Raw genomic sequence first — 57,671 nt, forward strand, 5'->3', positions numbered from 1 at the left:
AACGCTGAGCGGTCATCGCTGATACGTTTGTGTTTACATTCACTGCCATGGTGATTTCTCCAATTGATTTTCCGATGTAGCGGTTTCCGACGTCTCGGAAAACCAAGTAGTTCTCTCAAAGTTACTTTTATTAACGGCGCATGCCCTGTTTTCTTTAGAAAAAATTTTAGATTTTTTTGAAAATAATTCGTTTGGAGGGGTAATCGTGACGAAGTGGATAAAAAAGCAAAAAAACTTTCATTTTTCGCTAAAGCTTCTTTTCGAATTGTCGATACAGGCTGATTTTGCGTTAAATTCGTGTGGTGCTAATCATTAACCAAGCAGCGTCAAAGCAAGGTTTGGCGCTTGTTTTGCTTGTGCCAGAATAGAAGTACTGACCTGTTGTAAGATCTGCTGCTTCACCATTTGAGTGGTTTCTTTGGCGTAGTCGGTATCTTGAATACGGCTGTTCGAAGCCGCTAGGTTTTCGTGGATGTTATCCAGATTATTGATCGCATGATTAAAGCGGTTTTGATACGCACCTAGCTCAGCACGATGGCTGTCCACTGTTTTCATGGCATCATCTAGAATACCAACCGCCATCTGAGCACCACCCACCGTACTGATATCAATTTTATCTACCGTTCTTTTTACGGTGACATACTTGTCAAGCTCTAACTCATCACCCAAACCACCACTGAAGGTTGGTCCAGGGTATCCTATGGCATCTTTATAGGACATCAGTAACTGCAGTTGCCCCTCTTCATTAACAGACGCTTTTACTTTATCGGTTTGCCCATTAATGTAAGTAGCGAGTTCTTCTATATCGTCACCTGCTTTAGCTTCAATACGGATCTCCTGCTCTTCAAAATTGTTATCACGATAGTGGATAACAATATCGTTGTTTCCGTTTTGAACCGTCCAATCGGAGCCGACCCTTTGAGATGATCTCATAGAAAAGCTAGCAAAAGATTCCGGCTGCATAGTCCGTAGGCCAATTTGTACCGCTTCACCAGCAGTTGCACCGATTTGAAAAGACGATGTGCCAAATGTGCCATTCAGTAATTTACGCCCACCAAATGAGGTGGTTTCCGCAATACGACTTAACTCATCATTTAAAGCAGAGACCTCTTCTTGCAGCGCTGTACGTTCCGCTTTGCTGTTTGAACCGTTAGCAGACTGTAGCGACAAATCACGCATACGTTGCATGATATTAGTCACTTCATTCATCGCGCCTTCCGCAGTTTGCATAATGGAAATGCCGTCGTTCGCGTTACGCACGGCAACATCCAAACCACGCATTTGCGATTGCAAGCGGTTGGAGATTTGCAGGCCCGCAGCGTCATCCTTTGCGCTGTTAATACGCTTCCCTGAAGACAAACGCTCCATGGATTGGTTCAGCATGTCAGTTGCACTGGTCAAATGACGCTGTGCGACAAGTGCTGCCACATTGGTATTAACGGTGATCGCCACAAATATTGGGTCCTGAAATTAAGGCTTTGGATACTTATCGACCAAGTTTCAGAAAGGTTTAGTGTTTTTTGGAAAAGAGATGTGGTTACGCATTTCCCGACGAGACAGCGAATAGCAAAAAGCCTAGTGATGACACACTAGGCTTTGTGTTTATGAGCAAAGACGACTCAGATTATTTTCTTACTTCGCTGCTTGAGTTGGCCGCAAGAGTAACTGTCACATAACTCACTCGTTGTCCGTTCACGAACTTGTGCTCAGCAGGAACAGACTGCCCATCAACAACAAGCGTCGGGTAATCGCCATAGAACCAAGCTTCCCACTCTAAGTTTTGCTCAGAGGTATTGGTTAGCGTCGACCGTTCTAATCCATCATGACGCAAAGTTAGCTCGTGCTCTCCCATCGGAAGCTGCTCAACTTGAAGCCAGTCAATATCGGTTGTTAGATGTGACGCGGTTACAACTCGATGGTTTGCCGCATCAGGCTTGATGCCCATCAACCCCTCAATGGTATTCGAAATAAAGGTAAAAGAGATTTCAGGATAGTCACCGTTAGTACCTTGAGTTGGACGCTCATGGGGCTCGTCTTTGATATCCATGATGTACTGCATCCACTTCCATGCTTCCGCATTACGATTGTAAGGGAAGTAGGTTTCAGGGATATAAGTGTAAGCCTCAATGTTGTATGGCGCTTCCGGCGTACTTCCAATTCCATCACCCAGATTTTCTGTAATAAAGTCTAAGTAGCGGTCGTTACGTTCTCCAGGTTCAGTGATCAGCTTCATTGGCATGAACCAACTGTTTTCTTTACCGAAGTCATTCATACGGAAGCCGTCACGCTGAACGATGTTAACGTAGTTATCCAACGGTTTATTTGGATCCGCAATACTCCATTCTTCATTAAAGAAGTCTTTAAGTTGCTGTGCTTTCTCTTGCCAAAGCGCCGCCTCGCTGTACTCTTCACGAGCTCCAAGCATTGCAGCATACGCGACCGTCGCTTGGTATTGAGAGCCTATGCCATCACCGGCTTCAATTGGGAATTCGCCACGCTCGTTGTAAGTTGCGGATCCTTCAAAAATACCACCATAACCTTCGGCAATACCGTTAGGATCTTGATCGTCGTGAAGCGCGATATAATCCGTCAGTACCTTGGTGTAAAAACGCCATAAATCTGGGTCCTCGATGTAACGCTTGTCACCTGTCCATTGATATTGCTTCCATGCTTTTTCCACAAACTCAAATTGCGCAGGCACTTCACGTACAAACCAGCTGTCATCTTTGTAGTCAATGGTATGTGGCGTGCCATCAAAGTTAACCGCCCACAAGGTATACCATTTTCTCGATTCCGTAGAATGCTTAGCGAAGGTCTTAAACATCGAAAAGTTTTCGGCATCTAGACCAGCGATTTTGGCTCCACTAGCTTGATGTAAGAAGTCGCGAGAGTAGAAAGCCGTTCGGTCAAAATAGCCAGCCCAGTAAGATGGAATGTAATCAGCCGTGCCATCACCGTCATTATTGTTCTCATCACGGTTAACCAGATCATGCTGCCCTGTCATAACGAAGCGACGTGTTTTATCAATTGCCCATTCAAACGAATCTTGAAGTTTCTGATTCGAGGACGTGACGACAACCTGCTTCTCTTTTTCAATCGCCGTTAATGTCCATTTTTCTTCTTTGCCATTTGCATCTGTTACTACCGCTTGCACTGGTTGAGTAAAGTCCACGACTTCACCCACATCCAAATTTGGTCGGCTTTGTTCAGAAACCAAAAGTGTACTCACCGTTATGGCACTTAAATCGGTGCCATAAGGGACTTGGAACTCGACGGTTCGCTGAGTTTTATCAATGCCCGTCACACCGACCTGTTGCTCGGCTTTAAATTGAATGATTTGATTAAAACTAACAGGCTGGCTCCTGTTCACTCTTACTAAAGACACACTGTCGACGCTCACACCTCCGACATCAGATCCTGTAAACCAGACTTTAATTTGCTCGCCTTTCTCTAGTGGAATAGCTGGCAGAGTATTTGGCTTATATATTTCACCCTCTGTATTTTCGTCTTTGGTTTTTTCAATCGTCTGGCTGACTAGAACCTCATCGGTCAGATTACTCAAGCCAAGAATGGCGTCATCACTTGGGCTGCTGATGAAGGCGGATAAATCATAAAAGCCCGTCTCAGGAACGGTAACTATTTGGCTTACATGATGGTTGGTTCCGGTGGCAATCCTCGCCATCGACTCACCAACATAAGCGTCTTCATACTTCACATTGGCAAACCAGTAACTCCACCCTAAACCGTCATTTTCAAAGGTAGAATTTGAGACAAGGTTGTCGCCTGTCGAAGAATCATCATCAGACGAGCTATTACAACCGGACAAAGCAAGGGCGACAAGAATCGCTGAAGCAAGTATTTTCAGTTTCATTTTTTTCTCGTAGGGATAGCGTGGTTATTAGATAACGTTTATTCGGGATGCTGCCGGCGACATAAAATGAAGACGCCGGCATGTTTATTGTTACTTTTTAATAGCTATAAGGTGCGTTAAACCGCTTGAATGGATTCTGGAGAAACTTTCGTTTTCTCATCAGAATCGTTGGCTACGATATGGTCGTATTTCTCGGTCAGGTGATCCTGAATTTTTTGGTGGTAAGCACCGTTGAGTTTGTAGAAGCGGAAGTACACAACCAAAGCGATGGCGAAGAAGAACGCAGGCAGACCAACCATGATGCATTGCATGCCAAACACGGTTTCAGGGCTTTGTTCCATGTTCGGTACATAATCCACTGCGGTCAGTGCGATACCAATGAAGAAAGCCGCAAAAGCTGAACCAGCTTTAACCACCAGCGTTTGTACTGAGTAAGCAATACTCTCGCAGCGTGAACCTAGCTTGTACTCACCATAGTCCACTGTATCCGCCACCATAATGACGTTCAGTACCCAAAATAGCGCCGTACCGATTTGCAATAACACACCCGCGGTAGAAATCAGCAGAATGCTTTGTTTGTCGTACATGCCTACGTAGATAAGGACTGCACTGCCTAGGATTGGGAAGCTCGATGCACACGCCCATAACACTCGACGTGAGAACATTTGCGCCAATTTAGGGAACAACACCAGTGTAATTAGGTTCGCGATACCAGCGTAAGCCATGTAGTAAGGGAAAAGTTCCTCATTACCGACTACATAGGTGAAGTAGTAAACCGCAAAGGCTGTGATGATGTTGGTAGCGAGGTTGTATGACAGTGCCATACAAAGCACGCTAGTCAGTTGGTCATTTTTGTAGATAAGCGAGAGAAGCTTCTTCAGTGAGACTTTTTCTTCAGGTTTCGTTACGTCAAGGTTGCTGGTTGAGTAGCGCTCTTTCACGTTACGTAGCGTGATATATGTTGAGACGAGGAAACAACCGACAAGCAAAATCGCAAACACTTGGAAGCCAAATCCTTTGTCGTCGCCACCAACATAATTGACGAACGGCATTGCGATAGCGGCGGTAACAATCCATGCAAGACTGGCAAAGAATCGAGGGTACGGTACAAGCTCTTCACGCTCACGTTTGTCCAGAGTGAGTGTCGGAACCAGTGACCAGAAAGGGATATCCATTAAGGTGTAGGTCATGCCCCACAAAATGTAAGTCACTGCTGCATAAGCAATAAGCCATGGCCCTTCGATGTGATGCGCACTAAACAACATGAGCAACACCACTGAGTTGGTAATGGTGCCAATTAAGATCCAAGGTTTAAATTTACCCCAACGTGTGCGAGTGTTGTTCACGATCCAACCCATAATCGGGTCATTCACGGCATCCCAAATACGCGCAATTAAGAAAATGGTTCCCACCACGGCAGCCGAAATACCAACAACATCGGTGTAGTAGAACATCAGGTACATGTAAACGATGGTGATAGCGAAGTCTTTACCAAATGCGCCAAAGCCGTAGCTTAGCTTGGTATTCATAGAGATACTCATTTGTTACTCCTTACGCCCCCTCATCGAGAAGGCGCAGTATATTCACGTTATTGTCGTTTTTATTGATATTGGTTTTGTGATTCTGTATTTACTGATGCACCCACGCAGGCAACCAACCTTCATGTGCTTCAATCAAATCGTCAACAAGGGCATAAATCTCTTCGAGTCCAAGCACTGCTGCGGTATGAGGATCAAGCATGGCAGCATGATAGATACGATCTCGGTTCTCAGTGAGGATGGCTTCCGTCAGCAGAGTCTGAACATTGATGTTGGTCTGCATTAATGCCGCTAAGTGATTTGGTAGTCGGCCTGCTTTGATAGGTTGAACGCCATTTGCGTCGACCAGACAAGCTACCTCCACACAACAACCTTGTGGCAAGTTGTCAATTAACGCTTCATTCTTCACGTTGCCGTAGATAACACTCGGCGTGCCTGTCCAAATCGAGTTCATGATGGTGCTCGCGTATTCATGCGACTCTTTGACGGTGATTTGATCCGCGTTTTTGAAGTCTTCGAGGTCTTTTTTCCAATCAGCAATTTGTTCTACACAACGTTTAGGATATTCATCCAATGGCACTTTATAACGTTCGATCAGATCTGGGCGATTTGGTTTGATGAAATATGGGGTGTATTCAGAAAAATGTTCTGATGATTCCGTCACAAAGTAGCCCAACTTCTTAAACATCTCGTAGCGGACTAGGTTGGTACAGCGACCATTGTGGTGCAGACCCGGCTTCGGCGCCTGGCCTGATTCAAATGCCTCAAGCAAATCAGGATAAATGTCGACATACTCCCCCTGCTCGTTTTTCTTTTCGAACGTCAGGTAATAAGCCATGTGGTTTATGCCAGCACAGGTGTAACGAAGGTCTGAATATTCGATATCAAGGTCGCGAGCCAGCTCTTCCGCCGTCCCTTGCACGGAATGGCACAAGCCTACTTGTTTGATGTGAGGGTATTTCTCATACATGGCCCAAGTGTTCATCGCCATTGGGTTAACGTAGTTGAGCATGGTGGCATTTGGACACACTTCAGTCATGTCTTCACACACGCTCCAAAGGTGAGGAATAGTGCGCAGTGAACGCATGATGCCGCCAGGGCCTAAGGTGTCGGCGATGGTTTGCTCCAAACCGTGACGCTTGCAAACCTCAAAGTCCGTTACAGTGCATGGCTCATACCCACCGATTTGGAATGCGATAACGACAAAGTCTGCGCCTTGCAATGCTTCTTTTTGGTTTAAGTGACAAGTGATCATCCCCGTCGCACCGGATGATTCCATCAACTTGCTTACTACTAGGTGTGATTCCTCCAAGCGGATTTCATCAATATCCATCAAGGCAATTTGCGCCCCTTTGAAGGCCGGCTTATGGAACACATCGCCAAGAATGTTCTTCACAAAAATCGTAGAACCCGCACCGATGAATGTGATTTTAGGGCTTTTCATAGTTGAATCCTTTTTGCTTTCATACTTTTGTTTCGATGCATTTAAGTTACACCTGTCGCAAGGCCGAATTCGTCTCAGATAAACCAATCACTCTCCCGTTTCCTAATATTTAAAATCAACCAATAAAAAATCTTAGGAAATGGGATATTTTTGTGTAAATCACGGATAAAGAAGGTGGAAAGATACGCTGAAGCTTGCTAGCACGGCGATTTAAGTCACATAACCAAAATCTTATAAAACAGAGTAATCGGTGTTTTTGAAGCTGTTCTGAGTTTTGTTTCAACAGATTTAGTACAAAGAACTTATACAGTTTCCTAAGAGGTGGGCGATGGCGAAGGTAGAGTTAGATCCATTGAAAGTCGTGATTCAAGATAAGTATTCTTCCGAAACGGTTTCTGTAAGCCCACTTTCGCTGTACTCATCTTATGAAAAAATCGATATCGAGCTTAGGCCGCCCCACTCTATGCCGGGTTATCACTGGCATGGACAAGTAGAGGTGAACATTCCTTTTGGCGATGATGTTGAGTACATCATTAATGGCAGCCCAGTGGTGGTGAAAGCAGGCTCGATAGGATTGTTTTGGGCGTCAGTTCCTCATCGACTCACCAATCCGGGCAAGAGTCATAATATGGGGATCATCAATATTCCGATTCACCACTTTATGTCTTGGACGCTCAATCGAGACTTCGTCAATCAGATCACCCATGGTTGTGTGCTGCAATCAAACGCCAGTTCATTAGTCAGCGAGTTTGAGTTAGCACGCTGGGCTGAAGAAATAAGCCACCCTTCGGAAAGTCGCCAGCAATTAGCGATTGATGAAATTGGCTTGATGTTAAAAAGAATGTGCTTAGATGGTTGGCTACAACTGAGCATCAATAAACAAGAGAAGTCGACCAAGAAAGGCGTCTCCAAGCACTCGCAGTTTTACGTCAGTCAAATGCTGGAATACATTGCCACCCATCATAACCAGCCGATCACGATAAAAGACATAGCAGAGCACATTGGGCTGCACACTAACTACGCGATGAACGTGTTCCAACGAACCATGCAGATGACCATCAAGCAATACATCACGGCAATGCGGATTAACCACGCCAGAGCGCTGTTGAGTGATACTGACCGGACAATTTTAGATATTGCTTTAACGGTAGGTTTTAATTCTAGCAGCCGATTTTATGAGACTTTTCAGAATTATATTGGTGTAACGCCAACGCAATATCGCAAGAAGTCACGCGAAGATCATCGCTGGAGCAGTCACAGTACCAGCCCACTTTACGAACTAGAGAAAGGCGCCATTGATGGCAAAAGACCACTGACGATCAGTTAGTCTTATCAGGCAAGAATGAGGGGAAACAAAAAAGGCAGATCACTCTGCCTTTTTAATCATTGGAGGGTTAGCGAAGAATCACTTAATCGCCAATTCCACTAGCATTTCTTGTGAAGGAGCGAAGAAGTACGCACCTGTTACCGCTTTAGTGAAGCGAAGCAGTTGGTCAGTCTTACCATCAGTCACACCATACATGCTCTCAAGCATCACTTTGATGTTGTGGATAGTGTTGCAGTAAGAGATGAACAACAGACCGTGTGCGCCCGTTACTGTGCCGTATGGCAAGCTGTGACGAACGATCTTAAGGCCTTTGCCTTCTTCTTTGATGTCCACACGACCTACGTGAGAAGCAGCAGGAACATCTTCTAGCTCGATAGAATCTGGCTTAGTACGGCCAATTACTTTCTCTTGTGCAGATACGTTCAAACGGTTCCATGCAGGAAGGTTGTGCTCAAAGCGTTGAACCATCACGTAGCTACCACCAGCGAAAGCACCGTCTTTGATCAATGCAACGTCAGCACGCGCGTCGCCTTTCGGGTTCTCTGTGCCATCAACAAATTCTGTCATGTCACGAGCATCTAGGTAACGGTAGCCGTATGTTTCGTCAACAATTGTTACATCTTCTGCTGTGTCCACTAGGAACTTACGCAGAACGTAGAAGTGCAAATCGTGGCGCGTTGAATGACAGTGGATCAGCACATCAACGTCAGATGCCGGAGCAATCACGTCACCTTCACCCAATTGTGGGAAATCAATCAACTCTTCTGGCATTTGCATGTTTAGGTGCTGCCAGAAAGACTTAGTGAATGCGATAGAAATCGTTAGGTCTGCACCTGGTTGGTTCGCATTGAGCTCTTTTACTAGCTCAGGTAGCGCTTTTAGTTTCGCCAGTACGTTTTCACGGTTTTGGTTCACTTTTAACTGAGTGTAAAGTGCAAATGGTCCTGCTTCAGGCACAATCGCCGTTTGAGCTTGTGACATTGAGAAATCCTCTATACATTGCCCCATGCGGGAATTTTTTGTTCTTAATTCTTCGATGGCTGTTCTTCTTTGTGCTCAACTTGTGGCACGTTGAAACAGTCTTTCACCCATCTTCCATTAAAAAGATAGATCATAAACCAAGCTAACAGGGTAATAGTGAGCGCGTTTGCCCAGTTGAATACACCATGTTCTAAGTAGACATGATACATGGTCTGAACCAATTGAATACCGCACAAGATCAAAGTCATGGCACGACCATGCTGCGTAATTTGATTCACCCAACCTCTGTCTGGATGACGTAAGCCCATCAACCACATCAATAATAAACTTGGAATACCCATCGATAGTCCGAGATATAGCGTATTTGAGTCGGGATAAACAATCGATAATATCTTGCTACCGCTGTCTCTACTCACTCCTGCCATGGCAAACACCACCCAAGAGCGCGCTAGGAACATCCACCCTAGCCATAACATAATTGGCGCTTTCAAAAATCCATGAGCGTCGTACTGATCAAATGAGTAACGCACAATATCGTCTTCTTAGTTTCATAAAAACGCCACTTTAACTGATCGCTTCAGAGTTGCAACCCAGCAAAGCTGAGAACTAAAGTTCATTTCATCATCTTACGCAGGTAAACTAGGTTTAGATTTACAGTGACGTCGATGGAAACATGAAGAAGAAAAACACAGCAGCACCCGTTCCTTCCCTAGAAACCCAAACTGAAGCGATGAAGATTGCTAAATCCACGCAAAAGCCAGGGCAAACCAAAGAACAGACTAAACTGATCGCTCAAGGTATTGAGAAAGGCATTGCTCAGTACAAGAAGCAGCAGAAAGAGCGCAACCGACAAGCGGATAGAGCGAAGAAAAAGCAGCAGAGAGAAAAACAACGCCAAGTCGATGACGTAGTTGAACAAGATTCAGCAAACGTTGAAGCACCAACGAGCAAACCTGCCGTCTTACCTTGGGCGCTATTGGTTTTGAGTTGGGCAGGTTTTGCGGCTTACATCATGATGGGGAAATAGCATGCAACGTTATGTGATGATAGGAAGCATCGCATTGGCTTTGATGGGGTGTTCATCACCATCCATACTGCCAACTGAACTAGGTAGTGATGTGCAGATCCGCATTGATAGTCAGTTCAATCCAGAGCAATGCGAGTACTTAGGTGAAGTCACTGGTAGCGAAGGGCATTGGTATAATTACTTGTTCTACACCAACGATGCCATGATGCATGGTGCGATGGCCGATTTGAAAAACAACGCCGCTTTGCTCGAAGCAGACACCGTTTACATGGTCTCTCCTCAAGACTTTGTAACTTCTTTCAGCGTGCTGGGTACTGCCTACCGCTGCCAATAAGCGTTTTCCAGACGTAAAAAAAGCCAGCAATTGCTGGCTTATGCACGAAATCCAAGACTGCTAGCGATATCTCCCTCTCGCTCAAGAACCCATTGACTGTCAAAAGGTCCCCAATCCGAAAGTTGGTAATAGCCGTCGTTATGACGTCGACCATCTTGAACGAAGATGAGTTCGATGCCGATCCCCGGTAATGCCTTGAGTACATCTTGAATAGTACGACGAGGCCACCCCGTTCTTTCGATCAATTTTGGTACATTTGGCCTTTCTAGGTTTTCCACCAACAAGGCCAAATATAGCCGCCTTGCAAAAACAGGACTCAATTCCATTGACACCTCCTAAAATTGTGCTGATTCATTATTTCTTTTTTGCTCGGCGAGATGTTGCGTTTGATCAATAACTCGACTTTTCCGTGCTATTTAGCCGAGTTTTTTATCAATCTGATCACCATTTGGTGGAGGAATGAGCTACAAAATAAGCCTGAATAGAGCACTGACCTGTGAAATATTCGCCGCATGATTTTGTCACATTGGTTGCTTCTTGATAGGATGCTTGAACAGCCAAAAACAATGCAAAATCGGGCGTTCCATAGCGCAAACCGATAAGTAAAGTACAAAGAGAAAAGGAAATAATATGACGATCACTATGTTCGGCATCCCAAACTGCGACACGATTAAAAAAGCCAAGAAATGGCTAGAAGCGGAAAACGTTGCTTTTGATTTTCACGACTACCGCAAACAAGGTATCGATGCGGCAATGGTAACTGAATTTTGTAACGCACTAGGTTGGGAGCAAGTTCTGAACAAGCGTGGCACGACTTTCCGTCAACTGACTCAAGAGCAAAAAGATTCTCTTAACGAAGAAAACGCAATCGCGCTGTTGGTAGAAAACCCAGCGATGATTAAGCGTCCAATCTTGAAAGTTGAAGACCAACTTCATATCGGTTTCAAAGCAGACCAATACGCGACCATTTTTAACTCTTAATTTAAGGAACATTCAAGGATGACAGACAGTCCAGTACTGGCACTTGCTAAAGACCTGATTAGCCGCCAGTCCGTAACGCCTGAAGATGCAGGCTGCCAGGAAGTAATGATCGAGCGATTGAAAGCGCTTGGTTTTGAAATCGAAGTCATGGTGTTTGAAGACACCACAAACTTCTGGGCTCGCCGTGGTACAGAAGCACCATTGTTTGCTTTTGCCGGCCACACAGACGTTGTGCCAGCGGGTAAGCTAGAACAGTGGGATACACCACCATTTGAGCCGACCATTATTGATGGTTACCTTCACGGTCGCGGTGCGGCTGATATGAAGGGCTCACTGGCTTGTATGGTGGTTGCAGTTGAGCGCTTTATTGCTGAAAACCCAGACCACAAAGGCTCGATCGGCTTCTTGATCACTTCAGACGAAGAAGGCCCATTCATCAACGGTACCGTTCGCGTTGTTGAAACGCTAATGGAACGCGGCGAGAACATCGACATGTGCATCGTTGGCGAACCTTCAAGTACAGAAGTGGTTGGTGATGTAGTGAAAAATGGCCGTCGCGGCTCAATCACTGGTGACCTAACCGTAAAAGGTACACAAGGTCACGTGGCCTACCCTCACCTTGCAAACAACCCAGTTCACCAGTCTCTAATGGCTATCCATGAGCTTGCCACCACAGAGTGGGACCAAGGTAACGACTACTTCCCTCCGACTAGTTTCCAGATCCCGAATGTTTCAGCAGGTACTGGCGCGTCTAACGTCATTCCTGGCGAGTTCAACGTTCAGTTCAACCTGCGCTTTAGCACTGAACTCAGCAATGAAGTGATCGTTCAACGCGTCACTGAGACGCTGGATAAACACAAGCTAGACTACGATCTAAAATGGACCTTCAACGGCGACCCGTTCTTAACTGACACTGGCGCATTGCTAGACGCAGTGGTAGCAGCGGTTGATGAAGTAAACAGCACTAAACCTGCTCTTCTGACAACAGGCGGTACATCTGATGGTCGCTTTATCGCCCGCATGGGTGGTCAGGTGGTTGAACTTGGCCCTGTTAATGCGACGATTCATAAAGTGAACGAGTGCGTGAAAGTGGACGATCTAGAAAAGTTGACTGACATGTACGAGAACACGTTAAAGCATCTGTTAGCAAAATAGCGCCTACGTGCATAGCAAGTAGTATTTAACGAGAACACCATGACACCAGAGCAACTTACCGGAATCACTGACTCGCATCTGCAATCCACTTTAGTGGGTCAAAAAGCCTTTATGCTTCATCCAGAGGTCGCAGATGATTTGTTGCAGATGATTGATGCGGCAAACAAAGCGGGGTTTAAGATGGAAATTGCCAGCGGCTTTCGCGATTTCAACCGCCAAAAAGCCATCTGGAACGGTAAGTTTGCCGGTGATTTAACCATCTTAGATTCTCACTCCCAGCCTCTAAACAAGGCGGAGCTCAGTGATGAACAAAAGCTGATGGCCATTCTTCGTTGGTCTGCCCTACCGGGCGGAAGCCGACATCATTGGGGTTGTGATTTTGATGTCTACGCGCGTAACTTGCTACCGTCAGACACAAAATTGCAATTAGAGCCGTGGGAATACTTAGAAGGTCACCAGTTACCTTTCTATCAATGGTTAGCAGCCAATTTAGAGCGCTTTGGTTTCTTCTTCCCTTATCAGCAAGATTTGGGTGGCGTTGCCATTGAACCCTGGCACATCAGCCATCGTTCTGTAGGGCAGCAATGTCTAACCCATTTGACGCCCGAAGTTCTGAGAAATCAGCTTATTGAGCAAAATCAGATCGATAACATTGCAGGGATTGACGTCATATTGAATAATTTGGATAAGGTCGTTACCAAATTCATTCACAATATCACGCCGCCGGAGGCTCTATGATCGAACTATTAACCAACCCTTGGGTCATTATCATCATAGTGGTCAGTATCGTGGTGGGAAATATTGCTGCGCTCAAGTACACCGCAAAAATGAAGTTTGGTCAGATGGATAAAGGTCGTAAGAACGATTTAGATAAGCTGAACGAGCTGGATAAAGAACGCTACGGCGAAAATGGAGAGAAGAAAGACGACTCTCGTTAATATCTCATTTGAGCTTACTCTGAACTCAAACCAAAGTACTGAGTACTCTTATTAAAACAAATACTAAAAAGGGACCAAGAAGGTCCCTTTTGTTTATCTGTGTCTAATTACTTAGCTGTCTTAAGCAATTAATCTTTCACTACCGCAGCCAATACTGGCGCAAGTGACTTCAAGAATTCTTCTTCTACTGGCTTACCAGAAGAGTCGGTAATGTTGATAGAAGTACGGTTACCCAAGTCACCCAATAGGAAAGTATATTTACCTGCTGCTAGGTCTACTGGTTTCACACCGATGTCATTCCAGAAAGCATCATCAGGTGATGCGTATTTCGCTGTCACCGTACCTTGAGATTGGCTGCGCTCTTCGATAGTGAAGCCCATCTTCGGCATGATGTCTGGTAGGCGGTTCCACACTACGTTGTATTGAGCACGAGCAATGATCACTGGTAGGCCGCTACGGTCTTTACCCATAGTAATTGGGATGTGCTTCACTAGCTCTTGTGCTTTACGCTGTGCTTCTTCACGAACGTGCTGGTCATAACGAGCAGTAACCAAGTTAGTCATAAACACGTTGTAACGCTCACGGTTAGTACGTGTTACTTCTTTAACTTGATTGCCTTCACGCCAATCAATCAAGCTCACTTTAAAGCCATGGCGACCGTTCATCTCACCACGAGTAATTTCGTAGCGGCTGCCAATTTCCATGTCTTCATCTGGTGAGTTCCAAGTTACCCAACCTGTTTCGATACGATTGTCGGTTTGGTTTTCTACTGGGATCTTGTTCTCAGCAACCATGTCTTGAACGGTTTGCCAAACTTTATCCAATTCATCCTTGCGAAGCAGCCACAGTGTTACTTCACCGTCATTGCTGCGATCTAGGCGAGCACCAGGGATCAATTCCAATACTTGCTGCGGCGGACGAATATCCACTTCTTTACCAATACCACCAGCGTACTCACCTTGTGGGATACGGTAGTTAGGGTAAAACTGAGGAACAGCACCTGCGGGAACACTCCACTCTTCAAGAGGAGGGGTGTTCAAGTACTCGAAGTCGTCTTTTGCTTGACGACGCTGGTTTGCACCACCTGAACAGGCAGTCAATACGAATACAGCTAGTGAACTTAACACTAACTGGCTTGAAAGCTTCATTTATACTCCTAAAACACTGAGGGCTTATTTGCCCCCAGCATGAACTTCAATCCTAGCAACTCAATCTTAATAAATACCGGCGTCGGTTAGCGCCTGTTCCACGACTGGCTGCGATTTTTCAGAAAGTGGGGTCAAAGGAAGACGCAGTTCACCTTCTTCAATCAAACCAAGCTTATGCGCAGCCCATTTTACTGGGATTGGGCTTGATTCAACGAATAGGTTCTTGTGCAGAGTCATCAAACGTTCGTTGATCGCTTCTGCTTCGTCGTATTTTCCTTCACTTGCCAAATGGAACATGTCTGCCATGTCCTTAGCCGCGATATTGTTCGTTACCGAGATAACGCCATGACCGCCAAGTTTAACAAATTCTAGGCCAGTCGCATCATCACCACTTAGTAAGATAAAATCTTCGCCACAAAGTTCACGGTGAAGTGCAATTCGGCTTAAATCGCCTGTCGCGTCTTTTAGAGCAACGATATTATCAAGCTTTGACAAGCGTGCCACTGTCTCAGGCAACATATCTACCGCAGTACGACCCGGTACATTGTACAAAATTAGAGGTACGTCACTCGCTTCAGCAATTGCTTTATAGTGTTGGTACAAACCTTCTTGAGTTGGTTTGTTGTAGTAAGGCGTTACGCTCAGGAAACCCGTAATACCAGAATCAGCCAATAATTTGCTAAATGTCACTGCTTCGTGGGTTGCGTTTGCACCCGTACCAGCAATCACTGGGATACGACCGTTTGCAAACTCAACGGTTTTATTCACGACCTTTACATGCTCTTCAATGGTTAGAGTCGCTGACTCACCAGTGGTGCCAACTGCAACAATACCGTCTGTACCTGCTTCAACATGGTACTCAACAAGCTTTTGTAGACTATCAAAATCTACTTCACCATCTGATTTTAGTGGTGTAATCAGCGCTACGATACTTCCTGAAAACATGTTTATCTCCCTCATTTTACTCTTTCTGCATGGTACTGTAATGCGATTGAAAAACACAAGAGCGTAAACTCGCTTACAAAGTACAAATGAATGAATAATTATCAGTTGTTAGAGGTCTCGCAACTAAAATGTGAATTTTGTTCTCAATCCTAGCCATTCTGATAATTGTGTTTGGTGGCGACATGCCGTGAATAAACCTAGGCCGCCGCTTTTAATTAGGCGCGGAATATACTCTCTCGTCATGAGGTTCAAGTCAGCGTTGAGTGAATTAATAGAGTACTCAACAATCAAACTGTTCACTTAATCAACAAAGCGTTTTAACAAGTTTAAAAAAAGAACTGACTCGACATTTCTGTGCCGTATCTGTGCTAACATCTCTCTATTGAAGAAAGGACAAGAAGCTCATTTATGAAGCAACATCTGGTACTTACAGCGGTTGGAACGGATCGTCCGGGCATATGTAACCAAGTGGTTAAGCTCGTCACACAAGCTGGCTGTAACATTGTCGATAGCCGTATCGCTATCTTTGGTAATGAATTCACTCTTATCATGCTGCTTACTGGTAACGCCAGTAATGTCACCCGCGTCGAAACGCAACTGCCACTACTAGGTCAAGAACACGACCTTATCACTATCATGAAACGCACGTCAGCACATGAGTTGCTCGACAACAGCTACACCATGGAAGTGTTCATTGAATCAGAAGACCGTATCGGCCTCACTGAGAAGTTCACACAATTCTTCGCCGATAAACAGATTGGTCTAGATTCCCTTAGTGCGCAAACAATCAGTAAATCAAAAATCCAATTAGATGCCGATCAGTTCCACATTGCGATCACCGCTTCAGTGAGCTCTGACTGTAATCTGATGCAATTACAAGAAGATTTCGATGAACTTTGTAATACGCTCAACGTACAAGGTTCTCTGAATTTCATTAAAAACAATCTATAAAGTAAAGGATATAACAATGAATACGCTGACAGCAGGCTCGCCAGCGCCAGCCTTCTCTTTGCTCGACCAAGATGGCAACACCGTTTCTCTCGGTGACTTCAAAGGTAAAAAAGTTCTGTTTTACTTCTACCCGAAAGCGATGACGCCGGGTTGTACCACTCAAGCAAAAGGCCTACGTGATGTAAAAGCAGAGCTAGATGCACACAATGTTGTGGTATTGGGCGTAAGTATCGACCCAGTAAAACGCCTTGGTAAATTCATCGAACGTGATGAGTTGAACTTCACGCTACTTTCAGACGAAGACCATGCGGTTGCTGACCAGTTCGGTGTGTGGGGCGAGAAGAAATTCATGGGTAAAGTGTACGATGGTCTTCACCGTATTAGCTTCCTGATCAACGAAGAAGGCGTAATTGAACACGTATTCAACAAGTTCAAAACCAAAGATCACCACGAAGTGGTTGTGAACTACTTGAAAGAGAACGCGTAAGCTTAGCTTTCATCCAAATACCAAAAAGCCCAGCATTCGCTGGGCTTTTTATTGGATTCGATTTCTATTCTTGTATCGGTTCGTTTTCTTCAGTACTTGGCAGTGCGTTCCATACCGCTTTTACTAGTGTCGCCAACGGAATTGCGAAGAAGACGCCCCAGAAGCCCCACAAACCACCGAAGACCAACACTGCAACGATAATCGCCACAGGGTGAAGGTTTACCGCTTCAGAGAACAACACAGGGACTAATACGTTACCGTCTAGTGCTTGAATAATGCCGTAAGCGACCAATAACCAGTAGAACTGCGGTGTTAAGCCCCATTGGAACAAACCAACAATCGCAACAGGCACCGTCACTGCAGCCGCACCGATGTACGGGATAAGCACTGACAAACCCACCGCTACAGCGAGCAATGCAGAGTAGCGCAGGTCAAGAATCGCGAACGTCACGTAACTTACGCCACCCACGATAAGGATTTCTAAAACTTTACCGCGAATGTAGTTCGAGATTTGCTCGTTCATCTCGTGCCAAACTTTGTTCGCTAGCTTACGGTTTTTCGGCAAAATGCCACTCGCCATGCGCAGCATTTCTTCTTTGTCTTTGAGCAAGAAGAACACCAACAGCGGAACAAGAATCAGATAAACCGCCAGTGTCGCTAAGCTTACCAAAGATGCCAAAGAGCCTTTTACCACACTCTCACCCAAACCAATGGCTTGGTTTTTCGCGTTGGTAACCACGGTTTCTACGATCTCTAGGTTTGCCAACTCAGGGTAACGCTGTGGCAGTGTAGCAATGAATTTTTGCAACCCTGCATACATGTTCGGGATATCGTTAATTAAATTCCCCACCTGAGTCCAAATCGTTGGCACGAGACCAAAGACAGCAATCAGCATCAAACCGATAAAAATCAGAATGACGGTAATGACGGAGAAAGTACGCGGAATACCCAAACGGCACATTTGTATCACTGGCCATTCAAGTAAGTATGCAAGAACGATCGCCACCAGCAATGGCGCAATCAAATGCCCGAAAAAGTAAATTGTGATAAAGCCGAACAGCAAGATCGCCACTAGGCTCACTGCATGTGGGTCTGAAAAGCGTCGCTTATACCAACGACTTACCATTTCAAGCATCTTATGAAGATTCCTTATTGAATACTGTCAACGTGAAGTGTTCCGGCGAAGTTTGGCAATCCACCGCATACCCTTGGTTAAGTAAATACTTCACGATATCGTGTTTAGAGCTTTTATCCACCACTTGAATGACAAGCTGATGATATTGCTGCGTTTCTCCCTGAAACACATCTGCAGCGTGACGCTTAGCAAGTAACAGTGCCATAGGGCAGCGTTGCTCGCGCAAATCGAGTAACATGGATTCCATTGTATTGCTCTGCACTTGTGATAGGGTTGTATTGTAACGGCTTTTTGAGCTGGTGCTAGTGATTTAAGCGTAGACGACAAAGACTTTATAATTCAAAATTTTAACATCTTGTAAGAAGTATCTACGAAACCAATCCGTTTATTTTCGGTCTTATAGCTAGCATATTCATCCCATAAGGATGACCATAATGCATGGTGGTCATGCTGAGAGGAACTCGGCACCCAACCCATGTTTCGGTATTTTGGAGAATCTTTAAACCGTATGTTAAAACGCACTCGCTCGCTAGTTTGTTTATGCCTTGCTGCTGCATTGAGTACACCAACACCTATTTACGCCAATAGCCTTGATCTCCCTGATATTGGTACGGCAGCTGGAGGCACTCTAACGATAGATCAGGAGTTGATTTATGGCGACGCTTACATGCGTATGCTTAGAGCCAGCAGCCCTATTGTTAGCGATCCCGTCATCAATGAATATATTGACACACTTGGACACCGTTTGGTTGCCAATGCGAATGACGTAAAAACTCCGTTCCACTTCTTTATGATCCGTGACCGCAACATCAACGCATTCGCCTTCTTTGGTGGTTACGTTGCCCTGCACTCGGGTCTATTTTTGCACGCTCGTACTGAAAGTGAGCTTGCTTCTGTTGTGGCGCACGAAATTGCCCACGTAACACAGCGTCACCTTGCGCGAAGCATGGAAGAACAAGCTCGTCGCTCGCCAGCGACTATGGCAGCACTCGCTGGTGCATTACTACTCGCCATTGCATCTCCAGAAGCCGGGATGGCAGCCGTGACGGCAGCAACAGCCGGTAACATGCAGAGCCAAATCAACTACACCCGTTCCAACGAAAAAGAAGCCGACCGCTTTGGTATTGCTACCTTGGCGAAAGCAGGTTTTGACGTACAAGCGATGCCGCGCTTCTTTGGCCGCCTAGCGGATGAATACCGTTACGCGAGTAAGCCGCCACCAATGCTGCTGACTCACCCATTGCCTGAAGACCGTATTACCGATAGCCGAGCGCGTGCGCGTGCTTATCCACCAATGCGTATCATGCCTTCGATTGATTACCATTTGACGCGTGCTCGAATCGTTGCACGTTATGCGGGAATAGATGGACAAGCAGCAATGGGTTGGTTTAATCGAACTCAAAAGAAAGCCTCTCCTGAGATCATCCCGTCTTTTGATTACGGTCGAGCGCTCGTTCACCTAGACAACAAACGTTTGAGTGAAGCAGAGCCACTTCTGAAAAAGCTGCTGCAACAAGACCCTGGCAACCCATTCTATTTAGATGCCATGACCGACTTGTACATAGCGCAGAAGAAACCACAAAAAGCGGTTGATATGTTGAGCAGTGCGCTGAAACGCAACCCGCAAAACAAAGTGCTGACCATCAACTACGCTAACGCTTTGCTGGAAGCAAATAAGAATGAAGAAGCCGTACGCATTCTTCAACGCTACACGCACGATAACCCAGAAGATACCAACGGCTGGCACCTTCTATCAAAAGGTAACCACGCCCTAGGTCGCAATGACGAAGAACTCGCCGCTCGCGCAGAAATTTTAGCGCTGCGTGCAGGATGGAATAAAGCCATTCAATATTATTCTGAAGCAAGTAAAATTGCTGAACTGGGCAGCTTAAAGCAAGCACGATACGACGCTCGTATCGACCAGTTAATGATCCAAAGAGATCGATTCATGGCATTACAATAACGAAATGGAGAAAACCATGTCAGTCGTGATTTATCACAACCCTCGTTGCTCAAAGAGCCGTCAAACTCTAGAACTTCTAGAGCAAAACGGTGTTACACCGGAAGTTGTTAAGTACCTTGATACACCGCTTAATGTGGAACAACTCAAAGCACTTTACACTCAACTTGGTTTCTCTTCTGTACGCGACATGATGCGTACAAAAGAAGACATCTACAAAGAGCTTGCTCTGGGTGAAGCGTCAGTGACAGACGAGCAACTGTTCGAAGCAATGGCACAAAACCCTAAACTGTTTGAGCGCCCTGTTGTGGCTGCCAACGGCAAAGCGAAAATTGGTCGTCCGCCAGAGCAAGTACTGGAAATTCTATAAATGGATTGCCAGATCCTCATTTTGTATTTCAGCCGTCATGGCTCGACAAGACAGCTGGCAAGACAAATAGCAAGAGGGGTCGAATCGACTCCTCATTGCGAAGCGATTTTGCGTACAGTTGAAGAATTGTCACCTCACTCACATACCCCTTCCGATCCAATTGTTACTCTAGATGAGTTGAAGCAGTGTGATGGCCTCGCGTTTGGCAGCCCAGTATGGTTTGGCAACATGGCTGCACCGCTTAAGCACTTTTGGGATCAAACCACACCTTTGTGGGTGAACGGCGATCTTATCGATAAGCCAGCTTGTGTGTTTACCTCATCATCCTCAATGCACGGCGGTCAAGAAACCACGCTACAGAGCATGATGACCCCACTTCTGCATCACGGCATGATGGTGTTAGGAATCCCTTACTCAGAGCCGGAACTGCATACCACCCAATCAGGTGGGACCCCATACGGGGCAAGCAGTGTAGGACAAGAACCAAGTCTTACAGCAGAAGAGATTCGTCTCGCACAACAATTAGGAAAACGACTGGCGGCCGCAGCGAAAAAGCTCAAAGGAAGTCAGTAAGCTCAAGGATAAGAAATCGATGTCTGACATTATTGACCAACCACCTCTTAGCACCCGAACCCAAACCTATCGCTACATGGCCCTGTTCGGCAATTTGGCATTGTTAGCTTGGGTTGCGATTTGGCAATTAGCCCTCTCCCCTCACCCGCACCTAAGCAGTACCACGCTCGCTATCGCATGGTGTATCCCGCTACTTTTACCATTGCCGGGTATTCTTGCAGGTAAGCCATACACGCACGCATGGGCAAACTTCGTCTTGATGCTGTACTTCTTACACGCACTGACAATTTTGTATATCGATGGTGGTGAGCGTTGGTTAGCTGCTGTGGAACTGCTCCTTACTTCACTCGGCTTTGCAGGTAACATCTTGTTTGCACGAGCGCGTGGTAAAGAGTTGGGGTTGAAGCTAAAACGTCTATCTCAAGTAGAGAAAGAAGAGAAAGCCAAGTTCAATAAGTAGCTAGCCCAATACTTATTGGGATAATGAAGCACTCCTGTGCTCTCATTCCCAGCAAGAAATACCAAACAATAAAAAAGAGTCGCACTTGGCGACTCTTTTTTTGTTCAGCTTGTTGTTCGGCCTAATGCTTAGTTTAGGTCTTCAACCACATCCGTTTCTAGCACTGGCGCAATCTCTGAGTTTTCTTCAGGCTCGATAGGCGCGCGAACTGGCGCATTCCACTTGTAGATCAAGTCGTACTGCTCTGGTGCAGGCTTCACCACGACAGGCTGTTCTGGTTGCGCAGTATCTGTATTTAGATCGACCACTTCCGCTGCTTGAGCGTCTTCTGTCGTTGCTGGCAGTTGTGTTGGCTGTGCTGGCTCTTCAGGTAACTGGGCCGGCACAACTTCTTCCATACCAGCCATTGGGTCTTCCGTCACTTCTAAAGAACGAATAGAAGAGACTTCTTGCTCAAATGCTTGTTGAGAAGCCAATAGATGGATAGTCAAGGTGACTTGATTGCCTTGAATACGCTTAATTTCAGCACCAGCAACCGAGCTCAACTTTGTTAGTGAGTTTTCTAGCTCGAAGAAATCCATAGCAGAGGAAACGCTAAGCACTTTCACATCAATCGCCTCTGATGATTTGCTGGAAACGACGACAGCGCTCTTCTTCGCATAGTAATCGGCAATGCCACCAACCATTGCTGGAATCGCATTTGCGCCAGATGCCGAGCCACTGCGTGGAGATTGTTTGGACTCAGAAAGCTGGGCTGGAGATTGGTCGTACAATGTCCAACGAATCTTATCGCCTTGAACACGAACAATCAGTACCGCATCCACAGGGTAACGTTGGCTCGCTTGGCTGATTGGGTCAACAAAGTCACCCCATAGATCAGAAACGTTCACGCCTGTTACATCATCGAAATCACCCACTGGCATCGTGATTGGAAGACCACGTGCTTGTGCAGCATCACGAAGGGTCGCTGCACTCGTTGAATCTGAATGCTCCCATGTAATCGTGCGATCGTAGCCTTGCTCTTCTACCATCCAAACCAGAATGTTCGCACGGTTTGGTGACCAAAGAGGAAGCTGAGCTTGCGTTAGTAGTGAGCGGATCTGGCCACTGTTAAACAGCATTTTTAAGCTGCTTTGACCATCAATTTGGCCATAGCCAAGTTGGGAAATATAGCGAGAACTTGAACCCACTGCTTTCTTAATTACTGGGTTGCTAAGGGAAGATTGGCTGCCTGTCGCACGCACAATCACATCTTGCATACCTTGTTGACGCGCGAGTTCTTCGCCGTCTTTTTGCTCACCGTCGATCGCCACTTCGGCACGATAGATATCTACCTGAGTTAATGCATAAACTGGCAGAGACAACCAACCTATCAATAAGAGAGCTAAATAGCGCATAGTTTTCATAATCCTCTGAACAAGAACACGCATGATAAGCAACTATCAAACCTTGAGCAAGAAGAGTACTGAGTGAATTGTCTGTATTCTGACCAACTTAAAAGGCCCGCATGAAACTAAACATTCGCTGACCTTATAAATCCACACAAAAGTTTGATCTAGGCAACATTGCAATCGATTGCCAGATGATAAGATTCGCCGGATTTGTCTGCGTATCTTTGAATAGGGAATTATTATGAAAAATGCGTTACAAGGCGCTCAGATGCTCTTTGTCGCTTTTGGTGCTCTCGTACTTGTGCCACTTCTGACTGGCCTTGACCCAAACGTTGCTTTATTTGGTGCTGGTGTCGGTACTCTTCTTTTCCAACTGATTACTAAACGTTCTGTTCCAATCTTCCTTGCCTCTTCTTTTGCGTTTATTGCTCCTATCATGTTCGGTATCCAAACTTGGGGTATCGGTGCGACCATGGGTGGCTTGATGGCTGCTGGTTTGGTGTACGTTGGCCTAGGTGCGATGATCAAAGTGCGCGGTGTTGGGTTCATCCATAAGATTCTTCCGCCTGTCGTAGTTGGCCCTGTAATCATGGTGATTGGTCTTGGCTTAGCACCAACGGCTGTAAACATGGCGGTTGGTAAATCAGGTGACGGCGCAATTCAATTAGTGAACGGCGACGCAGCGATCATCATCTCCGCAGTGTCATTGCTAACGACGATTGCATTGAGTGTATTCGCGAAAGGCTTCCTAAAACTGGTTCCTATCGTTGGCGGTATCTTGGCTGGCTACACTGTGTCTCTATTCTACGGCGTGGGGGATTTCACTCCGGTTGCTCAAGCGGCTTGGCTAGCAATGCCAAACTTCACTGCACCTGAGTTCAACATCAACGCTATCTTATTTATGATCCCAGTCGCCATCGCTCCAGCGGTTGAGCACGTGGGTGACATGCTAGCGATTTCTAACGTAACGGGTAAAAACTACCTGAAGAAGCCAGGTCTTCACCGCACTATCGCAGGTGACGGGGTAGCAACAATTGCTGCTTCTATGGTTGGTGCTCCACCAAACACCACTTACAGTGAAGTAACCGGTGCGGTAATGCTAACGAAAGCATTCAACCCAGTGATCATGACATGGGCCGCTATCACCGCCATCGTACTTGCGCTGGTTGGTAAGCTAGGTGCGACTCTACAAACGATTCCAGTTCCAGTTATGGGCGGCATCATGATTCTACTGTTCGGCTCTATCGCAACAGTCGGTCTGAACACGTTGATCAAGAACCACGTTGACCTTCACAAATCACGCAACCTAGTGATCGTAGCAGTAACGCTAGTGTTTGGTATCGGCGGCATGGCTTTCGGTATTGGCGAGTTCAGCCTACAAGGTGTGAGCCTATGTGGTATCGTGGCTATCATTCTTAACCTAGTGCTACCACACGACCTTGGTGAAAACCACGTGGTGGATAACGCACAAATGGAAGAAGAGAACGCGAAGTAATTTGTAGCGCGGCTTAATCGATTTAAGTCGCCTTTCCTGCTCTCATCTCGTAACGAGCTTCTACATAACAGATACAAAAAAGGCTTGGTTTTCACCAAGCCTTTGTTTTTTCAATTCAGTAATAATCTAGCATCAAGCTCGAATTATTTAGTACCGAAGATCTTGTCACCTGCGTCACCAAGACCAGGAACGATGTAGCCTTTGTCGTTTAGCTTCTCATCGATAGCTGCTGTGTATAGCTCAACGTCTGGGTGAGCTTTTTCTAGCGCTTCGATACCTTCAGGAGCAGCTACAAGAACAAGTACTTTGATTGCCTGACAACCTTTCTCTTTTAGAAGATCGATTGTTGCGATCATAGAACCGCCCGTTGCAAGCATTGGGTCAACAACTAGAGCAATACGCTCGTCGATGTTAGAAGCAAGCTTGTTGAAGTAAGGTACTGGCTCAAGTGTTTCTTCGTCACGGTAGATACCAACAACACTGATACGTGCACTTGGCATGTGCTCAAGTACGCCGTCCATCATGCCAAGACCAGCACGTAGGATTGGCACTACTGTTACTTTTTTACCCTTGATTTGGTCAACTTCTACAGGACCGTTCCAACCTTCAATGGTTACTTTTTCTGTTTCAAAGTCTGCTGTCGCTTCGTAAGTAAGTAGGCTACCGACTTCTGTCGCTAACTCACGAAAACGCTTCGTGCTGATGTCACCTTCTCGCATTAGACCAATTTTGTGTTTTACTAGAGGGTGTTTAACTTCAACAACTTTCATTTCCATCTCCGGCTTTTTTGGCAATATTTAAACAAACCTTCAGATTATACATGATTTTTGCAGGGATATCAGGATAGATCACTAAAGAAAAAAACCGACGCAAACGTTTGCTATCTGTATTTAACCACTGGTAGAATAGCGCCGTTTTCATATCCAACTTAAAAACCGAGGACTTCCCTGTGAGTGGTAACAACTCTTCTCTTAGCTATAAAGACGCTGGTGTAGATATTGATGCAGGCAACGCGCTTGTAGATCGTATTAAAGGTGCGGTTAAGCGTACTCGTCGCCCTGAAGTGATGGGTGGTATCGGTGGTTTTGGCGCACTGTGTGAATTACCGACTAAATACAAACAACCTGTACTGGTTTCTGGTACTGACGGTGTAGGTACAAAACTTCGTCTAGCACTGGATATGAACAAGCACGACACCATCGGTGTAGACCTAGTCGCGATGTGTGTAAACGACCTAATCGTGCAAGGTGCTGAGCCGCTATTCTTCCTAGATTACTACGCGACTGGCAAGCTAGACGTAGACACAGCAGCAGACGTGGTTTCTGGCATTGCTGATGGATGTGTTCAAGCAGGCTGTGCACTTATCGGTGGTGAAACTGCTGAAATGCCGGGCATGTATGAAGGCGAAGACTACGACGTTGCAGGTTTCTGTGTTGGCGTAGTAGAAAAAGAAGACGTGATTGACGGCACGAAAGTAGCAGCAGGCGACGCACTAATCGCTGTTGGCTCAAGCGGTCCACACTCAAATGGTTACTCGCTTATCCGTAAGATCCTAGAAGTATCTGGCGCAGATAAGAACGAAGAGCTAGCAGGTCGCACTATCGGTGAACACCTACTAGAACCAACTAAGATTTACATCAAATCAGCACTTAAGATGATTGAGAAGCACGACATCCACGCGATTTCTCACATCACTGGTGGTGGTTTCTGGGAAAACATCCCACGCGTACTGCCTGAAGGCACAAAAGCCGTTATCGATGGTAACAGCTGGGAATGGCCAATCATCTTCAAATGGTTACAAGAAAAAGGCAACGTTGAAACACACGAAATGTACCGTACGTTCAACTGTGGTGTTGGTCTAGTCGTTGCACTACCAAAAGACCAAGCAGACGCAGCGGTTGCTCTTCTTAAAGAAGAAGGCGAAAACGCATGGGTGATTGGTGAAATCGCTCAAGCAGAAGCAAACGAAGAGCAAGTTGAAATCCAATAACTTGCGAATCAAGCTCAAAAAATAAAAAGAATGAGGACGCTATGTCCTCATTCTGCTATCTGGAACATCGAAAACCATTCTAATAGTAGGTAATTTAGTGATTACTCACGTCAAACCTACAGTATCAAGGCAGTCTCAATATCATGAAAAACATAGTGGTCCTCATTTCGGGTAACGGCAGTAACCTACAAGCAATACTTGAAGCCTGTGAAGCCAACATGCCAAACGCACAAGTGGCAGCGGTTTTTTCTAACAAAGCTGATGCCTACGGTTTGGAGCGTGCAAAACAGTTTGATGTGAATGGTCACTTTGTCGATCCTAAAGCATTTGAATCTCGTGAAGACTTTGATGCCGAACTGATGAAGCAAATTGATGAATACCAACCAGACGTGATTGTATTGGCTGGTTACATGCGTATTCTCAGCAGCGCGTTTGTTTCCCATTATCTGGGTAAGATGATCAACATCCACCCTTCTCTATTGCCTAAATACCCAGGGTTACACACCCACCAGCGTGCCATTGATGCCGGTGACAAAGAGCATGGCACCAGCGTTCACTTTGTCACAGAAGAATTAGACGGCGGTCCTGTGGTGCTACAAGCTAAAGTACCGGTATTTGAAGATGATGATGCCGATGCACTTGCCTCACGCGTGCAGACTCAAGAGCACAACATCTACCCAATGGTGACTAAGTGGTTAGTCGACGGGCGATTATCGATGACCGAGGGCAAAGCGTATCTCGATGGTTTTGAGCTAGGAGCTCACGGCTACGCCGCCGAGTAACTCTTAATTCCAAACACCGAACGCAAAAAGGCAGCCATCAGGCTGCCTTTTGTTTTATTCAAATGTTTTACTGCGAGAAAGCCATCACTCCAACGGCTCAGTCGGCGCTTGGTTACCCGGCTTCGGCGCGGCAAACGGTACATCCGTTAGCGCTTCGGCGTTGTTCAATATCAACTCACCAACATGGAATAAGCCATACTCACCCGGCTTCATTCGATGCCAAGTCTCATTGCCCGTTAAAGGTTGAGTTGCAATAACAGAAACCACATCGTTTGGTGTTGTCTCTTCTTGGAAGTTGATTTCTACATCTTCATCCAACAGAGCTGCTTTACCAAATGGTGCTCGACGCGTGATCCAGTAAAGATGGTTGGTACAGTAAGTCATCACAAACTCACCGTCGCTGAGCAGCATGTTAAACACGCCCTTTTCTTTCAACTTATCGCAGCACTGGGCAACATAAGCAAAGACCGCTTCCATATCTTGAGGAGGCTCAGGGTATTTGTCTTCCATCTGCTTGAGTAGCCAACAGAAAGCCATCTCACTGTCGGTTTCTCCGACCGGACGGTGACGACCCGTATACAAATCTTGGTAGTCAGTTAGCTGACCATTGTGTGCAAAAGTCCAATAACGTCCCCAAAGCTCACGCGTAAACGGATGGGTGTTTTCTAAATTCACACCGCCTCGGTTTGCTTGGCGAATATGGCTGACCACCGCACGACTTTTGATCGGGTAGTTTTGCACTAATTCAGCAATTTTCGAGTCACAACTTGGGTTTGGATCTTTGAAAGTACGGAACCCCTTTCCTTCATAGAAAGTAATTCCCCAGCCATCACGATGCGGGCCAGTGCGACCACCGCGCTGCATCAAGCCTGTAAAACTGAAACAAATATCTGTAGGAACATTTGCGCTCATGCCGAGCAATTCACACATGGTTTAACGAACTCCTTACCTTAAAACACAACTAAGCCAGTATTCGGCTTAGTTGTAAATCTTATTCCATCTCTTTTTCGATCAACTGAATGATGATGTGAATGATCTTAATGTGCACTTCTTGGATACGGTCTGCGTAACCAAAGTGTGGTACGCGGATCTCGATGTCTGCAAGACCTGCCATTTTACCGCCATCTTTACCCGTTAGCGCGATCGTCTTCATGCCTTTCGCTTGTGCCGCTTCAATCGCTTTTAGGATGTTGCCTGAGTTGCCAGAAGTCGACAAACCAAACAGAACGTCACCTTTGCGGCCTACTGCTTCTACGTAACGAGAGAATACGAAATCGTAACCAAAGTCGTTACTTACACAAGAAAGGTGGCTTGGATCTGAAATAGCGATACCAGCGTAACCTGGGCGGTTTTCACGGTAACGACCTGTTAGCTCTTCTGCAAAGTGCATAGAGTCACAGTGAGAACCACCGTTACCGCACGACAACACTTTACCATCTTGCTTGAATGAGTCAGCAATCATTTTCGCTGCCGCTTCGATTTGCGCGATGTTGTGGTCATCACTTAAAAACTTATTCAGAACTTCAGCAGCTTCGTTTAATTCACTTCTAATCAGATCTTGGTACATAAGACGTTCTCTTTATTATTTCGGCCACAGCGGAGCGTTTCCGCTTCTCACTTGGCAAATTGTTCTGATGCGAAATTCACACCGGACAGTTCATTACTCTGAGTTTACCCACAAACGAGAATTAGTGTCGATAGCGATCCAACAGATTTGGATTCATCGCGGTAATAAACTTGTTAACTTGCTTACGAAATCATCACCCAACTCCCAACTTTAGAATTTTAACTCTACTTAGATCACTTTTTACTCAATCTTAGGTTTTACATTTTATTAATATTTTGATTACACTTATGAGAACTGGTTAGACCTCTTACCAAAATACAGACGTACAACATAATTAAAGTCTGAAAAGGAAAAAACATATGGACATCTTGCTCTCAATCGTAGCGATGACAGTTGTATTAGGCATTACGCTTTACCACAGAATGTCACTCGTGAAATCCGTCAGTCTGCTAACTGCTGCCATGCTAGCACTGACTATCGCAGGCTCAGTTGGTGTTATTGGCTGGGCACTTTACGTTCTTGCTGTTGCAGTGTTCGCGGTTTCTAGCATTCGCCAATCCCTCATTAGCCGCAAAGCACTCGTCATGTTTAAGAAAGTCCTGCCTGCTATGTCTCAAACCGAGAAAGAAGCCTTGGACGCAGGTACAGTTTGGTGGGAAGCCGAGCTATTCAAAGGCAAACCGGAATGGCAAAAGCTTCACGCAATCAAAGCGCCTAAGCTGAGCAAAGAAGAGCAAGCTTTCCTAGATGGCCCAGTAAATGAAGTATGTGCCATGGTGAGTGACTTCCAAGTAACGCACGAGCTGGCTGACCTTCCACCAGAAGTGTGGCAATACCTGAAAGACAACAAATTCTTCGCCATGATCATCAAAAAGAAATACGGTGGCCTAGAATTCTCTGCATACGCGCAATCTTTAGTACTACAAAAACTAACAGGCGTATCTGGCGTGCTGTCTTCTACCGTTGGCGTACCAAACTCGTTAGGCCCTGGTGAACTTCTGCAACACTACGGTACAGAAGAACAAAAAAATCATTACCTGCCGCGCCTAGCTGAGGGTAAAGAAATCCCATGTTTCGCACTGACTAGCCCAGAAGCAGGTTCAGATGCGGGCTCTATCCCAGATTACGGTGTGGTATGCAAAGGCGAATGGCAAGGTGAAGAAGTCCTTGGTATGCGTCTAACTTGGAACAAGCGTTACATCACTCTAGCGCCAGTCGCAACGGTACTTGGTCTTGCATTTAAACTGCGTGACCCAGAAGGCCTGCTTGGTGACAAAGAAGATCTTGGTATCACTTGTGCTCTAATCCCAACTGACCTTAAAGGCGTTGAGATTGGTAACCGTCACTTCCCGCTTAACGTACCATTCCAAAATGGTCCAACTCGCGGTAAAGACATCTTCGTACCAATGGACTTCATCATCGGCGGTGAAAAAATGGCTGGTCAAGGCTGGCGTATGCTGGTTGAGTGTCTATCGGTTGGTCGTGGTATCACGCTACCTTCAAACTCAACAGGCGGCATCAAAACTGCAGCGATGGCGACAGGTGCTTACTCGCGCATTCGTCGTCAGTTCAAACAACCTATCGGTCACATGGAAGGGGTTGAAGAACCATTAGCACGTCTAGGTGGTAACGCTTACGTGATGGATGCAGCGAGCAATCTAACCGTGGCAGGTATCGACCTAGGTGAAAAACCTTCGGTTATCTCAGCTATCGTGAAGTACCACTGTACGCATCGTGGTCAACAAAGCATCATAGACGCGATGGACATCGTAGGCGGTAAAGGCATCTGTATGGGTCCTTCTAACTTCCTAGCGCGTGGTTACCAAGGCGCGCCAATCGCGGTAACCGTAGAAGGTGCGAACATCCTAACTCGTTCAATGATCATCTTTGGTCAGGGCGCGATTCGTTGTCACCCTTACGTTCTTGAAGAGATGAACGCAGCATATTCTGACGCTGGCGATGCAGTAGAGAAGTTCGACAAAGCACTAGCTGGTCACGTGAGCTTCACCATGAGTAACCTAGTGCGCAGCATCTGGTTTGGTCTAAGTGACGGTCTAGGTTCTTCATCACCAACCAAAGACGCAACCAAGCGTTACTACCAACAATTGAACCGTTACAGTGCAAACCTCGCTCTGCTATCGGATATCTCAATGGCGGTGCTAGGTGGCTCATTGAAACGTAAAGAGCGTTTGTCTGCGCGTCTTGGTGACATTCTAAGTCAGCTATACCTGAGCTCTGCAACATTGAAACGCTTCGAGCAAGATGGCCGTCCTGTTGAAGATTTGCCATTGGTACATTGGGGCTTGCAAGACAGTTTGAAGCAAACTGAAGCGGCAGTTGATGAGTTCCTAGCGAACTTCCCGAACAAAGTCATTGGTCGTGCACTGCGTGTATTGATCATGCCATTTGGCCGTGTACGTAAAGCGCCAAGTGATAAACTAGACAGTAAAGTGGCTCGTATTCTACAAACGCCAAGTGCAACACGTTCACGTATTGGTCGTGGTCAGTACCTAGAACCAACGGAACACAACGCAGCAGGTAAGATTGAACTGGCACTGTCTGTGATTCTTCAAGCTGAACCTGTGTTTGACAAGGTATGCAAAGCGAAAGGCAAACGCCGTCCATTCATGCGTTTAGATATGATTGCTCAAGAAGGTCTAGAGCAAGGCGTGATTACTCAAGAAGAAGCTGATTTGCTGAGAGAAGCGGAGCAACACCGCCTAGACACCATCAACGTAGACGATTTTGAGCCAGAGCTATTGGCCGCAAAGCCGCTGTACCCTCAGATGGAAAACGTCGCTTGAGTGAATGAAAACTTAGACGATAAGTAGGAAAGCAAAACGGGAGCCTCGGCTCCCGTTTTTTATTGAATCTCAACTAAACACAACACGGTGTTAGCAAAGAAGCGTTTATTGTTCGTTATTGTCTTCAACGATAAACGACTGTTCAATTCTGCGCAGTTCTTCCTGCTCTTTCAGCTTAAGTTCTTCTTGAAGCGTCGCTTTGCGTTCGTTCAATGCTTTCTTTTCTGACTTAGTTAAGAACTTCACCGCTTTTTTGTTTGCCAATGCGTACGCAACGACATCTTCACCTTTTTCACGACGTTCATTCACGCGTTGCGAGAAACGTTCGTTGTCACGTGCTTTACGTTCAGCTGAAGTTAATTTACTCATTTTTATGCCTTTAATAAGAATACAGCAGCCCAATTGCTGCCCTCAGGTAAACAAATGAGAAGTCATTCATATAGCTGATGGCGTGAGTCTAGCATAGATATGTAAAGGAACAGCGAAGTGATTGTGTGTGCGTACTAGAACCAACTGCGAGTGCTCTGTGGAGGGTGAAGAAACAAACGCCTTAGCGCGCTGACAATAGATTCTTAGTCTCACTGAAGCTCGCTAGAATGACGGTTTATTTTAAGTTATCAGGCTACTACACGCACAGTGCCCCTAGGTTTCCGTCATTCTGAACAGTGAGGAACGAACGTGATTCAGAATCTACTTACCAAGAGACCCTAGCTAGGCAGATAAAAGATCCGGTTTAGAAAAACATCCGCCAAACACTCGGACTCCGTAATAGATGTACGTCGCCCTAAAATTCGACATGCCATGTTCGAGGCATATTTGACGCAGAAGTCTATCCGCTTGTTCTCGGCTGCTTTGAGGTAGCACTTCTTCTCTCATCAACTGGTATAACGCGTCATGAACCAGAGAAGCTTTAAGAATGTTCTTGGTATCAATCGCTGGACCACTAGCCCCATCCCATGAGTAACCTTTCTTAATCGTCAGCAAACCTTGCTCAGATAGACTCAGAAACGGACTATCGAAAGGCTGTGTGAGGGTAATACCGGTTTCAACCTGTTCTTCGGAATGAAGGTTATATTTGTACGTCCGACGTTTTTTGTACTTCATAAGAGACCTCCTAGTCACCTAGCTTCTTTGAAATTTGGAGCTTAAATCTTTCACACACTCAAATCAGCTTTAACCGACTTAGTGAATATCACGAATGATTTTGCAAATCGAACCGATATTCATAACCTTCGCCAAGAGTGTCACAAAATTAGATGCACCATAAAAAGTAAAACGGAGCCAATCGGCTCCGTTCTATAATCTAAATTCTGCGCCCTACTTCTTAGGCACTTCCAATTGCATCTCTGGCATGGCTTGGCGTTTGGCTTTGAACTTGCTCCAGATGATCCAGAATAGAATCACTAGAATCAAGGCAATCACGTTGCCGATGGCGATGATGATCATGCTGCGTTTACGTTCGGCTTTGCGCTCGGCGATGATGCGCTTTTCCATTTCGATGCGGCGTTGCTCGGCGATCTCTGCTTCTTTCGCTAAGCGTGCAGCTTCTAGATCCACTTCATCGACGACGCTGAATGACTGCTCTTTGATAGGGAAGACTAATGAGCGCTTGGTTGCTAGGTCTGTGGCAAAGACTTCACCATGCCATGAGTACTTACCTAACTCTGGATCATTATCCATCTTAAGCGTGGTTTTGGTACCGTCAGCAGACACTTGACCTTGGCTGTAACTGATAAAGCCATCTGGCGCTTCTTGCTCAACGTTCACGGCAATGGATCCTGGAGTGATCATGCCTTGCTCACCACTGACCACTAGCTGGTGTGGTTGGTCTGCATGACGTGCTTGAATAAAGGTGCGTGTGATTGGCGATGGGTACACCAGTACCACTTGCTCCTGAGCTCGCAAAAATACGCCATTGCCCGACGTAATACGTGCACGGTATTTACCCGGCTCGATATCAATTGGCAGTTGAACGGTAAACACACCGTCGCCAGCTTTTTCATCTAGCCCACGGCCATCATCAGCAAACTCGCCAATCACCATAGGTACAGGACGCGCTTCTTTGATCAGTTCGTCTTCGTTTTCTACAAACTTAGTGAAAGTGACGCGCAGATTTACGCGGTCTAGGAAATCACGCAGTACGAGCGGCTTATCGTCTGAAGTCAAACGTGCGGTAAACTTGAGCGCTTCATTCTGATAAAGGCGATTTGGGAATACATCTGTGCTGAGCTTTAAGTGTGAGATCAGACGAATGTTGTTTTTCGGGGTGACTTTTCCGACAGCCTGCCACGGACCTGGCATGGGTTTATCTATCGAGATGATATCGAGGGAAGATTCTTGATACCAACGAACGTTGTCGTAGGTGCCCCAAGCGTAATACTTTTTACCGTCAGGGCGGACAAGGACGACAGGCTGAGAGCTCTGTTCACGATAAACCAAAAAAGTAATCTGTTCGATGGTGGGATCGACACGAAAGCGGTTATCTAACAAAGACATGGCGGACTCGCTCGCGGCAAACGCGAAACAACTCCAGAACGCTAAAATAGCGACTGACAAAGCCCTCAACATAGTCTCTCCTATTTACTGCCAAATACTGTCGTTCACCAGTTCGAGTCTTTTCTGGTGTGCTTCTACTTCATCGGCAGTTGCACGCAAAACCTTTAGCGCTTTTCTTCCTTCAACACGACGAATGCCTTCCGCTTCACCGTCTTTTTTATTGGCATTAAACTCTAGGCTTGTTTGTCCACCTGTCATCAATAGGTAAACGTCGGCTAGAATCTCCGCATCGAGCAATGCCCCGTGGAGAGTACGGTGTGAGTTATCAATGCCGTAACGTTCACACAATACGTCGAGGTTGTTTCGCTTGCCCGGGAAGATTTTCTTCGCCATGGCAAGGGTATCGGTCACCTTACAGTAATCATCCGTCTTACCGATGCTTGGATTGAGCATTTCAAACTCGTAATCCATGAAGCCGGTATCGAAGGGCGCGTTGTGGGCAACCAGCTCGGCACCTTTAATGAAGTCTAGAAACTCTTGGTGTACGGCAGAGTATTCTGGCTTATCGACCAAGAATTCATCCGTAATACCGTGGACGCCAATCGCATCTGGTTGGATTTCACGGTCAGGCTTTAAGTAAACGTGAAAGTGACGACCAGTCAGCTTACGGTTGATGATCTCCACGGCACCAATTTCGACGATGCGGTGACCCATGTAGTGAGGACCACCTTCTAGGTTCATACCCGTGGTTTCGGTATCGAGAACGACAATACGATTATGTTCAGAATTGCTGCTGGTATTCATAAGGTTATGTGTGTCAGACTATGCTTTATTAAATGTTTCGGCTAATAGTACCAAAAATATGACCAAACACGTTGAGATTTTCACTGATGGATCTTGTTTAGGCAATCCGGGCCCTGGCGGCTACGGCATTGTCTTGCGTTACAAGCAAACAGAAAAGACCCTCGCGAAAGGCTACACTCTGACCACGAATAACCGCATGGAAATGTTGGCCGCCGTGGTTGCACTTCAAACGCTAAAAGAGCCATGCCAAGTGACATTAACGACGGATAGCCAGTACGTGCGCCAAGGCATTACGCAGTGGATTCACAACTGGAAGAAACGTGGCTGGAAAACAGCGGATAAAAAGCAGGTGAAGAATGCCGATCTATGGCAAGCACTTGATAAAGAAACCGCTCGCCACCAAGTTGATTGGCATTGGGTTAAAGGCCATGCAGGTCATCGTGAAAATGAAATCTGTGATGAACTAGCACGCACTGCCGCGGAAAACCCAACCGAAGAAGATACAGGGTATCAAGCGTCTTAGTTTTTACTGCTTGAGACCTTTTTCACTGCACTACCCTCTCTGTTCATCACACCAAGTGGTGTTAGCTTTCTCTTCAAGCGCCAATGCGGCTTGATAGGCTTGAGAGGGTACGTTCGTTTACGAGCCACGATATAATACAAACCCCCCGCCGGTGATGCCCAATCACCCAAACTGTTCTCTAGCCACGTCCACATGGTTTTGTAACGCGTCATTGGAAACAGCGCATAGCGATCGCAGTGAATCACTTGATAGTTCAATACCCCTAACCAGTCTTTAATCCGGTTCACCGTGAACATTCGACCACTCCATGGCAAATTATTTCTTCGCCAAGGCAATAAACTCGCTAACCCAGTGAGACTGATCGGATTGAACCCCGTAATAATAAGATAACCATCATCCATCATGACGCGATCAACTTCGCGCAGCAGTCGATGGGGATCACTTGCATAGTCAAGCTGATGAGCAAGCACCACAACATCAAAGCTTTTTTCTAAAAAGGGTAATTCGTAACCATCTGCGATGACATTATGCAACGGGTTCTGGATATCTACGTTGACTTGGTGTTGAATGTTACAACTACAGCTGGTTAGCTCACAGCTCAAACCACCCAATTTCAACATGTGGTAACCGAACAGCTTCGGACACCACTCATCAAGTCGGGTTTGGATTGACTCAAGTACCCACGGCCCATTGTTCATGTCTGACCAAGTCGACGGGTGCTGTAAAGTTTTGTTGCTGAGTGCTGGTTTCATTAACCACCTGACTATATAAAGGGTGACGGAGAACGAATCGTGTTAGAGATCAAAAGCATACCCGCATTTAATGATAATTACATCTGGCTGATACAAAATAGCGACAAGCGATGTGCCGTGGTCGATCCGGGCGATGCTAAGCCAGTGTTAGAATATTTGCAGGCTAACGAGTTAACTTTAGAAGCGATCTTAATTACGCACCACCACAACGATCACATTGGTGGCGTTCCAGATTTAGTTCATGCTTTTCCTCATGTTTCTGTTGTAGGGCCAAAAGCTGAACCTATCCCAACATTAACCAATGCAATGGAAGAAGGCGATAAGCTTGAGCTTTTCGGAGAAATCTTCATGGTGCTGGGTTTACCGGGTCACACGCTTGGTCACATCGGCTACGCTGGTGATGGTAAATTGTTCTGTGGCGATGTGCTGTTCTCTGCAGGTTGTGGCCGTATTTTTGAAGGCACACCAGAGCAGATGTTCGAGTCACTAAGCAAAATCATGAAGCTGCCAGAAGAGACCGAAGTGTTCTGCGCGCACGAATACACCGCAAGTAACGTAGCCTTTGCCCTAGCGGTTGAGCCAGACAATGAGCACTTACGCCAGTACCGTGATGACGTAAACCGACTACGCGGATTAAACATTCCAACTATTCCTACCACGCTTCGCAAAGAGAAGTTAATTAACCCATTCCTGCGTGCAACAAACGCAGAGGTCATAAAATCTGTAACAAACCGTATCGAAAATAGCGACCCATGCTCGGTTTTTACAGCTTTACGTGAGTGGAAGAACGAATTTTAACCAATTTCTGCTTGTAACTTTGCTCGACGCAAGTATTATCGTGAGCTGATTTTCATAGAAGCGCCTTTGGCGCTTCTATTGCGTTTGGGGCTGATATAAAGCTGTTTGTATTTCACCCAATCGCATAAAAGTAGCGGCTTTCGCGCCCTACCCTTAGTTAGTGTTACAAGATGTCTATTATCTTGCGACTGCCACGCACCTTAGCTGCGCGACAGGCAGGAGAAGATAAACAGGCCCTAAATAGGCTGAATCCATGCGTTTAAAGTACAGTTGGGCGTTGGCGTTACTACTTTCTGGCTGTCAATTGACACAGTCAGATTCAACAAACACACCAACACCAGAAACCAATAAGTCCGAGCAAGCGGTAAAACAAGACGCGGCTCAAGCGGACTCCGAGAAAAAGCAATCGATAGCGAAGAAACCTGCTAAAGAGACGCCGAAAACCCTTTCTCCTCAGGAACAAGAAGATGTATGGCGTCGTATCGGCATGCAGCTTGAAATGGACATCCCAGACAACAAGAAAGTCGCTTACTACCGCACATGGTATCTGAAGCACCCTAACCACCTGCGCACCGTATCTGAGCGTGCACAGCCGTTTTTGTACATGATTACAAAACGCATTGAAGAACGTGGTCTTCCAATGGAATTGGCGCTTCTACCTATCGTAGAGAGCTCATTTGACCCATTCGCGTACTCACACGGTAGCGCGGCAGGTCTTTGGCAGTTCGTTCCTGGCACCGGCAAGATGATGGGCCTAGAGCAGAACTACTGGTACGACGGTCGTCGTGATGTGTACGCAGCGACAGATGCAGCACTTGATTACCTAGAGCAACAAAGTAAGCGCTTTGACGGTAACTGGGACCAAGCGATTGCAGCTTACAACAGTGGTGGTGGTCGTGTATCAAGCGCGATTCGTAAGAACAAAAAGCTAGGTAAACCTACGGACTTCTTCTCTCTAGATCTTCCAAAAGAGACCAGCAGTTACGTTCCTAAGCTACTTGCGCTTGCAGACATCATTGCGAACCAAGATAAGTACGGCATCGACATTCCACCGATCCCGAACAAACCTGTGCTTACGCAAGTCGATCCAAAAGAACAATTGGATCTCGCAATTGCGGCAGACTACGCAGGCATTGGTGTGAAAGAGCTGCAAGGTTACAACCCAGCTTACAACCAATGGTCGACAGCACCGAATGGCCCACACCAGCTTCTTATTCCTATCGAGAAAAAGGATCAGTTCCTAGCTCAGGTGAAGAAGAACCGTGGTAAAGGTATGAAAGTCGCACGCTACAAAGTGAAGTCTGGTGACTCACTCAGCGTATTGGCTCAGAAGTACGGTACGACAACGAAAGTTATCCAACGTGCTAACGGCCTAAAAAACAACAATATTCGCGTTGGTCAGTACCTAATGATCCCAACGTCAACTAAAGACGATGCTAAGTACGCGTTAACCGCCGAAAATCGCCTTAACAAAACGCAATCTCAAGCTCGCGGTCAATTCAAACTGACTCACGTTGTGCAATCTGGCGAGAGCTTGTGGTCTATCGCAAAAGAGAACAAGGTTTCTCATAAGTCTCTGGCGAAATGGAACGGCATGGGACCAAAAGACACCTTGCGCGTTGGCCAAAAGCTTGTGATCTGGAAAAACTCAGACAAAGGCGCAGTGATTCGCACAGTATTCTATGACGTGCGTTCTGGCGACACCATCAGTGGCATTGCGAGCAAGTTTAAGGTGAAGAGCAACGACATCGTGAAATGGAATTCTCTTCAAAAGCAGAAGTACCTGAAACCAGGTCAGAAGCTTAAGTTGTATGTTGACGTAACTAAGGTAAGTGTATGAACCCATCGAGTAACCCGCTTGTAATGTTGTTGGATATTTTTCGTTCTCCAACATCTAGCTTCTTGGCGCTGTATCAGCGTGGAGGCTGGGGATGGCAACCGTTCATCTTTTTGATGCTCAGTCCATTCCTATTCTGGGGTGCCTATTTCTCGAATGTGGATTTCACTTGGCTAAGTGAACAATTAACGGCTCAATTCCAACAGGTCGATCCTAAGCAGATTGAGCTGTTGGAGCCAAACACGCTGATGGCAAGTGCGATCATCAATGATGTGTTTAACCGCTTTGCAACTCTGCTGCTTTTGGCGCTGTGGTTCTTCCTAGCGACGAAAGCAAGCAAACAACAATACGGTTACTGGAAATGGTTTGCGGCGGCTTCTGCAATCTTATTCCCAGCGGTACTAGGCGACATCGCAAGCTATGCGAGCCTGTTACTGAAACACGGTCAGGTAATGACGTACGCGGCGGATTTAAACAGCCTAAATGGTTTGTTAAAACTGCCACTCACCAATGAATGGTCACATTTTGCTAGCTCATTACCGCTGCTTTTACCTTGGTACATTGTGCTTGGTTACGGTGTGGTTCTGACTTGGACAGAGTTTGAACGTGGACAGGCTCTTGTGATTTCGAGCCTGCCTTGGATTGCGTTTTACGTGATTTGGGCGTTGTACATCGTTATTACTTAAAACCATTTAAGCGAGCTCATAAGAGCCCTTACTGGTCGTTAAGCGTAAACGACACCAATAATGGATTATGATCGGAAGCGTCGCTCTGCGGCGCTTTCGCGTTTTTGAGGGTCAGACCTCGATAAAAGACGTGGTCGAGTGGTAATCCGGTAATGAACTGAGTGCGGTTATCTTGACTGAACTTCGCTTCTTGTAGGTCTGCCTTTTGGAGAGCCGTCTTCATTGCTTTAACGCGGTCCTCACTCCAGCTATTGAAATCTCCCGCAAACAAAATTGGGCCTTTGTGCTCTTTTAAAACCATTTCTAAACCAGACAACTGTGAAGTGTACTCTTCCGTGCCAACGGTAAAGTTAATCGCATGAATGTTTACCACGGCTAGGGTCTCGCCATTGCTAAGTTGATACTTGCTGTACAGAGCCGACTTTGGCAAATGCAGCCATGGTTCTTTAGAAGTGTATGCGCAAGCACGAATTGGCTCTTTCTGCGCAATACTGATTACCCCTGCACCACTTCCTAGTGCCTTAAATGCGCTCACTTGGTTGCTCATCCAATGGCCTTCCACCAGCCAGTTTTTAAACTCATCGGTCAAACTGGCTTCTTGTAAAAGCAACAGCTGTTTATTGGCAGAGAAAGCATCGAGCGCTTCTTGCCAGTTGTCTCTGTTTTGCTTATAGATGTTCCATACCAAAACGTTAAGCTCACCATTCTTATCAATCGCTTGTGGCTTATTAAACTCCATACAGCGGATATCTTGAGTAATGTTCATCCCTGTTTGAGTAACAATCTGTGGTTGTTCTGGCACAGTAAAGATCACCTGAAAACTCACAAACCCAGCGATAATGAGAAAAACTAACGCAAAAGCTAAACGCTGATACATAGACCTACCTGAATGCAAATAAAATGGAATCAAAAATGCGAGCAATAAAAAAGGAGCCATTCTCGGCTCCCTTTTAGCTTACTCAAATTTTCACCACATGCTGTAGTGAAATCTTATATCTATCTGGATAAAGATTAGATTGCGTCTTCGTCTTCTTCACCCGTACGGATACGTACTACACGCTCTACGTCGGTTACGAAGATCTTACCATCACCAATCTTACCGGTTTGCGCCGTTTCAATGATGGTTTCTACACACTTGTCTGCAACGTCTTCTGTCACAACGATTTCTAGCTTCACTTTAGGAAGGAAATCCACCATGTACTCAGCACCACGGTACAATTCAGTGTGACCTTTCTGACGACCAAAGCCTTTCACTTCAGAGACGGTCATCCCTGTAATGCCTACTTCAGCCAATGCTTCTCGAACATCATCCAATTTGAATGGCTTGATAATCGCTTCAATCTTTTTCATGTTCATCCCTTAAGCTTCAATCGTTTGCGCATATTATCGGTTAGCGTCTCACAACATTCAATCCTTGTTGTCACCAAGCACCTGAAAATCCTGACACTGGTGGAATTTATTTGCCGATGAATGTAACAAAGTCGCGCAGTCAGCAATCCCGCATGCCCAAAACGAAAAAACCAGAGCACTGGCTCTGGCTTGGTCTAAATCTTTATCTGGTTTATACCCGCGCTTACTTCAAGCTTGCGTAGTACGCTGCTAAGTTTGCGATATCTTCGTCTGACAGTAGATTCGCTTGCGCTTGCATCACTGCGGCAAGGCCACCTGTGCGTTGACCCGCTTTGTACGCTTTGATTGAACTTACGATGTATTGCTCATTCTGGCCTTTCAGGTTTGGGTAACCAGGAATCACCGCGATACCATCCGCACCATGACAAGCAGCACATACGCCTGCTTTTGCTTGCCCTGCGGCTACATCACCTGCCGCCAGAGCTTGCCCACTTAACATGGTTAGCGCCACCATTGCGCCCATGATTGTTTTCTTCATTGCTTCACCTAATCGATTCTTATTTAAGGATTTTTATATTTTATAATCGACATTGTGGCATGAATTACAACGACTTGCGCCAGATAAGTTCACAATCTTGGCCACTGAAGGCTTGATCAACAAACAAATCACCGACCGCCACCACCTGATCTTGGTACATCAAAATCGGGATCTGGCGACGCAGCCAACTCGGCACGTTGTACTCTTGAAACAACTTCTTCAGCTTACGGCTATGGCTACGAGTGGTTGGGTGCGCAGAGAGTCCCTCTGGATTAAACGTCACTCGTAATAGCTCTGGTTGAGGCGGCAAGGCAATGGTGGCTTGTTCTGAGCGGGTACTCAAAGTGAGTTCTCCGAGTCGCTCAGGCAATACCAAAGCAGTATCGGTTTGAATGTCACTCTGCCACGTCGCAACATTGGCTGTTTCAGTTACCCAATAAAGGCGATTTTGAAAACGACGAACTTCACCCTGCTTAAGTTGCAGCTTAGGGTTCGCATCTTGCTGTGCCAATCCGACTTCATTCCAAATTAAATTGAGTTGCGCTTGGGTTGGCATGTTAGCGTTCAACTTAGCCAGCCACATACGTACCAATCGCGCACGAGCCAGTTCACTGTGCGTCGTCAATTCTTCAATACTCAGGCTCAAATCACTTTGTAGAGCACGTTCAAACACTGCGTGAAGCAACTCATCCAGCAAAGCTTCTTGCTGCGCGCACAAACTCGCACTGCGCAGCACTGCTTGATGGATGCTCGGCCAACGTTCAGAAAGTTCTGGCACTATACGATGACGGAGGAAGTTACGGTCGTAACGAATATCTTGGTTGCTTTCGTCTTCTACCCAACTCAGTTTTTGCTCTTTGGCTGCCGCTTCGATTTGCTCTCGCTTAACGGCCAGTAATGGACGAACTAATGTGCCACCAGCAAACGGCATGCTTTCAGCCATTGATGATAACCCCTTTGGTCCACTGCCCCGTTTAAGTGCTAACAAGAAGGTTTCCACTTGATCATCGGCATGTTGCCCTGTCAGCAACAAGTCACCGGTTTGGATATGCTTTGCTAATGCCTGGTAACGTGCTTCACGCGCCAACAACTCAATGCTTTCACCACTATTGATGTCTAAGTTCACGTGCTCAACTGAGCATGAGATTCCCGCTTGCTGAGCCCACACTAAACATTGATTTGCCCAATCGTCTGCGTTCGAGCTCAAGCCATGATGTACGTACACCGCGTGGCAGCTACCGGATTTAGAACCTGCTGATTGATTATCTATCGAATTCACTTGGCGATAGCGACTAAGTAGCTCGAGTAATAAACGCGAATCCACCCCACCACTAAACGCCAAGACAATCTTGGTGCCTGATTGGTAATAACGATTAAGAACTTGAGCAAATTGCGAGTAAAGCGATTCCATAAATCATCCGACAGAAACAAAAAAGGGTTGGACGCATGCCCAACCCTTTCTATTTTATCTGTAATCTTGCGAGAATTCAGCTAGCGCCTAGCGTCAGCTGTAATTAGCAGTAACCGTAGTTCATTAGACGTTGGTAACGACGCTCAAGTAACGTTTCGTGATCCAACTGCTCAAGGTCTTCTAGCTGACGAAGCAAGTTTGCTTTCATGTTTTCAGCCATTTGAACGTGGTCACGGTGCGCACCGCCTAGTGGCTCTTCGATGATTTCATCGATAAGTTCAAGCTCTTTTAGGCGCGGAGCTGTTAGGCCCATCGCGTCTGCTGCTTGTGGTGCTTTGTCTGAATCACGCCACAGGATTGAAGCACAACCTTCTGGAGAGATTACTGAGTACGTTGAGTACTGAAGCATGTTCACGTAGTCACCTACACCGATTGCAAGTGCACCGCCTGAACCGCCTTCGCCAACAACGTTACAGATTACTGGTACTTTAAGACCAGACATCACTTTTAGGTTCTTCGCGATCGCTTCAGATTGACCACGCTCTTCCGCGCCAACACCTGGGTATGCACCTGCTGTGTCGATGAAAGTGATGATAGGCATGTTGAAACGCTCTGCCATTTCCATCAAACGTAGCGCTTTACGGTAACCTTCTGGTTTAGGCATACCAAAGTTACGTTTTACTTTTTCTTTGGTCTCACGGCCTTTCTGGTGACCAATGATCATCACTGGACGACCTTCAAGACGTGCAATACCACCAACGATCGCTTTGTCGTCAGCAAACGCGCGGTCACCCGCTAGTTCATCAAATTCATCAAATGCGTGCTTGATGTAATCTAGTGTGTATGGACGTAAAGGGTGACGAGCCAGTTGAGCTGTTTCCCATGCACCTAGATTGCTGAAGGTTTTCTTCTTAAGTTCTAGGCTCTTTTTCTCAAGCTGTTCGATTTCTTTATCAAGGTCAACCGCAGAATCACCACCGTGACGAGATACGTCACGTAGCGCTTCGATTTTCGCTTCTAGTTCTGCGATTGGCTTTTCAAATTCAAGAAAGTTTAGGCTCATCTATGAATCCTTTTTTACTCAGCGTCTTACATATTGCGCTGAATTTTTAGTTAAATTCGAGTTCTACTTGGCCTTTGCCAAGCAACTGTTTTAAATCGTCTAGTAATGTATCTGTTGGCGTTACTCGCCATTCGGTGCCCAATGTTAACCGCGCTCTGGCGTCGGCACGCTGGTAGTATACATTGACAGGTACGGTTCCGGCTTTGTGCGGTTCTAAAATACGAGTAAATTGCTCAAAGAATTTATCGTTGATCTGGCTAGCATCAATAGATACCGACAAACCACGTGCGTATTTTTCACGTGCGGTACCCAGATCCATAACTTCACGCGCCGACATTTTAAGGCCACCGTTGAAGTCATCAAAGCTGACCTGTCCAGAAACAACCAGAATTTTATCTTTTTCGAGAAGTTCTGCATACCTATCAAGCGCATCCGAGAACAACATCACCTCCATTCGACCACTTCGGTCGTCCAGAGTCATGATACCGATACGCGTACCGCGTTTGGTTGTCATCACGCGAGCGGCAATAACCAGACCCGCAACTGTCACAGATTGATCGCGACGAGTTGGGGTCGCGTCTTTTAGTCGACAACTAACGTACTTATTTAGTTCCTTTATGTATGCGTTAACTGGGTGTCCGGTCAAATATAAACCGAGCGTCTCACGTTCACCCTCTAGCCATACCTTCTCTGGCCATGCTGGCACTTGAGTATATTTGTGCTCCACCTCTTCTGGCGCATCAGTCAACACACCGAACATATCAGTTTGACCAAAAGCTTCCGCTTGGTGGTGTTGGCTTGCCGCTTTCACCGCATCATTAAGCGATGCCATTAGTGCCGCACGATGTGGACCTAGCCTGTCGAGTGCGCCCGCGTAAATCAGTTTTTCGATAACACGCTTATTGACCTTTTTCAGGTCAATTCGCGCACAGAAGTCAAATAGGTCGATGAAGTGACCGCCTTTGTTGCGCGCTTCTAAAATCGCATCGATTGGACCTTCACCCACGCCTTTAATCGCGCCGATGCCGTAAACAATCGCACCATTCTCGTCTACGTTAAAGCGGTACAAGCCGGCATTGATGTCTGGCGGAAGAACGGTGAGTTTCATGCGGAAACATTCGTCTACTAGGCCAACCACTTTCTCAGTGTTATCCATATCGGCGGTCATTACCGCTGCCATGAATTCTGCTGGATAGTGCATCTTCAGCCATAACGTTTGGTACGAAACCAGTGCGTAGGCTGCCGAGTGAGATTTGTTAAAGCCGTAACCCGCGAACTTCTCTACCAAGTCGAAGATCTTCATCGCCAACTCGCCATCGACGCCGTTGGCAATTGCCCCCTCTTCGAAGGTAGCACGCTGTTTCGCCATCTCTTCCGGTTTTTTCTTACCCATCGCACGACGAAGCATGTCCGCACCACCTAGGGTGTAGCCAGACAGCACCTGTGCAATCTGCATTACCTGTTCTTGATACAGGATGATGCCGTAAGTCGGATCGAGAATCTCTTTAAGCGATTCGTGTTGCCACTTTTCATCTGGGTATGAGATCGCTTCACGGCCGTGCTTACGGTCGATAAAGTTATCTACCATGCCCGACTGCAGCGGACCCGGACGGAAAAGTGCTACCAATGCGATGATGTCTTCGAAACAGTCCGGTTGCAGACGCTTGATCAGCTCTTTCATACCGCGCGATTCAAGCTGGAATACCGCAGTAGTTTCTGAGTTTTGCAACAATCGGAATGACGGAGCATCGTCCAATGGAATTGATTCGATGCGAACTGGATCTTTGCCTTCGCGTTCTAAACGCGGGTTAATCAGACCCAACGCCCAGTCGATGATGGTTAGGGTACGCAGACCCAAGAAGTCAAACTTAACCAGACCGGCCGTTTCAACGTCGTTCTTATCGAACTGAGTAACCGGGAAGTGGCCTTCCGAGTCAGCATAAATCGGCGCGAAGTCTGTAATGGTGGTTGGTGAGATTACAACACCACCCGCGTGCTTACCGGCATTACGTGTACAACCTTCAAGGAGGCGACACATGTCGATAAGCTCTTTCACTTCTTCATCTGCGTCATACAACTCAGGAAGTGCAGGCTCAGCTTTGAACGCTTTTTCCAGCGTCATGCCCGGATCAGGCGGAACCAATTTTGAAATACGATCAACGAAGCCAAACGGGTGGCCAAGTACACGGCCTACGTCACGGATTACCGCTTTCGCCGCCATGGTACCAAAGGTGATGATCTGAGATACCGCATCACGGCCATACATTTCCGCTACGTGATCAATTACTTGGTCACGCTTATCCATACAGAAGTCGACGTCGAAATCGGGCATGGATACACGTTCTGGGTTCAAGAAACGTTCGAATAGAAGGTCGTATTCCAATGGGTCAAGGTCGGTGATCTTCAGTGCATATGCCACCAAAGAACCAGCACCCGAACCACGACCCGGACCTACCGGAATCGCGTTGTCTTTCGACCACTGAATGAACTCCATTACGATCAAGAAGTAACCAGGGAATCCCATTTGGTTGATTACGTCGAGTTCGATTTGCAGACGATCATCGTATTCAGGACGACGCTGCTTGCGCTCTTCCTCATCTGGAAACAGGAACTCTAGACGCTCTTCCAGACCTTCGCGAGACTTCATGACCAAGAAGTCGGTCTCTTCCATACCTTCAGTTGGGAAGGCAGGTAGGAAGTATTCACCCAAACGTACTGTCACGTTACAACGCTTGGCAATTTCAACACTGTTTTCTAACGCTTCCGGAATGTCGGCAAACAGCTCGCACATTTCCTCTTCAGTACGCAGGTATTGTTCTGGGCTGTAGTTCTTTGGACGACGCGGATCTTCTAGGGTGTAACCATCGTGGATCGCTACACGGATTTCATGGGCGTCAAACAAGTCTTCACTGATGAAAACAACTTCGTTGGTTGCGACAACTGGCAGCTCAACCTCTTCTGCCAATTCAATCGCAAAGTGCAGGTAAGTTTCTTCATCCGGACGACCAGTACGAACCAATTCTAGATAGAAGCGATCTGGGAAATATTGGTTGTAGAACTCGACACAACTGTCGACAACTTTACGGTTGCCTTTTAGCAATGCTTTACCGATTTCACCGTTCTTCGCGCCTGATAGAACGATCAAACCTTCTGATAGTTCAGCCAACCAAGCTTTGTCGAGCACCGGTTGGTGTTGTACGTGACCACGAAGGTAAGCTTTTGAGATCAGCAACGTGAGGTTTTTATAACCTTCATTGTTTGCCGCAAGTAACGTTAATTGCGTCAGCTCCTCGCCAAACTCATCCGATTGCATTTTGAAATCAGCACCGATGATTGGCTTCACACCACTGCCGTGCGCAGTGCCGTAGTACTTCACCAAACCACATAGGTTAGTGAAATCGGTCAATGCCATTGCAGGCATACCGAGTTCGGCGACTTTCTTAACGAGCGGTGGAACTTTGTTGATACCATCCACCATAGAGAAATCACTGTGAACTCTTAGGTGAATGAACTTGGGATCTGACATTAACAGGTACCGTAAAACTATATCTTAATTGGGATTCTAACCTAAAGCAGGCGTGGTTTATAACACCGATTCGCCTATTCTATTACTTTGCTTTATTCTTCGATGCCGAGCGCTTTCTTCACGGGCTTGAAGCTCTTACGGTGTTCACTGATCACACCGTGTTGCTCAATCGCTTCGAAGTGCGCTTTGGTTGGGTAACCTTTGTGCTTAGCAAAGCCAAACTGTGGGTATTGTTTATCCAACTCTTCCATTTCTTGGTCACGAACCACTTTAGCAATGATTGACGCCGCGCTGATTTCCGCCACGCGCAAGTCGCCCTTCACCACAGCTTGGGAATCCATTGGCAGTTCAGGACAACGATTACCATCGATAAGCGCAAGGTCTGGCTGTACTTTCAAACCCGCAATCGCACGTTGCATGGCAACCATGGTCGCTTGCAGGATGTTGAGCTCATCAATCTCTTCAGGAGAACAGCGGCCTACCGCCCATGCTAAGGCTTTCTCTTTGATTTCTGGCAGCAGTGCAAGGCGTTTTTTCTCACTCAGCTTTTTCGAATCGTTTAAGCCTTCAATTGGGTTATTTGGATCTAAAATAACCGCTGCGGTAACAACATCACCCACCAAAGGACCACGCCCTACCTCATCAACTCCCGCAACCAACTGGTAGCCTTGCGGGTATTCAAACGGTGGTAGTTCAACTTTTGCTTTGGTCGTTTTTGGTTTTACAGCCATGGTCAATCTCTATTTTTCAATCAGTTTTAGAACCGCGTTTGCGGCTTGTTGATCCGCATCTTTGCGAATCCAATGATGCATTTCAGTGAACTTATCCAACATTTCTCGGTTATCGCTCTCTAGTAAGCGAGACACTTCGTCGAATAAATTGTCTGGCGTGCAATCATCTTGCAGATATTCTTTAACCAGCTCGGTATCAGCCAGAATGTTTGGCAGCGAAACATATTTCGTTTTCAGCAGGCGCTTAGCAAGGAAAGCCGTCACCGCGTTGACACGGTAACCGACCACCATTGGACGCTTGAGCAACATACATTCTAACGCTACGGTGCCAGACGCCAACATCACGGCATCTGAAGCGGTAATTACGTTGCGCGCAGTATCGTCCACCAGTTTGAAATCAAGCTCTGGCGCATGCTCTTTCCACGCTTGCTCGAATTGTTCGCGACGTTTCTGGTTTACTAGCGCTACGACGAAGCCAAGATCGGGGAATTTCTGGTGCAATTTCTTACAGGTTTCGATAAATGGCTGAGAGAGCATTTTCAACTCGCTGCTACGGCTACCCGGAAGTACCGCTAACCATTGCTTATCTTGCTCTAAACCGAGTAGCTCACGTGCAGGCGCTTTGTCTGATTGCAGCGGAATGGCATCAGCCAATGTGTGACCAATGAATTCACAAGGCACATTGAATTTGTCGTAGAACGCTTTTTCAAACGGTAGGAATGCCAGTACTAGGTTAGTCGCTGCTTCAATTTTAAAGATGCGCTTTTGACGCCACGCCCAAACCGATGGGCTTACGTAATGCACGGTTTTGATGCCAGCATTTTTCAGGTCTAGCTCAACACGTAAGTTAAAATCTGGTGCATCGATACCAACAAAGACATCCGGCGGGTTATCAGTGAAGTATTTCACGAGCTCAGCTTTGACTTTCAGCAGTCTTGGCAAGCGGCCCAGCACTTCAACCAAGCCCATTACGGCAAGCTCTTCCATATCGAACAGAGACTCGCAGCCTTGCGCGATCATTTTAGGGCCACCAATACCAACAAACTCTGCGTCTGGGTATTGCTGTTTTACCGCTTTGATAAAGCCTTCACCTAGCGTGTCGCCAGACAGTTCTCCGGCAATGATGCCGATACGTAATGGTCTTTCCATATCTACTTCGCTATTTTTCCTGTGCGCTATGGGTAACGATTTAAGCTAAACGATTTAAACTATGTATCCACATAAACCGCGGTAGCTGCACAATCTGCAGCGTACAAACCGTTATCCATAAAACACAAAAAGACCGCAGCCCAATTTGGGCGCGATCTTTTCAATTTAACCGCTCATTCGTTAATTAACGAATAATGCCACGTTCCGTTGTTTCCAGAATATCTGAGAAACGTTTCACCGCTGGCCACTCTTGTGCCATTTCAGCTAGGATTGGTTTCACTTCTTCCAGAGTCTTACCTGAACGGTAGATTTCTTTGTACGCTTTTTGCAGCGCACGAATTTCTGGTTTTTCGAAACCGTTACGCTTCAAGCCAACCAAGTTCAAACCAAATGGGGTTGCGTGGTTACCTTGAGCCAATACGTAAGCTGGTACGTCTTGAACAACCGCAGAACAGCCGCCAACGTAAGCATAAGCACCAACCGTACAGAATGGATGAATCGCAGAAAGCGCCATTACACCTGCGTGATCATCTACCGTTACGTGACCACCAAGGATCGCATTGTTACCAATGTGAGTATGGTTACCAACGACTACGTCATGTGCGATGTGTGCGTTTACACAAAGCAGGTTGTCGTCACCAATCACTGTTGTTGCTTTATCTTGAACCGTACCACGGTGAACCTGAACCGCTTCACGAATCACGTTACGGTCACCGATAACCACCGTTGTATCTTCGCCACCGTACTTCTTGTCTTGGTTTTCTTCACCAATCACAGCATGTGGGAAAATGCGGTTATCTTTACCAATTTTGGTGTGGCCTTTGATCACTACGTGAGACATCACTTCTGTGCCTTCACCAATCTCCACCGTAGAGGTGATGTAAGTGAAAGGACCAACGGTCACGTTAGCGCCAATTTTCGCGCCTTCTTCTACCACCGCAGCTGGGTGGATTTTAGCGGTTTCATGAATCATATTAAAACTCTCGACGAGCACACTTCAGCTCAGCTGAACATACCACTTCGCCGTCAACTTTTGCCACACCGCTGAATGCAGCAATGCCACGACGCTCTTTCAGAAATTCTACTTCAATAATCATTTGATCGCCTGGTACTACTGGTTTACGGAACTTAGCACCGTCAACACTTGCGAAGTAGTACAGCTCGTTTTCCGTCGGTGCACCAAATGATTTAAATGCAAGTAGGCCTGTCGCCTGAGCCATCGCTTCCAGGATCAATACGCCTGGGAATACTGGTAGCTGTGGAAAGTGACCTGTGAACTGAGGTTCGTTAACCGACACATTTTTAATTGCGTGAAGGTACTTCTCTTCTTGGAAGTCAATCACACGGTCGATCAATAAGAATGGGTAGCGATGAGGTAGTAGCTCTTGAATTTCAGAGATGTTCATCGTTTTCTTTTCAGTAGTCAAAGTCGTCTTCCTATATCAATTCTCAACAACCAAGATGGCAAGGCAGCGGCAAATGCCACTTATGCAGTAATCGCCTGCAAAGTGTATACCAGCTTGGTGATAAATCTACTTATAGCGCGTCATTATAGAAGAAAAAGACCCGCATTTCGCGAGTCTTTGTTCAGAATGTGGAACTAAGATTCTTCTTTCGTTTCCAGCTGTTTCTCAACAGCTTTCAGACGTTTGTTCATCTCGTCAATGCGGTGAACTCGAGTCGCCGTCTTGCGCCACTCTCGGTTGGTTTGCAGTGGAATGCCTGATGAGTACAGACCTTTCTCTTCGATACTGCGCATAACCATGCCCATACCGGTGATAGCTACGCCATCTGCAATCGTGATGTGGCCATTCAGAACCGACGCGCCGCCGATCTGACAGTACTTACCAATTTTGGTACTGCCCGCAACAATAGTACCACCTGGCATCACGGTACCATATCCGATCTGCACGTTATGAGCGATTTGAAGTTGGTTATCAAGAATTACGTTGTCTTCAATGATAGTGTCTTCAAGTGCACCACGGTCAATCGTCGTACACGCACCAATCTCAACGCGGTTACCGATACGCACTGAACCCAACTGAGGGATTTTGATCCACTCGCCTTTGTCATTTGCGTATCCGAAACCATCAGAGCCAATGACTGTGCCAGATTGCACTAGACAGTCATCGCCCATTGATACTTCATGATAGATAGTCACATTAGCCCAAAGCTTAGTGTTGTTACCTAGCTTTGCGTTTTTACCGATAAAGCAACCTGCGCCAATACTTACGTTGTCGCCCAGCTCTACACCCGTTTCAATCACTGCGTTTGCACCGATAGTTACGTTAGTACCCATCTTCACGTCTGCTGCGATAACGGCACTTGGTGCGATCTCGTCAGCTGGCTTCGGAGTGGTGTCCATTGCTTGTACTACTCGAGCAAAAGCAATGTAAGGGTCAGCCACAACCAATGCGTTACCCACACATTGATCTTTGTGATCGGCTTTCACCATCACAACTGTCGCTTTGCACTCAGAAAGGTGTTTTGCGTATTTTGGGTTAGACAAGAAGGTCACATCACCTTCTTGTGCTTTATCCATTGGAGCTACGCGGCTTACAACGAGAGACTCGTCACCAAATAGCTCTCCCCCGGTAATTGTTGCCAACTCGGCTAATGTCAATGTCTTCATAACTTCTTATTTTAGAGCTTTAATTACGTCTTCAGAGATGTTGTATTCTGGCTTACCGTACTGAAGAGAAGAAATGTCGATTACCATGTCGTAACCTTTCTTCGTTGCTACTTTCTTCACTGCGTCTTGGATAGTCTTGAATAGCTTCGCTTTCTCTTCAGCTTCGCGACGTGCACTTGCTTTCTCTAGAGCTTGTGCTTTCACTTTGTATTCGCTGTCTAGTTTAGCGATGTCGATACGTAGTTTTTCAACTTCGTCTTGACCTAGAAGCTCGCCATCACGCTGTAGCTTTTCAATTTTAGTCTTAGCACGTGCTTGGATAGATTTCAGCTCGTCTGCTTTGCTCTTAAAGTCTTTCTGCATTTTTTGTAGAACTACTTCGCGTTGAGGAAGCGCTTGGAAAACTTGAGCAGTATTTACATAAGCAATTTTCTGAGCAGCTTCAGCCGCGTTAGCAAACATTGAAGAGCTAAGTACTAGAAGGCCTAGGCCAGCTGCTTTGATCATTTTATTCAAAATATTTTCCTCTTTAGAAGGTTCTACCGATAGTGAACGTGAAGAACTCTTCATCGTCGCCATCATATTTCTTAATTGGTTTCGCTAGCGAGAATACTAGAGGCCCCATTGGAGACATCCATTGCAACGCCGCACCGTAAGATGAGCGGTAGTTGGTTGGATCTGAGTAATCGTAGTAGTAACGGTCACCGTATTCCGCGCCTGAGCTACGGTAGTCGAACTCTGTATCCCAAACACTTGCCATATCAAAGAAGATACTGGTACGGATTTGGTTACGAACTTCGTCCGAAGCAAATGGTGTTGGAACAATTAACTCAAGGCTTGCAAGTGCAACAGCGTTACCACCAACAGCATCATCTGTTGCTGTATCTGCACCGTTGTTCGAGCCAGAGTAATCACGATAAACCGCTTTCGGACCTACTGTGTTCGAGCCGAAACCACGTAGTGTTGTAAAACCACCCGCGTAGTAGTTTTCGTAGAATGGGAACAAGTTATCGTTGCCATCCGTTTGACCATAACCGTTACCATAACCTAGACGACCACGGAACAAGAGTGTGAACTCGTGTTTCTTAGTCAATGGCACGTATTGACGAACATCATACTGCATCTTGAAGTATTGAACGTCAGAGCCAGGTACGGTCATCTTATAGAATGCACGTTGGTGGTTACCCGCTGTTGGGAAGTAGCCACGGTTTAGGTTGTTACGTGTCCATGAGATGTTGAAGTCAAAGTCATTTGTGTTCAACGCGCCGCTAGAATCAATGTTGTCTTCTTGCGCCTGTAGGAACTGTTCTACCTGTAGGTAAGGTGACAAGTTACCGATCTTGTTGTGAGTGTAACCAACACCAAACTCAAAGCGGTTCAGTTCGTCGAATGGGAAACCCCATGTCAAACTTGCGCCGTAACTTTGGTTGGTATAGTCAACGATACCCGCTTCAGATGCTTCGAACTCGTCGTAGAAGATCTTACCACCCAAACTTACACCATCTAGGTTCCAGTAAGGGTCACGGTAGTCCAAGCTCACGTTTTTCTGGTAGTCGTTCATCATCGCGTTAATGCCAACGCGGTTACCACTACCAATAAAGTTGTCTTGTTGTAGGCCAACCTGGAAGCTCACGCCCGATTCAGTACCATAGCCGACACCAAAGTTCACGCTGCCTGAGTTTGCCTCTTTCACAGAGTAAACTAAGTCTACTTGGTCATCGCTACCAGGAACACGTACCGTTTGTACTTCTACGTTCTCGAAGTAACCAAGACGGTTTAGACGCGTTTTACCGGTTTCGATTGATTTCGAGTTTAGCCAGCTGCCTTCCATCTGACGCATTTCACGACGTAGTACTTCGTCTTTGGTTGAGTTGTTACCCGTAAAGCGAATGTCACGTACGTAAATACGGTTACCCGGCTCAACGTTTACAACAAGCGATACTTGTTTGTTTTCATCGTCGAACTCAGGGATGGTATTTACTTGTGGGTAAGCGTAACCAGATTCACCAAGCACACGCTTGATGCCTTCTTCCATCGAAGTAACACGAGAGCCGTTATACGTCTCGTTGTCTTCGAAAGGAACTAGCTTTTCGAACGTTGCTTCTTCACCGATCAAGTTACCGCGGAATTTCACGTCTTTAACGGTGTACACGTCGCCTTCTTCAAGACCAAGGGTAATGTATACGCCTTTTTTGTCAGGAGAAATCGCCACTTGTGTCGAATCAACGTTAAATTTCAGGTAACCACGGTCTAGGTAGTAAGACTTCAGCGCTTCGATATCACCAGCAAGCACTTGCTTCTGATATTTTTCGTCCGCTAGGAAGTTCCACCATGGCACGTCAACGTTTAGGTTGAAACGAGAAAGAAGGTCTTCATCAGAAAAGACTTCATTGCCGATAAAGTTGATTTGCTGAATTTTCGCCGATACACCTTCGGTGAAGACGAATTTCAAGTCAGAACGGTTACGAGGCAATGGAGTAACAACCGCTTTTACGGTCGCGTTGTATTTACCAACACTGTAGTAAAAGTCTTCCAAACCTTTTTCGATGTTGCTCAGCGTAGTGCGGTCAAGCGCTTCACCTTCACGAACGCCAGAAGCATTCAGGTTTTCTTGTAGCTGCTCGTCCTTGATTGCTTTGTTGCCTGAGAATGAGATGCTCGCAATAGTTGGACGCTCTTTCACTTGAACAACCAGAACATCACCATTACGCAGCACTTTCACATCTTCGAAGTTACCCGATGCGTACAATGCGCGAATGATCTCTGCAACATCGCCTTGGTCAACGGTATCACCGACACGTACAGGCATTTTCAGCAACGCTGCACCCAGTGCCACACGCTGCAATCCATCGATTTCAATATCTTGAACTACAAAGTTCTCTGCTCCGTTTGCAGATACACTGGTCGCCAGTAAACTTGCAAACAGAATTCGCTTAATCGCCATACTTGTTCTAATTATTCCTTGCTACTGCTTTTGTCTCTGAACTATCACAGACGAGTAAAATCATTAAATAGCGCTAACGCCATGAGCGAGAAGATAATCGCACCACCAATTCGATAGCCCATTTCCTGTACTTTCTCAGGTACTGGGCGTCGGATGACTGCTTCAATTGCAAAAAACAGCAGATGCCCACCATCCAACATTGGTAAAGGAACGAGGTTAATAATACCTAGGTTAACACTAATTAGTGCTAGAAAACCTAAAAAGTAGACCAGACCGTAGTCTGCGGTCGCACCTGCTCCTTTGGCAATAGATATTGGTCCGCTCAAATTGTTCAGACCAACGTCACCTACAATCAGTTTCTTAAGCATACTGATTGTAAGTCCAATAACTTGACCAGTTTTGTCAATCGCTTTGCCAATAGACTCGAATACACCAAACTGTAATTCGAAGCGATAACTTTCTGGCCATTCTGCGACTTCAGGTGCGATACCCGCGAAGCCAACTGTTTCTTTGTTAGCTAGCTCACGACTACCTGGAGTCAATGTGAAAGATTGCTCTTCACCTTGACGTAACACCGTCAGGTCAATTGGCGTTTCTGGGTTAGAACGAATGGCTTCAACCACTTCATCCCACTTAGAAATCTTATCACCATTAATCTCGATGATTTTATCGCCAGCTTGTAGGCCTGCTTGTTCAGCGGCACCACCTTCACTCACCTGTGCCAACTCCGTATAAATCTCTGGAGTGTACGGTTTGAAGCCTAGCGATTGCATCGCAGATTGTGTTTCTGGATCAAATTTCCAATCACGGATATCAAGTGTCTTCGTGACTTCCGAGCCTACTTCATTAGCCGAAGAAAGCGTTACTGTCATCGAATCATCACCAATATGGGAAACTAATCCCATGTTGACTGATTCCCAGTCCGGAGTTTTGATACCTGAGATGGATTTTAGTTCCATCCCTGATTCAATTCCTGCTTCTGCAATGATTGAATTGGGCGTAACTTCACCAATTACCGGCTTCACTGCTGGTACTCCAATCAGGAAAACCAACCAGTAGGCAACAATAGCAAACAGGAAATTAAAGATAGGCCCCGCCGCCACGATCGACGTGCGTTTCCAAAGTGGCTTTTGGTCAAACGCCAAATGCTTTTCGTGCTCAGGCACTTCGTCAACACGGCTGTCCACCATCTTGACGTAACCACCTAGCGGAATCATCGAGATGCTGTACTCAGTTCCGTCTTTGCCTACCTTACTCCAGATAGACTTACCAAAACCGATAGAAAACTTTTCAACTTTTACACCGCAACGACGCGCAACCCAAAAGTGACCATACTCGTGCACGGCCACCAAGATGCCCAGTGCAACGATAAAAGAAACCAAATTCCACAAAATACCAGTCATTAGCTACGCTCGCGTAAAAATTCTAAGGCGATAGTTCGTGACATTCTATCTAGCTCTATCAAGCTTTCCAAGCTATTCACATTCTCACTTTTATGGCTTGCAGTGATTTTGTTCAAAACTGATTCATTGATGCGAGCGATATCAGTGAAACCAAGACGGTTATTCAAGAAAGCATCAACAGCGACTTCGTTTGCTGCATTTAGTGCCGTTGTAGCATGTTGACCTTCGTAACAAGCATCAATCGCTAGCTTCAAACACGGGTAGCGAGCAAAATCGGGCTGAAGGAACGTCAACTCACCTACTTGAGTAAAGTCGAGTGGTTTCACACCAGCATTCACACGAGATGGGTAAGACATGGTCAGTGCAATCGGCGTTGCCATATCGGGTTCTCCCATTTGTGCTAAGACGGAACCGTCTCGGTATTGCACCATAGAGTGAATCACTGACTGAGGGTGAATGATCACTTTCAGCTGTTCGCGAGCCGCATTGAACAGCCATTTTGCTTCAATGTACTCAAGGCCTTTGTTCATCATGGTTGCAGAATCAACCGAGATCTTAGGTCCCATCGACCAGTTAGGATGAGCGATTGCTTGTGCAGGAGTAACGCTCTCAAGCTCAGCGATATCCGTGTAGCGGAATGGACCACCAGAACCAGTAAGCAGGATAGATGAAATGCCATGCTCTTCTAAGTTACAGCGACCTAGATTGGTTTGAACTTGTTGAGGTAAACACTGGAAGATCGCGTTGTGTTCGCTGTCTACTGGAAGTAGCTCCGCGCCGTGCTCTTCAACTGCATCGATAAACAGTTGTCCAGACATCACCAGTGCTTCTTTGTTAGCAAGGAGAACACGCTTGCCCGCTTTTACCGCTGCCATGGTTGGAAGCAGACCTGCCGCACCAACGATAGCCGCCATCACGCTGTCGACTTCTTCTAGGGCAGACACATGGCAAAGCGCATCAACACCCCCCAACACTTCTGTACGAGGAGACACTGAAGCCAACTCTGACTTAAGCGCCACAGCCGCCGCTTTATCCGCCATTACAGCATATTTAGGTTGCCATTTACGGCAAAGTGCGACCATCTTTTCAACGTTCGTGCTTGCCGCCAATGCGACGATAGAAAACAGCTCAGGGTTTTGTTCAACCACTTTAAGTGTGCTTGCACCGATTGAGCCTGTTGCACCAAGAATCGTTAACTTTTGCATGATGTAAGACCGTTAGAAAAACTCAGGAGCGACGACGCCGCTCCCGATAAATTAGAATACGTAGTAAAGAAGAGCAAATACTGGGAATGCAGCCGTTAGGCTATCAATACGGTCGAGAATGCCGCCGTGCCCTGGAATGATGTTACTGCTGTCTTTGATGCCAGAAACA

General features: G+C 46.3%; 57 protein-coding genes (1 of these 57 running past the window's edge). 21 read left to right on the plus strand and 36 right to left on the minus strand.

What is annotated here, in order from left to right; translation table 11 throughout:
• Positions 1–312: 312 nt before the first annotated feature.
• The 4 genes from ATB78_RS12650 to ATB78_RS12665 all read right to left on the minus strand — a co-directional run bounded on the left by ATB78_RS12650 (position 313) and on the right by ATB78_RS12665 (position 6,853).
• Positions 313–1,452 (minus strand): flagellin, encoded by a 1,140-nt coding sequence (locus ATB78_RS12650; RefSeq protein WP_061008828.1) that lies wholly within the window; start codon positions 1,450–1,452, stop codon positions 313–315.
• Between the two features lie 172 nt (positions 1,453–1,624).
• On the minus strand, positions 1,625–3,871 hold the full coding sequence (locus ATB78_RS12655; protein ID WP_061008829.1) for a hypothetical protein: 2,247 nt from the start codon (positions 3,869–3,871) through the stop codon (positions 1,625–1,627).
• Positions 3,872–3,987: 116 nt separating this feature from the next.
• Complete coding sequence (gene melB, locus ATB78_RS12660) at positions 3,988–5,412, minus strand: melibiose:sodium transporter MelB (RefSeq protein ID WP_045480582.1); 1,425 nt, start codon at positions 5,410–5,412, stop codon at positions 3,988–3,990.
• Positions 5,413–5,500: 88 nt separating this feature from the next.
• The gene (locus tag ATB78_RS12665; RefSeq protein ID WP_061008830.1) at positions 5,501–6,853 is read right to left on the minus strand and encodes an alpha-glucosidase/alpha-galactosidase; all 1,353 of its coding nucleotides are present in this window, start codon (positions 6,851–6,853) and stop codon (positions 5,501–5,503) included.
• A 328-nt stretch (positions 6,854–7,181) separates the two neighbouring features.
• Between ATB78_RS12665 and melR the strand changes: the two genes are divergently transcribed.
• A complete protein-coding gene (gene melR / locus ATB78_RS12670; RefSeq protein WP_061008831.1) occupies positions 7,182–8,180 on the plus strand; it encodes a transcriptional regulator MelR in 999 nt (332 codons plus the stop codon).
• A gap of 78 nt (positions 8,181–8,258) precedes the next feature.
• Here melR and ATB78_RS12675 read toward each other — a convergent pair whose 3' ends face one another.
• Positions 8,259–9,161 (minus strand): Dyp-type peroxidase, encoded by a 903-nt coding sequence (locus ATB78_RS12675; RefSeq protein ID WP_061008832.1) that lies wholly within the window; start codon positions 9,159–9,161, stop codon positions 8,259–8,261.
• Between the two features lie 44 nt (positions 9,162–9,205).
• The gene (locus ATB78_RS12680) at positions 9,206–9,691 is read right to left on the minus strand and encodes a DUF2919 domain-containing protein (RefSeq protein WP_027726641.1); all 486 of its coding nucleotides are present in this window, start codon (positions 9,689–9,691) and stop codon (positions 9,206–9,208) included.
• A 143-nt stretch (positions 9,692–9,834) separates the two neighbouring features.
• On the opposite strand from ATB78_RS12680, the gene ATB78_RS12685 reads away from it, so the two are divergent.
• Together ATB78_RS12685 and ATB78_RS12690 are read left to right on the plus strand one after the other, a co-directional pair.
• Entirely contained in the window at positions 9,835–10,188 is a 354-nt protein-coding gene (locus tag ATB78_RS12685; protein WP_061008833.1) for a DUF2956 domain-containing protein, read from the plus strand.
• Between the two features lies 1 nt (position 10,189).
• On the plus strand, positions 10,190–10,522 hold the full coding sequence (locus ATB78_RS12690) for a DUF4156 domain-containing protein (RefSeq protein ID WP_005436874.1): 333 nt from the start codon (positions 10,190–10,192) through the stop codon (positions 10,520–10,522).
• A gap of 38 nt (positions 10,523–10,560) precedes the next feature.
• Here ATB78_RS12690 and ATB78_RS12695 read toward each other — a convergent pair whose 3' ends face one another.
• Positions 10,561–10,848: a helix-turn-helix domain-containing protein gene (locus ATB78_RS12695; RefSeq protein ID WP_005445349.1), complete on the minus strand. Its 288-nt coding sequence runs from the start codon at positions 10,846–10,848 to the stop codon at positions 10,561–10,563.
• Positions 10,849–11,152: 304 nt separating this feature from the next.
• Between ATB78_RS12695 and ATB78_RS12700 the strand changes: the two genes are divergently transcribed.
• Genes ATB78_RS12700 through ATB78_RS12715 form a run of 4 tightly spaced genes read left to right on the plus strand, consistent with a single transcriptional unit; the run spans position 11,153 to position 13,596 of the window.
• Positions 11,153–11,503 (plus strand): ArsC family reductase, encoded by a 351-nt coding sequence (locus ATB78_RS12700; protein ID WP_005436871.1) that lies wholly within the window; start codon positions 11,153–11,155, stop codon positions 11,501–11,503.
• An 18-nt stretch (positions 11,504–11,521) separates the two neighbouring features.
• Complete coding sequence (dapE, locus tag ATB78_RS12705; protein ID WP_061008834.1) at positions 11,522–12,658, plus strand: succinyl-diaminopimelate desuccinylase; 1,137 nt, start codon at positions 11,522–11,524, stop codon at positions 12,656–12,658.
• 39 nt (positions 12,659–12,697) lie between these two features.
• Entirely contained in the window at positions 12,698–13,396 is a 699-nt protein-coding gene (locus tag ATB78_RS12710; protein ID WP_061008835.1) for a M15 family metallopeptidase, read from the plus strand.
• Complete coding sequence (locus ATB78_RS12715) at positions 13,393–13,596, plus strand: DUF2897 family protein (protein WP_033005406.1); 204 nt, start codon at positions 13,393–13,395, stop codon at positions 13,594–13,596. The genes ATB78_RS12710 and ATB78_RS12715 overlap by 4 nt, the downstream gene beginning before the upstream one ends.
• Positions 13,597–13,724: 128 nt before the next feature.
• On the opposite strand, the gene bamC is transcribed toward ATB78_RS12715, so the two are convergent.
• Entirely contained in the window at positions 13,725–14,744 is a 1,020-nt protein-coding gene (gene bamC / locus ATB78_RS12720) for an outer membrane protein assembly factor BamC (RefSeq protein WP_005436864.1), read from the minus strand.
• A 66-nt stretch (positions 14,745–14,810) separates the two neighbouring features.
• Positions 14,811–15,689 carry a 4-hydroxy-tetrahydrodipicolinate synthase gene (dapA, locus tag ATB78_RS12725; RefSeq protein WP_009707394.1) on the minus strand — a complete coding sequence of 293 codons (879 nt, stop codon included), beginning with the start codon at positions 15,687–15,689 and terminating at the stop codon, positions 14,811–14,813.
• A 408-nt stretch (positions 15,690–16,097) separates the two neighbouring features.
• Between dapA and ATB78_RS12730 the strand changes: the two genes are divergently transcribed.
• A complete protein-coding gene (locus tag ATB78_RS12730; RefSeq protein WP_005436861.1) occupies positions 16,098–16,640 on the plus strand; it encodes a glycine cleavage system protein R in 543 nt (180 codons plus the stop codon).
• A gap of 16 nt (positions 16,641–16,656) precedes the next feature.
• Positions 16,657–17,127, plus strand: coding sequence for a thioredoxin-dependent thiol peroxidase (bcp, locus tag ATB78_RS12735; RefSeq protein ID WP_005433058.1), 471 nt, complete (start codon positions 16,657–16,659; stop codon positions 17,125–17,127).
• Between the two features lie 64 nt (positions 17,128–17,191).
• Here bcp and ATB78_RS12740 read toward each other — a convergent pair whose 3' ends face one another.
• Both ATB78_RS12740 and ATB78_RS12745 read right to left on the minus strand, forming a co-directional pair.
• Positions 17,192–18,262, minus strand: coding sequence for an AI-2E family transporter (locus ATB78_RS12740; RefSeq protein ID WP_061008836.1), 1,071 nt, complete (start codon positions 18,260–18,262; stop codon positions 17,192–17,194).
• Position 18,263: 1 nt separating this feature from the next.
• Positions 18,264–18,500, minus strand: coding sequence for a sulfurtransferase TusA family protein (locus ATB78_RS12745; RefSeq protein WP_009707396.1), 237 nt, complete (start codon positions 18,498–18,500; stop codon positions 18,264–18,266).
• A gap of 270 nt (positions 18,501–18,770) precedes the next feature.
• Here ATB78_RS12745 and ATB78_RS12750 point away from each other — a divergent pair, with 270 nt between their 5' ends.
• Genes ATB78_RS12750 through ATB78_RS12765 form a run of 4 tightly spaced genes read left to right on the plus strand, consistent with a single transcriptional unit; the run spans position 18,771 to position 21,625 of the window.
• Positions 18,771–20,225 carry a M48 family metallopeptidase gene (locus ATB78_RS12750; RefSeq protein ID WP_020195514.1) on the plus strand — a complete coding sequence of 485 codons (1,455 nt, stop codon included), beginning with the start codon at positions 18,771–18,773 and terminating at the stop codon, positions 20,223–20,225.
• A 16-nt stretch (positions 20,226–20,241) separates the two neighbouring features.
• Complete coding sequence (arsC, locus tag ATB78_RS12755) at positions 20,242–20,592, plus strand: arsenate reductase (glutaredoxin) (protein WP_061008837.1); 351 nt, start codon at positions 20,242–20,244, stop codon at positions 20,590–20,592.
• On the plus strand, positions 20,593–21,165 hold the full coding sequence (wrbA, locus tag ATB78_RS12760; protein ID WP_061008838.1) for an NAD(P)H:quinone oxidoreductase: 573 nt from the start codon (positions 20,593–20,595) through the stop codon (positions 21,163–21,165). It begins immediately after the preceding gene.
• A gap of 19 nt (positions 21,166–21,184) precedes the next feature.
• Positions 21,185–21,625 (plus strand): DUF2069 domain-containing protein, encoded by a 441-nt coding sequence (locus tag ATB78_RS12765; protein ID WP_005436847.1) that lies wholly within the window; start codon positions 21,185–21,187, stop codon positions 21,623–21,625.
• A gap of 128 nt (positions 21,626–21,753) precedes the next feature.
• Here the strand turns inward: ATB78_RS12765 and ATB78_RS12770 are convergent, their stop codons facing one another.
• Complete coding sequence (locus tag ATB78_RS12770) at positions 21,754–23,022, minus strand: DUF2066 domain-containing protein (RefSeq protein WP_061008839.1); 1,269 nt, start codon at positions 23,020–23,022, stop codon at positions 21,754–21,756.
• A 235-nt stretch (positions 23,023–23,257) separates the two neighbouring features.
• Between ATB78_RS12770 and ATB78_RS12775 the strand changes: the two genes are divergently transcribed.
• Positions 23,258–24,511: a uracil-xanthine permease family protein gene (locus tag ATB78_RS12775; protein ID WP_061008840.1), complete on the plus strand. Its 1,254-nt coding sequence runs from the start codon at positions 23,258–23,260 to the stop codon at positions 24,509–24,511.
• A gap of 143 nt (positions 24,512–24,654) precedes the next feature.
• Here ATB78_RS12775 and upp read toward each other — a convergent pair whose 3' ends face one another.
• Positions 24,655–25,281 (minus strand): uracil phosphoribosyltransferase, encoded by a 627-nt coding sequence (gene upp / locus ATB78_RS12780; RefSeq protein WP_005445324.1) that lies wholly within the window; start codon positions 25,279–25,281, stop codon positions 24,655–24,657.
• Between the two features lie 179 nt (positions 25,282–25,460).
• Here upp and purM point away from each other — a divergent pair, with 179 nt between their 5' ends.
• Together purM and purN are read left to right on the plus strand one after the other, a co-directional pair.
• A complete protein-coding gene (gene purM, locus ATB78_RS12785; protein WP_017189240.1) occupies positions 25,461–26,501 on the plus strand; it encodes a phosphoribosylformylglycinamidine cyclo-ligase in 1,041 nt (346 codons plus the stop codon).
• Between the two features lie 143 nt (positions 26,502–26,644).
• Complete coding sequence (gene purN, locus ATB78_RS12790) at positions 26,645–27,283, plus strand: phosphoribosylglycinamide formyltransferase (RefSeq protein ID WP_061008841.1); 639 nt, start codon at positions 26,645–26,647, stop codon at positions 27,281–27,283.
• 84 nt (positions 27,284–27,367) lie between these two features.
• Here the strand turns inward: purN and ATB78_RS12795 are convergent, their stop codons facing one another.
• Positions 27,368–28,213: a class II glutamine amidotransferase gene (locus ATB78_RS12795; protein WP_005436836.1), complete on the minus strand. Its 846-nt coding sequence runs from the start codon at positions 28,211–28,213 to the stop codon at positions 27,368–27,370.
• A 61-nt stretch (positions 28,214–28,274) separates the two neighbouring features.
• Positions 28,275–28,850: a D-sedoheptulose 7-phosphate isomerase gene (gene lpcA / locus ATB78_RS12800; RefSeq protein WP_005436835.1), complete on the minus strand. Its 576-nt coding sequence runs from the start codon at positions 28,848–28,850 to the stop codon at positions 28,275–28,277.
• A gap of 359 nt (positions 28,851–29,209) precedes the next feature.
• On the opposite strand from lpcA, the gene fadE reads away from it, so the two are divergent.
• Complete coding sequence (gene fadE, locus ATB78_RS12805; protein ID WP_061008842.1) at positions 29,210–31,654, plus strand: acyl-CoA dehydrogenase FadE; 2,445 nt, start codon at positions 29,210–29,212, stop codon at positions 31,652–31,654.
• Positions 31,655–31,759: 105 nt separating this feature from the next.
• Here fadE and ATB78_RS12810 read toward each other — a convergent pair whose 3' ends face one another.
• The 4 genes from ATB78_RS12810 to dnaQ form a co-directional block, all read right to left on the minus strand.
• On the minus strand, positions 31,760–32,023 hold the full coding sequence (locus tag ATB78_RS12810; protein ID WP_012128674.1) for a hypothetical protein: 264 nt from the start codon (positions 32,021–32,023) through the stop codon (positions 31,760–31,762).
• A gap of 342 nt (positions 32,024–32,365) precedes the next feature.
• Positions 32,366–32,758, minus strand: a complete 393-nt coding sequence (locus ATB78_RS12815) for a DUF1353 domain-containing protein (RefSeq protein ID WP_061008843.1) — start codon at positions 32,756–32,758, stop codon at positions 32,366–32,368.
• A gap of 213 nt (positions 32,759–32,971) precedes the next feature.
• The gene (locus tag ATB78_RS12820; protein ID WP_061008844.1) at positions 32,972–34,222 is read right to left on the minus strand and encodes a TIGR03503 family protein; all 1,251 of its coding nucleotides are present in this window, start codon (positions 34,220–34,222) and stop codon (positions 32,972–32,974) included.
• A gap of 12 nt (positions 34,223–34,234) precedes the next feature.
• Entirely contained in the window at positions 34,235–34,954 is a 720-nt protein-coding gene (dnaQ, locus tag ATB78_RS12825) for a DNA polymerase III subunit epsilon (RefSeq protein WP_061008845.1), read from the minus strand.
• Positions 34,955–35,012: 58 nt separating this feature from the next.
• On the opposite strand from dnaQ, the gene rnhA reads away from it, so the two are divergent.
• Positions 35,013–35,477 (plus strand): ribonuclease HI, encoded by a 465-nt coding sequence (rnhA, locus tag ATB78_RS12830; protein ID WP_061008846.1) that lies wholly within the window; start codon positions 35,013–35,015, stop codon positions 35,475–35,477.
• On the opposite strand, the gene ATB78_RS12835 is transcribed toward rnhA, so the two are convergent.
• A complete protein-coding gene (locus ATB78_RS12835) occupies positions 35,474–36,229 on the minus strand; it encodes a class I SAM-dependent methyltransferase (protein WP_061008847.1) in 756 nt (251 codons plus the stop codon). The two genes, rnhA and ATB78_RS12835, sit on opposite strands and share 4 nt — an antisense overlap.
• Before the next feature lie 39 nt (positions 36,230–36,268).
• On the opposite strand from ATB78_RS12835, the gene gloB reads away from it, so the two are divergent.
• The 3 genes from gloB (at position 36,269) to ATB78_RS12850 (ending at position 39,550) form a co-directional block, all read left to right on the plus strand.
• On the plus strand, positions 36,269–37,027 hold the full coding sequence (gloB, locus tag ATB78_RS12840) for a hydroxyacylglutathione hydrolase (RefSeq protein WP_020195503.1): 759 nt from the start codon (positions 36,269–36,271) through the stop codon (positions 37,025–37,027).
• Positions 37,028–37,280: 253 nt separating this feature from the next.
• The gene (locus tag ATB78_RS12845) at positions 37,281–38,867 is read left to right on the plus strand and encodes a LysM peptidoglycan-binding domain-containing protein (RefSeq protein ID WP_045414448.1); all 1,587 of its coding nucleotides are present in this window, start codon (positions 37,281–37,283) and stop codon (positions 38,865–38,867) included.
• On the plus strand, positions 38,864–39,550 hold the full coding sequence (locus ATB78_RS12850) for a YIP1 family protein (protein WP_061008848.1): 687 nt from the start codon (positions 38,864–38,866) through the stop codon (positions 39,548–39,550). The genes ATB78_RS12845 and ATB78_RS12850 overlap by 4 nt, the downstream gene beginning before the upstream one ends.
• Before the next feature lie 28 nt (positions 39,551–39,578).
• Here the strand turns inward: ATB78_RS12850 and ATB78_RS12855 are convergent, their stop codons facing one another.
• The 16 genes from ATB78_RS12855 to ATB78_RS12930 form a co-directional block, all read right to left on the minus strand.
• Complete coding sequence (locus ATB78_RS12855; protein WP_061008849.1) at positions 39,579–40,427, minus strand: endonuclease/exonuclease/phosphatase family protein; 849 nt, start codon at positions 40,425–40,427, stop codon at positions 39,579–39,581.
• A gap of 134 nt (positions 40,428–40,561) precedes the next feature.
• On the minus strand, positions 40,562–40,900 hold the full coding sequence (glnB, locus tag ATB78_RS12860; RefSeq protein ID WP_005436810.1) for a nitrogen regulatory protein P-II: 339 nt from the start codon (positions 40,898–40,900) through the stop codon (positions 40,562–40,564).
• A gap of 223 nt (positions 40,901–41,123) precedes the next feature.
• Positions 41,124–41,438, minus strand: a complete 315-nt coding sequence (locus ATB78_RS12865) for a cytochrome c (RefSeq protein WP_009707411.1) — start codon at positions 41,436–41,438, stop codon at positions 41,124–41,126.
• A gap of 64 nt (positions 41,439–41,502) precedes the next feature.
• A complete protein-coding gene (gene tilS / locus ATB78_RS12870; protein ID WP_061008850.1) occupies positions 41,503–42,849 on the minus strand; it encodes a tRNA lysidine(34) synthetase TilS in 1,347 nt (448 codons plus the stop codon).
• Between the two features lie 103 nt (positions 42,850–42,952).
• Positions 42,953–43,912, minus strand: coding sequence for an acetyl-CoA carboxylase carboxyl transferase subunit alpha (gene accA, locus ATB78_RS12875; protein ID WP_005436807.1), 960 nt, complete (start codon positions 43,910–43,912; stop codon positions 42,953–42,955).
• 46 nt (positions 43,913–43,958) lie between these two features.
• The gene (dnaE, locus tag ATB78_RS12880) at positions 43,959–47,438 is read right to left on the minus strand and encodes a DNA polymerase III subunit alpha (protein ID WP_061008851.1); all 3,480 of its coding nucleotides are present in this window, start codon (positions 47,436–47,438) and stop codon (positions 43,959–43,961) included.
• A gap of 92 nt (positions 47,439–47,530) precedes the next feature.
• Complete coding sequence (gene rnhB, locus ATB78_RS29430; protein ID WP_012128688.1) at positions 47,531–48,169, minus strand: ribonuclease HII; 639 nt, start codon at positions 48,167–48,169, stop codon at positions 47,531–47,533.
• 9 nt (positions 48,170–48,178) lie between these two features.
• Positions 48,179–49,318: a lipid-A-disaccharide synthase gene (lpxB, locus tag ATB78_RS29435; protein WP_061008852.1), complete on the minus strand. Its 1,140-nt coding sequence runs from the start codon at positions 49,316–49,318 to the stop codon at positions 48,179–48,181.
• Positions 49,319–49,502: 184 nt separating this feature from the next.
• Positions 49,503–50,291, minus strand: a complete 789-nt coding sequence (gene lpxA / locus ATB78_RS12895) for an acyl-ACP--UDP-N-acetylglucosamine O-acyltransferase (RefSeq protein ID WP_005430231.1) — start codon at positions 50,289–50,291, stop codon at positions 49,503–49,505.
• Position 50,292: 1 nt separating this feature from the next.
• Positions 50,293–50,745: a 3-hydroxyacyl-ACP dehydratase FabZ gene (gene fabZ / locus ATB78_RS12900; RefSeq protein ID WP_005430234.1), complete on the minus strand. Its 453-nt coding sequence runs from the start codon at positions 50,743–50,745 to the stop codon at positions 50,293–50,295.
• A 173-nt stretch (positions 50,746–50,918) separates the two neighbouring features.
• A complete protein-coding gene (gene lpxD / locus ATB78_RS12905) occupies positions 50,919–51,950 on the minus strand; it encodes a UDP-3-O-(3-hydroxymyristoyl)glucosamine N-acyltransferase (protein ID WP_005430236.1) in 1,032 nt (343 codons plus the stop codon).
• A 6-nt stretch (positions 51,951–51,956) separates the two neighbouring features.
• Positions 51,957–52,466 carry an OmpH family outer membrane protein gene (locus ATB78_RS12910; RefSeq protein ID WP_005430239.1) on the minus strand — a complete coding sequence of 170 codons (510 nt, stop codon included), beginning with the start codon at positions 52,464–52,466 and terminating at the stop codon, positions 51,957–51,959.
• Between the two features lie 13 nt (positions 52,467–52,479).
• Complete coding sequence (gene bamA, locus ATB78_RS12915) at positions 52,480–54,894, minus strand: outer membrane protein assembly factor BamA (RefSeq protein ID WP_038891873.1); 2,415 nt, start codon at positions 54,892–54,894, stop codon at positions 52,480–52,482.
• A gap of 44 nt (positions 54,895–54,938) precedes the next feature.
• Positions 54,939–56,297 (minus strand): sigma E protease regulator RseP, encoded by a 1,359-nt coding sequence (rseP, locus tag ATB78_RS12920; protein ID WP_020195495.1) that lies wholly within the window; start codon positions 56,295–56,297, stop codon positions 54,939–54,941.
• Complete coding sequence (gene ispC / locus ATB78_RS12925; protein ID WP_045414455.1) at positions 56,297–57,502, minus strand: 1-deoxy-D-xylulose-5-phosphate reductoisomerase; 1,206 nt, start codon at positions 57,500–57,502, stop codon at positions 56,297–56,299. The genes rseP and ispC overlap by 1 nt, the downstream gene beginning before the upstream one ends.
• Before the next feature lie 51 nt (positions 57,503–57,553).
• Positions 57,554–57,671, minus strand: partial view of a phosphatidate cytidylyltransferase gene (locus ATB78_RS12930; RefSeq protein WP_005436782.1) — the end only. 725 nt of this gene lie beyond the right edge of the window; the window shows 118 of its 843 coding nt (coding positions 726–843); the start codon falls outside the window, past its right edge — the gene reads right to left on this strand; it ends in the stop codon at positions 57,554–57,556.

This window comes from Vibrio sp. CUB2 (assembly GCF_001557945.1).
Classification (GTDB): domain Bacteria; phylum Pseudomonadota; class Gammaproteobacteria; order Enterobacterales; family Vibrionaceae; genus Vibrio; species Vibrio owensii.

What these genes read in the sequence shown, in the direction of transcription:
- ATB78_RS12695 (WP_005445349.1), bottom strand. Translation starts at nt 10,848, where the DNA reads ATGGAATTGAGTCCTGTTTTTGCAAGGCGGCTATATTTGGCCTTGTTG.
- ispC (WP_045414455.1), bottom strand. Translation starts at nt 57,502, where the DNA reads ATGCAAAAGTTAACGATTCTTGGTGCAACAGGCTCAATCGGTGCAAGC.
- ATB78_RS12655 (WP_061008829.1), bottom strand. Translation starts at nt 3,871, where the DNA reads ATGAAACTGAAAATACTTGCTTCAGCGATTCTTGTCGCCCTTGCTTTG.
- glnB (WP_005436810.1), bottom strand. Translation starts at nt 40,900, where the DNA reads ATGAAAAAGATTGAAGCGATTATCAAGCCATTCAAATTGGATGATGTT.
- ATB78_RS12665 (WP_061008830.1), bottom strand. Translation starts at nt 6,853, where the DNA reads ATGAAAAGCCCTAAAATCACATTCATCGGTGCGGGTTCTACGATTTTT.
- ATB78_RS12700 (WP_005436871.1), top strand. Translation starts at nt 11,153, where the DNA reads ATGACGATCACTATGTTCGGCATCCCAAACTGCGACACGATTAAAAAA.
- ATB78_RS12775 (WP_061008840.1), top strand. Translation starts at nt 23,258, where the DNA reads ATGAAAAATGCGTTACAAGGCGCTCAGATGCTCTTTGTCGCTTTTGGT.
- bamC (WP_005436864.1), bottom strand. Translation starts at nt 14,744, where the DNA reads ATGAAGCTTTCAAGCCAGTTAGTGTTAAGTTCACTAGCTGTATTCGTA.
- ATB78_RS12815 (WP_061008843.1), bottom strand. Translation starts at nt 32,758, where the DNA reads ATGAAGTACAAAAAACGTCGGACGTACAAATATAACCTTCATTCCGAA.
- melB (WP_045480582.1), bottom strand. Translation starts at nt 5,412, where the DNA reads ATGAGTATCTCTATGAATACCAAGCTAAGCTACGGCTTTGGCGCATTT.
- fadE (WP_061008842.1), top strand. Translation starts at nt 29,210, where the DNA reads ATGGACATCTTGCTCTCAATCGTAGCGATGACAGTTGTATTAGGCATT.
- ATB78_RS12715 (WP_033005406.1), top strand. Translation starts at nt 13,393, where the DNA reads ATGATCGAACTATTAACCAACCCTTGGGTCATTATCATCATAGTGGTC.
- dapE (WP_061008834.1), top strand. Translation starts at nt 11,522, where the DNA reads ATGACAGACAGTCCAGTACTGGCACTTGCTAAAGACCTGATTAGCCGC.
- ATB78_RS12770 (WP_061008839.1), bottom strand. Translation starts at nt 23,022, where the DNA reads ATGCGCTATTTAGCTCTCTTATTGATAGGTTGGTTGTCTCTGCCAGTT.
- dapA (WP_009707394.1), bottom strand. Translation starts at nt 15,689, where the DNA reads ATGTTTTCAGGAAGTATCGTAGCGCTGATTACACCACTAAAATCAGAT.
- rseP (WP_020195495.1), bottom strand. Translation starts at nt 56,297, where the DNA reads ATGACTGGTATTTTGTGGAATTTGGTTTCTTTTATCGTTGCACTGGGC.
- ATB78_RS12855 (WP_061008849.1), bottom strand. Translation starts at nt 40,427, where the DNA reads ATGTATCAGCGTTTAGCTTTTGCGTTAGTTTTTCTCATTATCGCTGGG.
- purN (WP_061008841.1), top strand. Translation starts at nt 26,645, where the DNA reads ATGAAAAACATAGTGGTCCTCATTTCGGGTAACGGCAGTAACCTACAA.
- ATB78_RS12795 (WP_005436836.1), bottom strand. Translation starts at nt 28,213, where the DNA reads ATGTGTGAATTGCTCGGCATGAGCGCAAATGTTCCTACAGATATTTGT.
- ATB78_RS12730 (WP_005436861.1), top strand. Translation starts at nt 16,098, where the DNA reads ATGAAGCAACATCTGGTACTTACAGCGGTTGGAACGGATCGTCCGGGC.
- ATB78_RS12685 (WP_061008833.1), top strand. Translation starts at nt 9,835, where the DNA reads ATGAAGAAGAAAAACACAGCAGCACCCGTTCCTTCCCTAGAAACCCAA.
- bcp (WP_005433058.1), top strand. Translation starts at nt 16,657, where the DNA reads ATGAATACGCTGACAGCAGGCTCGCCAGCGCCAGCCTTCTCTTTGCTC.
- ATB78_RS12765 (WP_005436847.1), top strand. Translation starts at nt 21,185, where the DNA reads ATGTCTGACATTATTGACCAACCACCTCTTAGCACCCGAACCCAAACC.
- ATB78_RS12740 (WP_061008836.1), bottom strand. Translation starts at nt 18,262, where the DNA reads ATGCTTGAAATGGTAAGTCGTTGGTATAAGCGACGCTTTTCAGACCCA.
- rnhB (WP_012128688.1), bottom strand. Translation starts at nt 48,169, where the DNA reads ATGGCTGTAAAACCAAAAACGACCAAAGCAAAAGTTGAACTACCACCG.
- ATB78_RS12675 (WP_061008832.1), bottom strand. Translation starts at nt 9,161, where the DNA reads ATGTCACAAGCTCAAACGGCGATTGTGCCTGAAGCAGGACCATTTGCA.
- lpxD (WP_005430236.1), bottom strand. Translation starts at nt 51,950, where the DNA reads ATGAAGACATTGACATTAGCCGAGTTGGCAACAATTACCGGGGGAGAG.
- dnaE (WP_061008851.1), bottom strand. Translation starts at nt 47,438, where the DNA reads ATGTCAGATCCCAAGTTCATTCACCTAAGAGTTCACAGTGATTTCTCT.
- ATB78_RS12850 (WP_061008848.1), top strand. Translation starts at nt 38,864, where the DNA reads ATGAACCCATCGAGTAACCCGCTTGTAATGTTGTTGGATATTTTTCGT.
- ATB78_RS12820 (WP_061008844.1), bottom strand. Translation starts at nt 34,222, where the DNA reads ATGTTGAGGGCTTTGTCAGTCGCTATTTTAGCGTTCTGGAGTTGTTTC.
- ATB78_RS12745 (WP_009707396.1), bottom strand. Translation starts at nt 18,500, where the DNA reads ATGTTACTCGATTTGCGCGAGCAACGCTGCCCTATGGCACTGTTACTT.
- rnhA (WP_061008846.1), top strand. Translation starts at nt 35,013, where the DNA reads ATGACCAAACACGTTGAGATTTTCACTGATGGATCTTGTTTAGGCAAT.
- ATB78_RS12690 (WP_005436874.1), top strand. Translation starts at nt 10,190, where the DNA reads ATGCAACGTTATGTGATGATAGGAAGCATCGCATTGGCTTTGATGGGG.
- wrbA (WP_061008838.1), top strand. Translation starts at nt 20,593, where the DNA reads ATGGATTGCCAGATCCTCATTTTGTATTTCAGCCGTCATGGCTCGACA.
- bamA (WP_038891873.1), bottom strand. Translation starts at nt 54,894, where the DNA reads ATGGCGATTAAGCGAATTCTGTTTGCAAGTTTACTGGCGACCAGTGTA.
- accA (WP_005436807.1), bottom strand. Translation starts at nt 43,912, where the DNA reads ATGAGCCTAAACTTTCTTGAATTTGAAAAGCCAATCGCAGAACTAGAA.
- arsC (WP_061008837.1), top strand. Translation starts at nt 20,242, where the DNA reads ATGTCAGTCGTGATTTATCACAACCCTCGTTGCTCAAAGAGCCGTCAA.
- upp (WP_005445324.1), bottom strand. Translation starts at nt 25,281, where the DNA reads ATGAAAGTTGTTGAAGTTAAACACCCTCTAGTAAAACACAAAATTGGT.
- ATB78_RS12750 (WP_020195514.1), top strand. Translation starts at nt 18,771, where the DNA reads ATGTTAAAACGCACTCGCTCGCTAGTTTGTTTATGCCTTGCTGCTGCA.
- ATB78_RS12710 (WP_061008835.1), top strand. Translation starts at nt 12,698, where the DNA reads ATGACACCAGAGCAACTTACCGGAATCACTGACTCGCATCTGCAATCC.
- ATB78_RS12835 (WP_061008847.1), bottom strand. Translation starts at nt 36,229, where the DNA reads ATGAAACCAGCACTCAGCAACAAAACTTTACAGCACCCGTCGACTTGG.
- ATB78_RS12845 (WP_045414448.1), top strand. Translation starts at nt 37,281, where the DNA reads ATGCGTTTAAAGTACAGTTGGGCGTTGGCGTTACTACTTTCTGGCTGT.
- ATB78_RS12810 (WP_012128674.1), bottom strand. Translation starts at nt 32,023, where the DNA reads ATGAGTAAATTAACTTCAGCTGAACGTAAAGCACGTGACAACGAACGT.
- lpxB (WP_061008852.1), bottom strand. Translation starts at nt 49,318, where the DNA reads ATGGAAAGACCATTACGTATCGGCATCATTGCCGGAGAACTGTCTGGC.
- lpcA (WP_005436835.1), bottom strand. Translation starts at nt 28,850, where the DNA reads ATGTACCAAGATCTGATTAGAAGTGAATTAAACGAAGCTGCTGAAGTT.
- melR (WP_061008831.1), top strand. Translation starts at nt 7,182, where the DNA reads ATGGCGAAGGTAGAGTTAGATCCATTGAAAGTCGTGATTCAAGATAAG.
- ATB78_RS12865 (WP_009707411.1), bottom strand. Translation starts at nt 41,438, where the DNA reads ATGAAGAAAACAATCATGGGCGCAATGGTGGCGCTAACCATGTTAAGT.
- lpxA (WP_005430231.1), bottom strand. Translation starts at nt 50,291, where the DNA reads ATGATTCATGAAACCGCTAAAATCCACCCAGCTGCGGTGGTAGAAGAA.
- dnaQ (WP_061008845.1), bottom strand. Translation starts at nt 34,954, where the DNA reads ATGAATACCAGCAGCAATTCTGAACATAATCGTATTGTCGTTCTCGAT.
- tilS (WP_061008850.1), bottom strand. Translation starts at nt 42,849, where the DNA reads ATGGAATCGCTTTACTCGCAATTTGCTCAAGTTCTTAATCGTTATTAC.